Here is a 57671-nt window from a genome sequence, read left to right as displayed (position 1 = left end):
CAGCCATCTGCGCTCAGCACATAAAGGCCGCCACACCACCCAAACTGAGCACATGCCCAAAAGTCACCGCGAACACGCCGAATGGACGCCCCAGCGACTGATCCACTGGGCAGAGCAGACAGGCCCGAATACGGCCGGCGTCATCGCCTACATCCTCGAACGCCGGATCCATCCGCAGCACGGCTTCCGCGCCTGCCTGGGCATCCTGCGCCTGAGCAAACAGCACGGCGAAGAGCGGCTGGAAGCCGCTTGCCAGCGAGCGCTGGCACTGGGCGCGTGCAGCTACAAAAGCCTTGAATCGATCCTGCGCCAAGGGCTGGAACGGCTGCCGCTGGCCCAGCAAAACCTGCCGTTACTGCCTGAAGAACACATCAACCTGCGCGGCCCTGGCTACTACCACTGACCTGAAAAAGGAGCACCAAAATGCTGCCCAACCCGACACTCGACAAGCTGCAAACCCTGCGCCTGCACGGCATGATCAAGGCGCTTGGCGAACAACACGCAACGCCTGACATCAACGATCTCAGCTTCGACGAACGCTTCGGTCTGATGGTCGACCGCGAGCTGACCGAGCGCGAAGACGCCCGCCTGACTACTCGCCTCAAGGCCGCACGACTGCGCCATAACGCCTGCCTGGAAGACATCGACTATCGCAGTCCGCGTGGCTTGGACAAGGCCTTGATCCTGCAACTGGGCAGCGGCCAGTGGCTGCGCGACGGCCTGAACCTGATCATCGGCGGCCCAACTGGCGTAGGCAAAACCTGGCTCGCCTGCGCGCTGGCTCATAAGGCCTGCCGCGACGGTTACAGCGTGCGTTATCTGCGCTTGCCGCGCTTGATGGAAGAACTAGGCCTGGCCCACGGCGACGGCCGCTTCGCGAAACTGATGGCGGGTTATGCCAAGACCGACTTGCTGATCCTGGACGACTGGGGCCTGGCGCCGTTTACCGCTGCGCAACGGCGCGACATGCTTGAACTGCTGGACGACCGCTACGGCAACCGCTCGACGCTAGTGACCAGCCAGATGCCAGTGGACAAATGGCACGCACTGATCGGCGATCCGACCTTGGGCGATGCGATCCTCGACCGGCTGGTGCACAACGCTTATCGGATCGAACTGAAGGGCGAATCGATGCGCAGACGCGCAACGAAATTGACGGCGACAGAGACTTCAGACTAACAATGCAAGCCTGCGTCGCTGCGCTCCGACTGCCTGCCCAAGTGGACGTGGATCAGGTGTCCAAGTGAGCGTGGAACGAGTGTCCAAATGATCGTGGGCTGAGTGTCCAAGTGTCGTGGAATCCGCAATGTAACGATCGAGCAGGTCAGAGAAGATATCTTCGGTACCGTCCCACGTCAGAATCTCATCGAGCCTTTCCCCGGGAAACTGCTGTCCGGCAAGCAAAGAATCGACCGTTTCTGAATGCACCTGAACCCGACCGATTGGCGAACTGCTACCAGACAATGCCAACAACAGCATCGGATCGACGTTCACGGTTTTAGCCAAGCGATTGCGTAATTGCTCCAGGACATAACCTTCCGGCAGGTTCATCTGGAAAATCGGGTGCAGGTCTCGGCGGCGAAACTCGTCGGGGCGTACAGGCATCGACAAACTGATTGCCATGGGGGGCAATGCATCTTCGTCATAGCGAAACAGGAAATCCTCAGCGCTGGTGAGGATGCTGCCGCTGCTCCCCTCTGGCGTGCTGACTTTAAGAGAAGTCATTTTCATTCGAACAGCCCCCCAAGCTCTTCAAGCGTCGGCATAGCCGCCGGAATGACCGCTAATTCGCAATCCAGCGCTGCCAGAATTCGCGCATAGGCGATCATTCCTACAGAAAGGGTCCCCTTCTCTACGGCAATGATTTTGTGTCGTGTCAGTCCTGCAAGCTCGGCAAGCTGAGCTTGCGTCAGGCCACGATTCATACGCTTTTCGCGTATTTGGTTGCCGAGGCGGGAAATTAGCAGAGCGTAATCCATGTATAGTTACCGCAACATTGAAAGCCAAATGTAATGTATACCGCACATTAATGCCAACTCAACTTCTAGTTTCACGGATCCGCCCCCTCACCTGCTTCACACCAATCCCCACCAACATCCCCAATACAATCGCCCCCAACGGCACCGCGCCCACCCAAGTCATCGTCGGAAATACCAGCAAAATCTGCGAATCATTTCCACCCAGCATCATCGACGCACCAATCCCCATTAGCACCCCGGCCAGTAAATGCTCCCCCGCGACCCTCCATTCAAACCGCTGATAGTTGAACGTCCGTCGATGCAGCGTGTGACTGAGCATTCCCACCAAGAGCATGACGAACACCGCCACGCGCTGGCTGGTCAACGAGCTGTCGCCCGAGGCCCAGAACATCTGCGAGAGGTTGTAAAAGAACACGCTCGGGGTCCACAGCGGTTCGAAGGTGTAGAGGGCGCTGGTCAAGGCGCCCAGGAGCATGCTGGACAGCACCAGGTGTTTGTCGCCGTGAACGCGGATCAGGAAGAGTAGGGCCATCAGCACGATGACGATGGTCAGCCAGTATTGGTGGCTGGAGATCGTCGGCATTTGCAGGGTTTTGTGTTCGGTCAGCAGGTTCAGGTGATACCAGAGGACGATCCCCACCACCCAGCCAACAATCGTGAAGGCTTTGCTGAGGTTGCCGCTGGCGAGCTTGGTGAGGGTGCCGACGCTGCAACCGTCGTTGAGCACCGAGGCGATGCCGACCAGCGACCCGTAGCCGACGTCAGGAACGAACAACGGCAGACTGACACCAAACAACCGGTAAAACGGTGCCAGTAACAGGCCGAACAGACCGCAAGAGATGAGCGACACAAACAGTGTCGGCCGGCGCCTGAGCAATAACCCGGTGGCATTGACCAGACACATGCCCATGCGCTGGGATACCCAACCGATGAGGAAGGCCAGCAGCAGCGAAATCAGCAGTGAAAGCACAGGCCTCCTTGTTTCCGGACCCAGACATCGAACAGGTTCCTGAAGAATAGATCAGCCACAGACCAAACTTCGGGTGAACCCGCGAAGGCCTTCTACACTAAACCCGCATACGCCCCACCACCCAAAGAGCCCCCATGACCACCCTCAAAGACCGCTTGAAGCAAGGCAAGGATGCTCGCAAGAACTGCCCCCGCAATGCTCAAGCGTCAACGGGAAAGACAACCCGCGACCCGCTCCCGCTGATCAAAGCGTCGAGCGAAGGCCGGATCAAATCCCTGGTCGAATTACGCTACGGTCGAATGCTCGATTCCCCCTTCACCTTCTATCGCGGCAACGCACTTTTGCAGGCCCACGACCTGGCCACCACACCGAACATGGGGCTGACATCGCCCATCTGCGGCGACTCCCACCTGATGAACTTCGGCGGTTTCGCCACGCCCGAACGCAATCTGCTGTTCAGCGTCCACGACTTCGACGAGGCCCATCCCGGCCCATGGGAGTGGGACGTTAAACGGCTGGTGGCAAGTATCGTGGTGGCCGCCCGCGACTTGCGTCATAGCGAAACAGTCGTAGAAACGGTCTGCCGCGAAGCGGTCGGCGCCTATCAGGAAACGATGCTTGAGTGCGCCGAACAAAGCGCTCTGGAAACCTGGTACGAGTCCATCCGTTACGACGACCTGCGCAAGCAGGCGAACAAAAAAACGCTCGAGCATATCGAACGCGCCATCGAAAAAGCCGAAGGTCGCTCCCATGCTGAACTGCTGCCGAAAATCAGCGAGCGTGACGCGCATGGTCGTCTGACTATTCGTGATGATCTGCCGGAAATTTTCCACCTGCACAAAAGCACCACGCTGCTGGACGCCGACGATGACTGGCTGCGCCTCTCGGATTGGCGGCCGATCTACGACGCCTTCATGCGCGAGTATCCAGGCACGCTGCAGGCTGACCGACGAGCGTTGTTTTCACGTTTTCATATTCAGGACATGGCCTTCAAAGTGGTGGGTGTGGGCAGCGTCGGCACTCGTTGCCTGGTGGCTCTGCTGACTGACGATCAGGAATTCCCGCTGTTTCTCCAATTCAAGGAAGCACGGCGCTCGGTGCTGGCCAATTACGTGAAGACAAAATCAAAAGAGCGGCACAACGGTCAGCGGGTGGTCGATGGTCAACGGCTGATGCAGGCGGCCAGTGATCTGTTCCTCGGTTGGACCACCGGCCCCAGCGGTCGACACTTCTATGTGAGGCAGTTGCGCGACATGAAAATCTCGGCCGAACTCGAGACCTTCGATGCGGACACCTTCGCGGAGTATGGACGCGTCTGTGGTCGCGCCCTCGCCCGCGCACATGCCAAATCATCCGGGCAGGCCGCGCAGATCAGCGGATACATCGGTAAAAGCGATGCTCTGGCCGACGCGCTGTTCAAGTATGCGAATAGCTACGCCAAACAGAATGAGCGCGACTTCGAACGCTTCCAGCAGGCCTGCCGCAAGGGCCGGTTGCGGGCACGTTCGGAGGCTGATTTCGCGGCTGACCATTTGCCGTAGGCGCTAACCCGGAGGTCCCCCTCCACATAAATTTTTCTTCACCCCATCGCCCCTCTCCAACCGTTAAAGTGCGCTCGCTCATTCAAGAAACTACGGTTTGCCCGCCCTCCCGCGGGCTTTTTTTTTGCCTTTTGATTGATTACCTTCAGGTTGTCATTCAAAACCCTGCGCCCTGATGCAAATCACACCCGGCCGCTTTATTGGGTGTAGCATGGATGTCTGTCCATCAGATATCAGTTAGCCATGTCCACGCTAAGCGAAGAGAGCCGCCAGATCGTAGCTTCTCTGGCGCACCGTGTTGGCCCCAATGCTGACATCGCAAGGATCGCGCAGGCGATCATTTCAACCTTGCAGGATATGGATGTAGCCCTCACGCCCATCATCGGCCCGCAGGGAGTTGCCGCGCTTTATCGCCGCAGCCTCCACCTGTGCGCCTCTACTCATCCGCGTTTAGCCGGCACCTACGACAAAGTGCCAGCCGGCATGGAGCTGACTGCCCTCAAGTCCGTAATCGTTGAGCAAAACGACGCCGATGCGCTGTTTTTCGGTGAAGTGTTGCTGACTACGTTTTACGAGCTGCTGACCACGCTCATCGGGCCCTCGCTTACCGAACGCTTGCTTCGTGGCATGTGGGAACCTTCTTTGAGCGACACCCCTTCGCAGGAAAATTCGCCATGAGCACCAAAGTGACTATCAACCGCCTGGCCACCGGCGTGCCAGGACTGGACGAGGTGCTGGGCGGGGGATTACCGGAGTTTTCGTTCAACCTGATCGCCGGCCCGCCTGGCTGTGGCAAAACCACCCTTGCGCATCAGATGATGTTCGCCCTGGCGACACCTGAGCGCCCGGCGCTGTTTTTTACCGTGCTGGGAGAGCCGCCGCTGAAGATGCTGCGCTATCAGCAGCAATTCGATTTTTTCGACAGCGAAGCGATCAACCATTCGATTCGCTACATCAACCTGGCCGACGACACCCTGGCGGGGAATCTGGACGAGGTGTTGCGGCGCATCGTCAGCGAGGTGGAGGCTCACTCTCCGGGGCTGGTGTTCGTCGATTCGTTCCGCTCCGTGGTACTGGCCAGTCAGACCCAGGACAACCCCAACAACAACCTGCCGCAGTTCGTTCAGCAACTGGGCATGTTGATGACCACCTGGCAGGCGACGACCTTTCTGATCGGCGAATACTTCACCGAAACCGACACCAACCCGATATTCACCGTGGCCGATGGCCTGATCTGGCTGCGCCAGAGCGTTCAGCGCAATTCCATGGTGCGCAAGATGGAAATCATGAAGATGCGCGGCCAGCCGACGTTGCCGGGGCTGCATACCTTCCGTATTGCTACGTCCGGGATCAAGGTCTTTGCACCTGCCTCCGCCAACCCGGTTGAAGCACCGCTGGAATTCCCGAGAAAACGCCTGAAAATGGGCGTGCCGCAACTCGATGAAATGCTCGGCGGCGGCCTGCCCCGGGGTTATTCCTTGTTGGTGGCCGGACCGTCGGGCTCGGGCAAAAGCATTCTGGCGTCAACCTTCCTGGCCGAAGGCGCGCGCAATGGCGAAACCGGCGTGATCGCGGTGTTTGAACAGCGGCCGAATCACACCCAGAACACAACCCTGGCGGGACTGATTGAGAGCGGACAAGTCGGCCTGGTGGACAGCCGTGCGCCGGACCTGTCCATCGACGAAATCGTGCATTTACTGCTCAGCGAGATCAGCCGACTGAAAGCCACCCGTGTGGTGATCGATTCATTGTCGGGTTTCGAACTGGCGCTGGCACCCACCTTCCGCGAAGACTTTCGCGAATCGCTGTCGCGCATGGTCACTGCACTGACCAGCATCGGAGTCAGTGTGTTGCTGACCTCGGAACTGGAAGACCGCTACACCGACCTGCGCTTCAGCCCCTACGGCACGGCGTTTCTCACCGACGCAATTATCGTCCAGCGCTATATTGAAGTGCAGAGCCGTTTGTTGCGCATCATGGCGGTGGTCAAGGTTCGGGCCAGCGCCCACTCCGATGAGTTGCGCCTGTACCGCATCGACAATAACGGCCTGCAGATCGGCGAAATGTTACCGGATCAGGAAGGATTACTGGGAGGCCGGCCAACCCGGCAGGTCAGCAAGGACGAGGTGTAAACCAAGACTATGACTGAGGCCAATGGCACGAACGCGCAAACGATGGCCTCGGCCGCTCGCGAGTTGTTCCTGCTCGGCCAGAAAACCGTCGAAGCGCGCGCGGTGCTGGCGGCGCTGAAAAAAGAATTGAGCGATACCAACAACCGGCTGGTGGATGCCCAGCAAATCGAGCAATTGGTCGAGGCCAATCAGCAATTGGTGCTGGCCATTCTGCTGGCGCAATCGGATGCGGAAAAACCCCAACGCTCGCAAGAAGAGCAGCGGCTGTTTCTGGAAATGCGCGAGGCCAACGCGCAATTGGTGATTGCGGCCCTCAGCGCGCAAAACCTGCAAGCCTCGGCAGAACATATGCTGGCGCAGCAACGCAACCTCCTCACGCTGGTCGCCCATGAACTGCGCAACCCGCTGACGCCCATCAGCATGATCGCCGGCCGGCTGGTGCGAGTGCCCAGTGAAGAGCTGCCGCGCATGCAGGCGTTAATCGAGAGCCAGGTGCAGCACATGACGCGACTGGTGGATGACCTGCTCGACGTGTCCCGCGCCAGCACCGGCAAGCTGCGCCTCGATTGCCGGATCGTCGACATGGTGCAGATCATCCACGAGGCCATCGATGTGTGCCGCCCGGTGATGAACACCCGACACCTGCACTTCACCGCCGAACTGCCCATGTGCGCGCTGTCGGTGAACGGCGACCCGGTGCGGCTCACGCAGATCCTCGGCAACCTGCTGGGCAATGCGGCCAAGTACACACCCGCGCAAGGCCATGTCACGCTGTCGGTCACGACCAGGGACAACGTGCTGGAGATGAGCATTTGCGATGACGGCATCGGCATTTCGGCTCAAGCCCTGCCGTTTATCTTCGAACCGTTTGTGCAAGACGTTCACGCCGTCGGTTTCAACGGTGCAGGCCTTGGCATTGGCCTGACGGTCGTTCGCGAACTGGTGGAAGCCCATGGCGGCAGGGTGATCGGCAGGAGCGACGGCGACGGCAAAGGCAGCACCTTTATCGTGACGTTGCCGTTGGCGGTTTGAGTTTTCCTGTTGGCCACGTAATGCTTGCGCTACGATCCCCACGAACCGGAGCGCCCTATGCCGTTGTTGTCCCTGCCCTGTAAACGCTTGACGCTGGCGGTGCTCGAACCTGAACAGGCGGCACTGGAAAGCGACTTCTACCGACGCAACCAAAGGCACCTCGCCCGGTGGTCGCCGATTCGCCCTACCGATTACCACAGCCCTGAAAACATCCGTCCGCGCCTTGAGGTGCAAGCCAGCGCTTTGCTGGCGGGCCTGGCAGTGCATTTCGCGCTGCTGGACCCGGACAACGGCCAGATGATCGGCGCCTGCAACTTCAGCGGTATCACTCGCGGGGCGTTTCAGGCCTGCTATCTCGGTTACCACATCGACGAATCCCATCAGGGCCAGGGCCTGATGCAGGAAGCACTGGAAGCGGGCATCGGCTACATGTTCGATGAGCAGAAACTGCACCGGATCATGGCCAATTACATCCCCGGCAATGAGCGCAGTGCACGTTTGCTGGAGCGCCTGGGATTTGAACGTGAGGGCTATGCCAAGGCCTACCTGAGTATCGCCGGGCGCTGGCAGGATCATGTGTTGACGGCGTTGATCAATGACCGCTTTGAAGCCCCGGAGCAGCGCTGGTCCAGACGTCTCTCGTAATACTCGCAGGCCGTTCACAATTCGTTAAGCATTCGCCCCGTATGCTCGAGCTTCCCGGTCTACCTCCTCGGTTGCCAGAAGTCTATGTCGCGTCCCGCCACTTCACTGTTTCTGCTTGCCGCTGTGCTGTTTTTCTTTGCCTTGGGCAATCATCAACTGCAAGGTTCCACTGAAGCCAGGGTTGCCGGGATCGCCTTGCAAATGCACCTGGATAACGACTGGGTGACGCCACGTTTGTTCGGCGAACCTTTTCTGGAAAAACCACCCTTGAGCTTGTGGCTGGATGCCGGCGCCATCCGCGCATTCGGCGGTACGCCGTGGGCGGTGCGACTGGCATCGGCGTTCACCGGATTGTTCAGCGTGATGCTGTTGTACGCGATGCTGCGGCGGTTCGGCCGGCCCAAGGCGATTGCCTGGACGGCGGGCATCCTGCTAGCAACCATGGCCAGTTACTGGAGCAACGTGCGCGGCGTCGGTGAGGACGCGCTGCTTGCCCTCGGCGTGACCATGGCGCTGCTGTCGTTCTTTCAGGGGCAACGACTGTCGACGCTCGGCAACGCGCTGCTGTTTGCCTCGGGAATCGCCATCGCCACATTGAGCAAAAGCGTGCTGGGCCTGGCGATGCCGGGCGTGGTGATCTTCGCGTATCTGCTGGTCGAAACCTTGATCGACAAGCGCCTGAAGCTCTCGGACTGGCTTCGCCCCGGTTTACTGACGCTTGCGGGATTGATCCCGCTGATGATCTGGGTCGCCGTGCTGTATCAGCGCGGTGGCGCGCAGGCCGTGGGGGAAGTGCTGCTGACCAACAGCGTCGGGCGCTTCAGCGGATCCTTCGTCGAGGCCGGGCATTACGAACCGTTCTACTACTACCTGGCCAAGCTGCCCCAAGCGTTTCTGCCATGGAATATTCTGGTGTACTTGGGGTTGTGGCATTTCCGAAAAAGCCTGATGGCCAATCGTTACTTGCTGTTTTTCACGCTGTGGATCGTGGCGCAGTTTGTGATGCTGACGTTGGCGTCGAGCAAGCGCACGGTGTATCTCATGTCGATGACCCCAGCGGCGGCGGTGATAGCCGCGGAATATGCGAACGTCCTGTTCCACCGGTTGAAGGTAAGCGAAGGGGCTTCCAACTTTTGGGGGCGCATCGCACGGCATCGACGCGGCGTGGCGATTGGCGCCCTCGCGTTGGTGATCTGCAGTTACCTGCCCGCCGCTCAGTGGGCACTGCCCCATGCCGATCGCAAACTGTCGTTCCTGCCATTGACCGCGCAGATTCGGACGATGCAGGCCAACGGGCAACACGTCGCCCTGTTCCAGGCCAACGAGCGGGTGGGCGGCGCCAGCGTGTTCTACACCCAGCGCGTGCTCAAGGGCCTGGACACCGAGGCGCAACTGCATGAGTTTCTGACGGCGTCACCTTCCAACGTAGCGGTCATGTCCGGTGAAACCGAACCGGCCGCGCCATTGAAAATCCTCAAGACCATGAAGGTGGGGCGTCAGGCTTACTACTTTGTAAATCAGTAAGCGGCTCAGCGGTCGGCGCGTCAGCCTTTTGCAGCACCGGCACCTCCAGCCGCGCCCTGCCGTAAAACGCCAACGCCGTCAGCAAACACGCCAGCCACACGAAGATTCCGGCCCAGAAGGTGTGGGACATGTAGTGCCAGCCTTGCAGAACCCGCGTCGTGCCGTAGACGAAACCGAGCAGCAACGCGCCGTACATCAGCGCTTTGGAATAACGCCAGCGGTAGCGGCGAGCCACGAAGTACAGCGCGAGCATGGTGAAGCCGCCGGAAGCATGGCCGCCCGGCCAGCAACGGCCATCACCGGCTTCCTTGAACAGCTGGAAGTTGCTGTACCACTCCACATGGGCCATTTTCCCACCGTAGAGGGTCGTTTCAATCGGGCAGTACACGCTGGTGTGCGCCTTGAGGAAATGGATCACGCCGGTGCAAATGGCAAACGCGAAGACCACAAACAGAAAATCCCGACGATGCTCATAGGCAAATCGCAGCACCGCCGCCGCTTTGCTGCGTTCCAGAAAGCTGCCGAGACGCGGATGCTTTTGTGTGTTGGTCAGCGGCCAGACAAACGACAGCATCGCGCCGATCAACGCGATTTCAGCGGTCCAGTTCGGAATGATGCGCGCCCACTTGTGGGTGAGCTTCTCGAAGAAGTGAACCTTGTCGAGTGGAAAGATCTGGGCGACGGGATCAAACAGCAGATTACTGAAGGCGATGTCGATATTGGTCATGTCGAACATCAGGAAAACCACGGCCGCGCAGGCCAGCGGGATGCCGAAATTCACCCAATAAAACCGGTGGCGGGAAGACGTCAGCATGGTGTGTCCTGATCCAGAGGAAATACTCATTCGGAGGTCACCGAGCGCCAGTCAGAGGCTTCGATGAAACCCAGCATGCGCGGTGCTTGAGCGGTTTTGGCAGAGATAAACAGAGAAGCGCCGTAACCGAGCGTGGAGGTCGACACCTTGAGGTCTTTTTCGAGTTGCGCCATGCATTCGCTATGGGTCACCAGAATCAGATTGCGACCAGCCACTTTGTGCGCCAGGGCATCACGCAGCATCGTGCCCCTGCAGCTGATCAGCCAGTCCTCGCCCACACCGACCTTGTTGAACATGTAGCTGGCCGTCTGTGACGTACGAATCATGGGGCTGTTGTAGATATCGGCCTTTTCCAGCCCCAATTGCTCGAACTGCGCACCGACACTCACTGCGACGCTGCGCGAACGGTCGGTAATGCCATCGCTGCCGCTCAGGCAAGCGGCTTTCGAGTGATCGCAACGCTCGACGTGGCGTACCAGCACGATCACGTCGCCTTTGGCCCAACCCTTGGCCAATGCTCGTGCGCCCGCCACATTGCCATGCGCCAGGTCCGGCACTGCGGCCGGCTGCAACAGCCATACGGTCAATGGAATGACCAGCAGCGCCGAGGCCAGCACCACCGCGGTGTTTCGATATCGGGCCAAAACGCTCAGATTGATCGAGCGTTTTATCCCGAACAGATTCAGTCTCAATTCCACATCAAACGGCCTCACCCGCATGCATCACTGTCATTCGATGCCACGAGGGTAGAGAGGCGCGCGTCGGCGGCCGGTGAAACCCATGTGAAAAAAAGCTTAAGCCGCCCACAACAACCTTGTTACAGATCTGTCCGACAAAATCCTTTCAGCTCTCGCGATTGCTGCCGATAAAGACCTGCTACACACCCTTGCTGGCACCTAAAAACAACAATCTTCCAGCCAACCGACGATCGAAAGCGCAACGTTCCTGGAGGAATTTGATGAATAGCTGGTTCGGCAACATCAGCGTGAACATGAAACTGGGCCTGGGATTCGGCTTGGTCCTGGCACTCACCTGCGTACTGGCCCTGACCGGCTGGACGAGCCTGGGCGGGTTGATTGACCGCAGTAACTGGATGAGCGACATCACCCAGCTCAACTCCGGCTTGACCAAGCTTCGTGTGGTTCGCCTGCAATACATGCTGACCAACGGCGATGAAACCGCCGCTCAGAACGTACAGACCACCCTTGACGCCTTTTCCGCTCAGCAACAATCGTTGTTGTCGAAGTTCAAGAGCCCGGAAAACCTCAAGCTGCTCAAAGAGCAAGGCACCTACATCGACGCCTACAAGACGTCGCTGAACAAAATGCGCAGCGCTTACCGCACTGGCAACAGCGCCCGCGACGCCATGGCCGCCAATGCTGAAGCGGCCAGCACGCTGATCGACGCCATCAGCACCCGCGTGCAACAAATGCCCCTGAGCGATCAGCGTTTTGAACAATTCCAGGCCGTCACCGCCGCCAAGGAAGCGTTCATCCTGGCCCGCTACGAAGTGCGCGGCTACACCGCCACCACCAATGCCGAAACCGAGCAAAAGGCTGTTGTCCAACTGGATACGGCGATTGCCAGCCTGAAACCGCTCAACGTGCATTTTGCCGAGACCCAGCAAGACGCCCTGCGTCAACTGGAAACCGCGCTAGGCAACTACCGCAGTGCGTTGCACGCCTATAAAGCGGCCAACACCGATGCCGTGCAGGCCCGCAAGGAAATGACCGACCAGGGCGCTGCCATCGTAACCCTGAGCGATGAGATGTATCAGATCCAGCTCGATCGTCGTGACGTCGAAAGCGCCCAGGCACGTACGCTGCAGCTGATCAGCACGTTGCTGGCGTTGCTGGTGGGCATCATTGCTGCCGTGATCATCACCCGTCAGATCACCGGCCCGTTGCGCGACACTCTGGCCGTGGTCGAACGCATCGCCAGCGGCGACCTGTCCCAGGACGTCAAAGTGACGCGCCGCGATGAACTCGGCGTGTTGCAGCAAGGCATTGCGCGCATGGGCGTGACCCTGCGTGACTTGATCAGCGGCATCCGCGACGGTGTCACGCAGATCGCCAGCGCCGCTGAAGAATTGTCTGCCGTCACCGAGCAAACCAGCGCCGGCGTCAACAGCCAGAAGATCGAGACCGATCAAGTGGCCACCGCCATGCACGAGATGACTGCCACCGTTCAGGAAGTCGCACGCAACGCTGAAGAAGCCTCCCAGGCCGCAGCCGCCGCTGACGGCGAAGCTCGCGAAGGCGACAAAGTGGTCAACGAAGCCATCGCCCAGATCGAACGTCTGGCCACCGAAGTAGCACGCTCCACCGAAGCCATGAGCGTGCTGCAACAGGAAAGCGACAAGATCGGCAGCGTCATGGACGTGATCAAGGCCGTGGCCGAACAGACCAACCTGCTGGCCCTCAACGCTGCGATTGAAGCCGCGCGTGCCGGTGAAGCCGGTCGTGGTTTTGCCGTGGTTGCCGACGAAGTCCGCGGCCTGGCCCAGCGCACACAGAAGTCCACCGAAGAAATCGAAGGTCTGGTGGCCGGTCTGCAGAATGGCACCCAACAAGTGTCGACCGTGATGAACAACAGCCGCGCCCTGACCGACAGCAGCGTCGCCCTGACCCGCAAGGCTGGCGTGTCGCTGGAAAACATCACCCGCACGGTGTCCAACATCCAGTCGATGAACCAGCAGATCGCTGCCGCTGCCGAGCAACAAAGCGCCGTGGCCGAAGAAATCAGCCGCAGCATCATCAACGTGCGCGACGTGTCAGAACAGACCGCCGCCGCCAGCGACGAAACCGCTGCGTCCAGTGTTGAACTGGCGCGGTTGGGGAATCAGTTGCAGATGATGGTGAGCCACTTCAGGGTTTAATCCCGTCTGTTCATTCCCACGCTGGCGCGTGGGAATGATCAATTTGCGCCCACCGACGGCATCAGGCCTCCCAAGGATTGATCACCTCAATCCCGGGAAACGCGAAGTCGCGAACATTACAGGTGGCAATCGGGGCGCCATGACTTCGACAAATGGCGGCAATTTGCGCATCTGCCATCGACGCCGTTCTACCCTCTGCTTCACCGCCAGCGACTAGCGTCGCGTATTCAACGGCAGCATGGGCATCAAAAGGCAAAATCCGCCCGGCAAAGTCCTCTTCAAACATCGCCATCGCATGTGCTTCAAGCTTTTGTTTACGTTTGCCAAACGGAAGCCGGGCAATCCCATGGAGAATTTCTGCCACGGTGATAGCGCTGATCGCCAGGTCCATTGCCGGTTGCGCATCGACCCAGGCCAGGACCTGTGAATCGGGCTCGACGCGCATGAATTCCGAAAGAACGTTGGTATCGAGCACTATCATTCGGAGAAATCCACCGCTGTCGCTTTCTCGTCACGTGGAGGAAGAGCGAGCTCAACTCCACCGCTATCGCTGAACCTGTTGCGGATTCGACTACCAAGCCCTCCAGCACGATTAACCGTGACCAAGGCTCTACCTAGAATCAGGCGTGCCTCTTCCTCCATCGAGTGCCCGTTGTGAGCGGCAGCGATCCGCAGTTGCTCCTTTATCTGATCGTCCAGGTTTCTAATCGTAATACTGGCCATGTGGCCTCCTGCAATCAATGAAATCATTGATTTAGGCTAACACACTCAATGACTCTAAACGTCATGCAGATGCCAAACGGTCTTCTTTCATCGCCTTGGTTTACAACCAAGGCGACTTCGAAATAACGGGTCACGTCCCTGTCTTGGCTGCCCCACGGTGTAGTCCTACATACGTACAGCTCCAGTCCCCTGCCATGTGGCGAAACTTCCGATCCTCGTCAAACGAAAGCGCTGACAGCGCCTCCGCATGTCACTCCGTATTGTCGATGTCTCCACTGACTGGAGTCTCGTCGCCATGGACAACACCCCCTCGGAAAACAATCCCACCACCGAGCACAGCCATAAATCCATACTCGACACAATGATCGAGGCCTTCGCTCCCGAGGGCGAATCGTCAGCATTTGAAACACTCTTCAAAGAAAAGCTGAACATCACTTCGGTATTCGACATCGCCGGGATGACCGCGGCCGAGTTCAAGGATCGTCTGGATACCGCGATCAACAATGACGAGAGCCTCAAAACGCAGGCCGCCAGCATCGACACCGGGACACTCTACAAAGACGCCAGATGTTACGCCGCGCAGATCAACCACCTTTACCGGGAGCAGCGGACGTCGGACGGAACGGCGCAGGATCAGTGGCACCCGTTGGGCATTCGCGCCCTCGAGAAACAGGGCCCCACCTACACCCATCTGTTCAAAGAGAACTGGGACGACGCATGCAAGAACGATTCGATCGCCGCCATCGATTCACCGGTCGCCTACCTCAGAGCGCTGTACCGGTTTGCCCAGCAACTGGAATCCAGTGCCTCGTCAACGGCGGAAGAAAAAACCAACCGGATCACGCTGGGACAACGCCGCCCGGATCTCGCTGATCTGTCGATTGATCAGCAAAGCACCTTGACCGCGCAACCGATGCTCGGGATCGTCAATGCGATCCTCAACCAAAATATTCAGGACGCGCTGAAGACCACCGAGGACCAGGGAAAATCGACCTATGACGTTTTGGCGCAACGGTGTTACCCCTTTGCCCTTCCGTACGAGTTTTTCCATCATCAATGCCTGCTGGGACTGGGCGCGGACAAACCGACGCTCGGAGAGCTGAATTACCTCGCCAGCGAATACCTTCCTGTCACGCACTACTACGGCTCCCGGTTTGGCACGGTGCAGAACGCTTCCTCCAATCAAGTTCAGCGGCTGATGTCCGGGCTGGGCCCGCAACAACAGGCGCTGCTGACAGAACTTCCATGGGCGGAAAAAATCCTGACAGATACGGCGTTCGCCGAGTTCCCCCCCGAAGAACAGAGCAAGCAAAAAGACAATTACTGGAAAAAGATCTACGGCACAGCATCCATTTCCGATCTGAAAAAAATACACACCTTCCTTGAGCGAACCGAACTTAAAGCCGAGCAGCTGGAGGCATTGCTGGCGCAAGGCAAACATACGCCATACACATCTGTGCACTATTTATTATCGGCGCCTTACCCCCAGCCCTATGGCGCCCGTTATGTAAACGGTCCGCTCGTGGCCGCTGAAAAAAGCATGACGCTGGACAGAGAGAAAGGCCCCGGGAAAATCGCGAATGCGACCGAGGACCAACTCGAACGCCTGCATCGAATGATTCGCCTCCAGCGCTGGCTCAACCTCACTTTCTCCGAGCTGGACAGCCTGCTGTGCAGCGCATTTGAATCGAAGCGCCCACGCAATGCCCAGATGCAACTCGACGGTTATGCCATCCAGGCCCTCGGTGTTTATCGTTACCTGAATCGCAAGTACTCGATCACGGCGCAAGAGTTCGCCGCGCTGCTACACCAGGTATCGCCCTGCGCGACCGGCGACAACATCGCCCTGCTTGATAAGGTGTTCAATAAAACCCGAGTGTTCGACACACCGTTGAAGCTCGATGGTCGCGCCTTCCGGGCGGATAATTCAGACCCCGCCTCTCACACCATTCTCCAACACTTGAGCATCAGCCTTGGCTTGCCTTTGACAGAGGACTCGCTATTGCGGGTCGTCAGAAATACACAGAAACACCTGGGTTCGCTCAAGTGTGATTTGCTCACGCTGTCGTCCATTTATCGCCAGGCACGCATTGCGCGAATGTTCGGTGTCTCGATCAGCGAAAGTTCGACGCTGGCAAATGTACTGGGTGGGAAAAGCATTTCCAGAAGTCTGGCAACCGGCGACAACCTCCTCGACGTCCTGATGCAACTGGACTGGGTAACCCGCTGGATCAAAGAGTCCGCCTACGACATCCCCATGCTGCAACGTGTTCTTGAATTGCAGACCAGCGCCGATTATCCATTGGGGGATTTGCAGCAATACCTCACCAAATTCATGGCAGATACCCGCGAGCGTGTGGTCACCGTACAAGAGCTGGCGACGTTGGCATTGTCGGAAAAAGTTGATTGGCGAGCAAAGTTGGCCAGCACCCTGCTGGATGACAGAGGGCTGGTAAAAGATTTCGCCCCCACGATCAAACATAATGTGCCGCAGACGCTGACCGACGCATTGAACAAAGTCGTCGATGACGAAACAGTCAAACTGGACGAGGATCCCGGAAAGAATCTGAAACTCAAAGACGACAGCAAGCAAAAACTCAAGAACCTTCTCTTACTGGCCCATGATCGTCAGCAGCATCTGATCGAAGCGTTTTTGCAGGAAGTTTTCCTCCTGCCCATGAACTGTGCAAAGGACGTAGTGATATGGGCGAAAACCTCAGTTCATCAGATTCTTAACGCGGCCCTGGACTCAAAAGACTCACACGAGCTTGCGCGCACATTACATACGCTGCTGCGCCACACCGAAGCCGCTGTTAGGTTGCAGTTGAGCAACAAGGCTTTACGCGCACTTCTGAGCACCGCCCGCTGGCTGGACACTCCGGATGGACAACTGAGGCTATCGTTCAAAACCTTGTACTTGTTCGATCGCTTTAACCACTTCATGAGCACTTACCAGCAGCCAGAGGAAAACCTGCTGAGCTACTTGGAGTTCGCCAATTTCTATGGTCGCGAGACAAGCGCTGTCAACGAGCGTCTGGCCCAACTCCTGAACTGGGCAGCGGCAGAAGTTACCGTGCTCACCTCGTATCTGCCGTTCAGGAAGGCCCAAACCATAAAGGACATCGATTGGGTCATGCGCTGTCACAGCGTCTGTAAAGCCACCGGCCTTGGCACGACCGCGCTGCTCGGTGCCGCGGCGCTCGACAACAACAGTTCGGCCGCGCAATGGAAAACGGTCGGTGAAGCCATCATGGCGGCCAGTCAATAAATGTCGATACATGCTCAAGGAATGAACATGTCTGTTGCTATTGAAAAACAACTTAACGAAAGCCTGCGTGATGCGCAGCTCGGGCTCTATCTGTCTGCGATAGCGCCGCAAGACAAGACGCCGCAAGCCTTGAAGATCGCAGAGCACCTCAAGACGGCTGATGATCTTTACCACTATTGGCTGCTTGACGTGCTGGTCAGCCAAGACGTGCCGACCAGCCCGGTAGCCTGCGCGATTGCCAGTCTTCAGCAATACATCAATAGCATTCTGGCCAACATGGAGCCGGGTTATCACACCGCGCAGATTCCAACCGACCAGGTCGACACCTGGCGCACTGTCCTGCATCACTATCAGGCCTGGGCCACCAATCAGCGCCTGTACTATTTCCCGGCGGCTTACCTTGATCCGACTCTGCGCAAGACCCGCACCGCAAGCTTCGAGCAACTGGAAAACGACCTCAACCGCAACCAGCTCACGGCCGAATCCGCGCAAACTGCTGTGCTGGCCTATCTGAACAGACTGGAGGAAGTAGCCAACCTGCAAATCGTCAACGGTTACATCGACGGCAGCGATTTCGCCAACAGCACTTACTACTTCATTGCCAAATCCCGTGCGGCCAATACGTGGTATTGGCGCTCGCTGGACATGGCCTGTCGCCCCTTCGTGGCCGGCTCCCGGACTGCCAAATATGATGCGCCGGAACCGCAAGCATGGTCCGACTGGCACCGCATCAATCTACCGGTTTCCGACAGCACCCTTGAACACACCATTCGCCCGGTCATGTTCAACAATCGCTTGTATGTGATCTGGGCGGAATGCGTGTTTCAGGATCAGGCGAGCAGAGAAGAAAACAAGGGCAAAACCTATCCGTTGTTTCGTCTGAACCTGTGTTTCAAGAAATACGACGGGAGCTGGAGTACGCCGCAGACCTGTGTTCAAGGTTATTGTTCGGACGGAACAATTGGAGGTATGAACCTGAAGAAACTCAGGGAATACACACGAACCATAACCACCTGCGATCAATCGTCTTCGTCTCTCTGCATTGCTTTACATCTTGGTGAGTTTGAACGTGAAGATGTGAGTCTTCCCTTTGTTGATTTCTGCATGTGGGCCATGATCGATAAAGATGCCTTGATTGAGTCAAAAGTAATTCCACGCAGTGAATTGGACAGCGAGAAAGACAACACCCTTCTCAGGCTTCTTGGGTGCTGGCCTTACTCCAAGGCGAAAATGCTTCAATTCAGTTATCTATCAGGTTCGCCGACAGCTCCCAGTATTGAATTCCATCTGGACAACGCATTAGGTACAACAGAATTCATCGATTTCTCAAAGTCTGGAATCAAAAACAGCGAAGTTCAGACTTCCCTGCCTCGCCATCCCATCCGAATGAACATCACCTTCGCCCGACACCTGATCGAGCGCGCAGAAGACAGCATGGACACCTTGCTGAGCTGGTCCTCTCAGCACCTGCAAGAGCCTCCTTTCGAAAGCGGAAAACCGCCCGAGCAACTGGACTTTTACGACGCCTACGGTCGCTACTTCGTCGAGTTGTTTCTCTACCTGCCCTGGCTGGTGGCACACCGCTTTAACCAGGAGCGTCAATACGGCGAAGCCGAACGCTGGTTGCAGTACCTGTTCAATCCCGCCCGAAAAGCAGTCAGTGGCAGCAACCCTGACTACTGGAACGCAGTGCCTCTGATGACCGGCACGCCCAAGCCCGGCCAACCCAGCTACGCCCTCCAGGGACCACAGGATCCGCACCAGATTGCACTGAGCCATCCCGTGCACTTTCGCAAAGCCCTGTACATGCTCTACCTCGATATTCTGCTCAACCGTGGCGACACCGCTTACCGCCAGTTGTCTCCCGACAGCCTGACCGACGCGAAGCTCTGGTACCTGCGCGCACAGGACCTGTTGGGCCCGCGACCGGATGTCAGGCAAACCGATCTATGGACAACGATCAAATTGAGAGCGTTCAGCGAGGAGCCCAATACAAAACTGCGTGAGTTTGAAAAAGCCTTGGGAGAAGCAGGCAAACACCTATCGACAACCGTCGCCCCAGAGCAGACCCCTCAAGTGTGTGTTCGCCCTTACGTCCATTCACATTCTGCCCATGCGATTGACGCGCCGCATTCGCGCTTGCCCTTCAACCCCGTGTTGTTCCCCCGCTGGGAAAAGCTCGAAAGCCGCCTGCATAACCTGCGACATAACCTCGACATTGTGGGTCGCCCCTTGAGGCTTGCGTTGTTCGCGACTCCAGCCGCTTCAAACAAACAGCACGGCGCCAACCCTTCTCGCGCTGCGGAGCCCGGTCTGGCCCAGCGACTGGGCACAGAGATCCCGCCTTACCGTTTCAGTGCCCTGCATGCCCATGCCATGAGTGCGATAGACACGGTGATTCAGTTCGGCGAAACGCTCATGTCGTTTATCGAGCGCAGCGAGCAGGCCAGCTATCAGGAACTTCAGCAACAGCACATATGGGATATCGCCACCGTTGCGGTGGACCTGCAGACCCAGGCCCTGAAGATCGATCATAAAAACCGCGAAGCGTTACTGGCCAGTAAAGCCATCGTCGAAAGCCGCCGTGATTACTACAGTCAGCGGGTCAACGAGGTCGTCAATCTGGAAGAAGTGACGGCCGCCGCGTTCCATCTGGAGGGGCGTATCGCTGAAGCAGGCGCCCATGCGGCTCATGCCGGCGGTCAAAGCCTGAAAGTGGTTCCCAACATTTTTGGCCTGGCGGACGGCGGGGCTCGTCTGGAGGGCGGCCCCCTTGCCATGATGGCCATGGCGCAAGGGGTGGCAACCGCCGCCTATGGCGCGGGCGAAGCCCTCGAGCGTGCCGCGCAGTATCGACGCCGCCATCAGGATTGGACCCTCGCTCGCGATCAGGCAAAGCTCGAAATCGCCCAGATTGATGCACAGCTTGCACTGGAGGCTGAACGAGAGATCGCTTCACGACTGTTGTTACAACAGACTCAAACGTCGCTGGCTCAAGCCCGGGCCTCTTACGACTTTCTCAGCCAGCGCTTCACCAACTCACAGCTTTACCAGTGGTTCACCCATCAGCTCTCCAGCTTCTACTACCAGGTGTATGACTCGACGCTCTCCCTGTGCCAGTTCACCGAACGGAGCTGGCGATACGAGACGGCCGACACCACCACTCAACCGTTCTTCCAGAACCAGACCTGGAACAGCACCTACCGCGGACTCGGCCCTGGCGAGCGCATGAAGCTGGGCTTGATGAAGATGAAGAATGCCTGGCTGCTGGGCAACGAGCGCGAACTGGAAATCCGCAAGACCGTGTCGTTGAGCAAACTCCACCTAAAGGAAAATATCACGCCATCCATCAACAAACCCTGGAACGGTGCGCTAGCAGCTGACAACACGCTCATCAAAGGAATGAAGGCCATCCTGCTGGATACGGGCTCTTACGAGTTTGAATTGACGCAGGCCCTGTTTGATAACGACTACCCGGGGCATTGCCTGCGCCGGATCAAGAGCATCAGTATTTCACTGCCGGCCATCCTCGGTCCCTATGAAGATATCCGTGCCACGCTGACCCAGACCGGCAGCGAGGTCGTCCTGCCCGGCGCCGACAAGATCGTCATGAAAAGTCTGCGCGCCAATCAGCAAATTGCCCTGTCCACAGGCATCGACGACAGCGGTCTGTTCACCTTGAGCTTTCAGGACGAACGCTACCTGCCCTTCGAATACACCGGAGCGGTATCGAAATGGCAGTTGTCATTCCCCAATCATGCGGCTCAGAAAAGCGTGCTCGAATCCCTGACCGATATCATCGTGCACGTGCAGTACACCGCCAGGGCAAATGGTGGTGCGCAATGAGCGAACACGCCGCCCTCCCTGTCATTCCTCCTGCCTTGCCCAAGGGCGGGGGGGCGATTCAAAGCATCGGTAACGGCCTCGGTGCAATCGGCTCCAGCGGGAGCGCTTCCTGCGAGATTCCGCTGCCCATTTCACCCGGTCGCGGATATGCCCCGGCCCTTGCCTTGCGCTACAGCAGTGCTCAAGGCAACGGGGTGTTCGGCCTCGGTTGGAAACTGTCGCTGCCGACCGTCACACGACGCACCCACCTGGGCGTTCCGTCCTACACCCGTGATGATTTGTTCATCGGCCCCGACGGCGAGGTGTTGATGCCTGAGCGGAACCGGACCACCGGCGTGATCGAATCCAGCCAAAAGCTTTACAGCGACGGCACACGGCAGATGGAACACACAGTCGTGCGCTATCGACCGCGCATCGAAACCGCCTTCAACCTGATCGAGCATTGGTCCAGTTCAACAGACGAACCGGGCTTCTGGCTGATACACAACGCCGACGGCAGTCAGCATCTGTTTGGAAAAACGCCATCGGCACGCCGTGCGGATCCCGATGCGCTATCGCACGTGGGCGAGTGGTTGCTTGAAGAGAGCATGAACCCTCATGGCGAGCATATTGTGTATGAATACAACGCGGACCCGGTCTCGGCGCAGGACCCTGCCGACAGCCGTGCCCAGCGTTACCTCGGGCGGGTACGCTATGGCAATTTTGAAGCTGACGCTCAGTTGTACTCAGGCAAAGTCGGGGGGCTCAAGGACGTACGTTGGCATTTCGAAGTGTGCTTCGACTGCGGTGAGCGCAGCACTGCACTGGATGAAAAACCTGCTTATCGAGCAACAAAAGAGTCACCGCTACGGAGCGATCCCTTCTCGGATTTTTCCTATGGATTCGAGCTGAGAACCCGACGTTTATGCCGGCAGATTCTGATGTTTCATCACTTCCCCGATGAAACATCAATGGGCCCTGAGCCGGTACTGGTTCGCCGCAGCGTGATCGAGTATCAAACCAGCCCCCATTCCTATAGCTGCCTGAGCGCAGCACTGGACCAGGCTTACGACAAGAACACCGCTCAACTCCATCCCCCCCTCGAATTCACCTACACCGACTTCTCGCTTGAACCTGACGTGCAGCGCTTCAAACCGTTCGAGGCGCTGTCCGGGTTCAATCATCAACAGCGCTTTCAATTCGTCGATCTACTGGGGGAAGGACTGCCCGGCGTACTGCACCGAACCGACAAAAGTTGGCGGTATAGCCAACCGGTGCGCGATGACTTGGGAGGGGATCATGTCACGTACAAAGCGTTGAGCGATCTGCCACATATCCCGTCAGCCGACAGCCGCAAACCCACCCGACAGTTTCTCGGTAACCTCAATGCAAACGGACGCCCGGACTGGATCGTGGCGCAACCGGGGCTCAGTGGTTTCTTCACGCTGAAACCCAACGGCACCTGGTCGAACTTCACCCCGATGGACGCCGTTCCGACAGAGTTCTTCCATCCTCAAGGGCAACTGGCCAATCTGATGGGCGCCGGGCTCAATGATCTGGTCATGCTTGGCCCGCGCAGTGTTCGCCTGTATGCCAACCAGAAAGGCGCAGGCTTCGTCGCCGCAACCGAAGTCGATCGCGGGGCTGATGAGGATGACCTGCCTCTGCCCGGCAACTCATCCAGCGAACTGGTGGCCTTCAGCGACATTCTCGGCAGTGGACAACAGCATCTGATCCGTATCCGCCGCAACGAAGTGAAATGTTGGCCCAACCTCGGTCGGGGACGCTTCGGTAGAGGTCGGGTGATCGCCACACCGGAGCTTTCATTGGAAGAGTTCGATTCATCGCGTCTTTTGCTGGCCGACCTGGATGGCTCTGGAAGCGCAGACCTTATTTATCTGGAACCCCACTGCGCACGGATTTTCATGAATCTATGCGGCAATGGCCTGAGCCCGGCGATCGACATGCCATGGCCCGCAGGTGTCAGCTATGACCGGTTCTGCCAGGTCAGCGCCACCGACCTGCAAGGACTCGGCTGCTCCAACCTGGTTTTCAGCGTACCGGGGGCAACGCCGCGGCATTGGCGATGCGATTTCGTCAGCACCAAACCCTATTTGTTGCATTCGACAAACAACAACATGGGCGCCGACGGCAGCATCAATTACCGCAGTTCGGCACAAGAGTGGCTGGACGAAAAAAGACAGGTACGCAAAAACAAAAAAACGGCGATTTCGCGCTTGCCGATTCCGCTGTTTCTGGTCAAGCAGCAAACTCGACTCGACGAAACTACCGGGAATGTTCTAATCCAAAAATTCAAGTATCGGCGCGGTTTTTACGACGGCACCGAACGCGAATTTCGGGGCTTCGGCCTGCTCGTGCAAACCGACATGGGTGGTGATAAAGCAAGCAATCTGCACACCGTACCGACATTGACCAAAACCTGGTTCCATGTCGGCGATGAAGTTGATCTGATCATCCATGATCGAGATTACAGCGACGAAAAAGCCGTGCTTCTCAAACAAACCATCCAGAACCTGGGTGAAAGCTGGACGCCGCGCAGCGACCGGCATGTTCCGGCCAACACTTGGTCCAGAGCGCGCCGGCGTGAAATCGCCCGGGCGCTGAACGGGCGTCTCTTGCGGGTAGAGGTTTACGGCCAGAATCAGGGCAACCAGTCAAAGCGTCCGTATTCGGTGCAACAACATCGCTACAAGGTCAACGAACTCAAGGGCATGGGCAAGCACAGCCCTTATTCGATCCTGCACCCGGTGCTGGCGGAGTCAATTCACTATCAGTACGAACGCTTCCCGCAAGATCCGCGCTGCACCCACACGATCAATCTGAACTGGGACGCCTACGGTTACCTGATCCACCATCTGGAGATCAGCTATGCCCGGCGCACAACAGCGGACGATGCCTGTCCCTTTACCGATTCCTGGGAGAAAAAATGGTGGGCCGACGCCCATGACGAAGCCCAGCAGTTCTATTACGTGACCGAACATAAAGCCCAATTCATTCACATCAGCACCGTGCAGAACAGGCGGCTTGGCCTGCCTTATCTGCGACGTACGAATGCTCTGAAACTGCCAAAAGCACCGCTGGCCGAAGGCCTGGCGCCTTCAGGCATCAACCATGAGGCGCTGCTGATCCTGGGCGCTTCAGCTGCATGGAGAGCGCGACAGGTCATGACCGGTCTGTCTTTACAGCGTTATGGAAAACCTGATGCCAGTGGACCCTTTGCGGATGGGCAGGCCAGTGTCGAGGCGTTGGTCGATCACACGGAAACAGCCGAGCTTAATGAGTTGGCGTTGAAGGTTTACGACGTACTCAAATCGCAGGCTCCGTCTTTTGATTTGATCCGACGCCTCGAACACGCTGGCTACAAAAAAATGCCCATCGCCTTACCGGGCGATGCTGAGTGGGATAAGCGGGACAAACTTTGGTCGGTACGCCGACACTTCGTCACGTATAACAAACTGGATGGTTTTTTCAAACCGTCGAGTTTTAAACAGAGCCCGCAACAGGGGCAAACCACCTTCACCCATACCCCTTATTTCTGCCTGACCACCGACATCAAGCTGCCGGACAACTGCACGACCACAGCGTCCAACATCGACTACCGAATACTCCAACCCACTCGGCTCACCGACTCCAATAGCGTTGTCCAGGAATCGTCGTACGATGCATTCGGACATGTTCACGCCATCACCCATTTCAAAAGCAGCACCGATGGAAAAATCGGGTTCGCGCCACTTTCCACCTATATTCGTCGCTATCACGGTCGGCCTGACCTCGCTGTCGAAAACCCGCAACAGGCGTTACAGCAAGTCGCGAGCGCTTACTTCTACGATGCGTTCAGCTGGATGGGGCGCATTGAGGCCGCAACACCGCAGGACCAAGAATGGTGCAAAGGGGCAATTGCCAAAGGCGATCTGCTGCCCGGTGGGTACATCCGCGCAGGCGCCCGTACGCGTCTGGCCCGCAGGGACATCAATAAAACCCCTTACGAACAAGCACTCCAGACGAAGATCCAAAGCGTGCAGCGCGAACCGGTTCACTGCGCTACGTTGCAGGCAGATCGATACCTCAACGATTCCGAAAGCAAAGAAATTCGCATCGGAGTCGAGTGCTGGGATGGCTTTGGCCGGCCGTTGCAAAGCAAACACAACGCCGGCAGAGGAACAGCGTTAGCGGTCAACGATGACGGCACATTGACGTGGAAAAACGGTAACCCGCAAGAACACGAAGTCAGCCTTCGCTGGCGTGTCAGCGAGCGCATTGAATACGACAACAAGGGCCTGGTGACTCGTAAATATCGGCCGTACTTCAGTGACCGGCACCGCTACATCAATGATGAGTCCCTGCGCACATCAGGCCTTTGCGATCGATATTTCCATGACCCCATGGGCCGACTCATTCGCGTCATCAATGCCAAGGGTGATGAACGTCGTCATACCTGGCATCCCTGGTACTCCATCACCGAAGACGAAAACGACACCCAGCCCGAGCTGCCAGCGCAAGGAGGTGCGCAATGAGCGTCAATGTTCATCGCCACACTCCGACCCTGAACGTCATCGACGGCCGTGGTCTTGCGCTACGCGAAGTCCGTTACTTGTGCAACGAATCGATCAAGACGCCAGAAGCCCGTATCACGCGTTACCGGCATGACATCAGCGGACAGATCATTGAGCACTACTCGCCCGCAACCCCGGTTGGCTTGACCACCGCAGACTCAAGGCAAGTCAGCAGCCTGTCGGGGGCCACGTTTCTGATCGACAGCATCGATGCCGGCTGGCGTCTGACGCTTTTTGGCGAAGCCGGCCAGGCGCTGGACAACTGGGACTCGCGCGGTAGCCATTGGCAGACCGACTATGACAACCAGCTGCGTCCACTGGCCATCCACAAAGAATCCACACAGCAATCCCGTCAGGCCATCGAGCGCTTTACCTACGCAGCCAACTCAACCGACGATGCGAAAACCAACCGGTGTGGACGGTTGATTCGCCACGATGATCCGGCTGGCAGCGTGCTTTTTTCCGGGTATGACCTGACGGGAAAACTGCTCAGCCAAACGCGCCATCTACTGAAAGATCAACACGCCGCGCACTGGCCGGAAGATCTTGATGAGCGTGCAGTTTTGCTCGAAAGCGGTACCGGCCATCCCACCACCTGGCGCTACGCTCCGACCGGCGAAGTCCTCGAGCAAATTGACGCCAAAGGGCATATGCAACGCTTCTGGTTTGATGTTGCCGGCCAGTTGCACAAAGTCACCCTGCAACTCAGCGGCACGACGCAACAGAAGCTGCTGCTCGATCAAGTCAGCTATAGCGCGCAAGGTCAGATCGAATCACAGATCCTGGGCGGCAAGATCACCAGCACGGCGATGTATGCGCCTGAAAACGGCCGCATGATCCAGCGGTGCATTTCGCGCACAAACACCCACGTGCTTCAGAAACTGCATTACGCCTACGACGCGGTCGGCAACGTATTGAATGTCGAAGACCACAGCAAACCCGAGCAGCACAACGCCAATCAACGCGTAAGGCCGGTAAGCACTTATGCCTACGACAGCCTGTATCAACTGGTCAAGGCGACGGGCCGGGAAGAGCAGGCAGCAAGCATCCGCGCGGCGCTTCCTGCCTGGCTACCCAGCCCGGCAGACCGCAACCGACTGCTCAATTTCACTCAGCGTTACACCTACGACGAACGCGCCAACCTGACCACGCTGCAGCATCAGCGCGAAGGTAATAACTACACCCGCGAGATGCGCATCGCCCCCGACAGCAATCGTGGGTTGTCATGGAAAACAGGTGATCCGCCCCCCGACTTTGCAACCGGCTTCGATGCCAACGGCAATCTGCAGAAACTGCAATCCGGGCAACCGCTGGTGTGGAACGCGCGCAACCAATTGCAAAGCGTGACCCTGGTAGAGCGCGCCGAGCAGCAAGCGGATACAGAAAGTTACCTCTACGACGGCAGCGGCCAGCGAGTTCGTAAACGGCAAACCCAAAAGGCCCACGCCCTCGCCCACTGCCGCGACGTCCTGTATTTGCCTGGCCTGGAAATCCGGGAAAGCACGTCGGAAAAACTCGAGGTCATCACAGTTCAAGCGGGAACCTGCAACGTTCGGTGCCTGCACTGGAGCCTGGGAACACCGTCAGCCATCACCAATGACGCGTTGCGCTTCAGTTTCGACGATCACTTGGGTTCCAACACAATGGAACTGGATGGCGAAGGCCACCTGATCAGCGAGGAAGGTTATTACCCCTTTGGCGGCACGGCGTGGAGAGCGGCGCGTAACGTGCTGGAAGCGAAATACAGAACCCTTCGCTACTCGGGCAAGGAGCGTGATACCAGCGGGCTGTATTACTACGGCCAGCGGTATTACGCGCCATGGTTGCAACGATGGATCAGCCCGGACCCCACGGGCACGGCTGACGGCTTGAACCTGTATTGCATGGTGGGGAACAACCCGGTGCGATTTGCGGATTCGCGGGGGCTGGCGCGCGATGATCTGGTCAACGTTCCCAGCGTGCTCGACTACTACGACCGGTTTTCGGTGAAAACCGTTTCGATGACAGACGCTCCAAGGCTATTTGCAGAAGCAAAAAGCCAGAAACTGGCCGAACTGCAGACTCAATTTCCCAATCGGACGAATCCTCTGACACCCAAGGAAATCGCCGGGGTCGAAGCCACTCACCCAGCGTTCAAGGCCTATACGAAAAAGAAACTGAATGAGCACACCGCACACGCTGCGGTCACGACGGTGGACGGAAGCTTTTCGTCCTGGGGGCATTTCAACTTCCCGGAACTGCTGGGGGACAGGCCCTATCCAGGGATCGCCCTCTTTCGCAATCCTTTCCCCTCAACAAACGGGCCAGGGGACCTGGGGATCTTTGAAGTCACCCGTCCTGAGACCTACATGGCTCAAGTTGAACGCGATTACGCCAATCAGAATGACGTCACCCTCCACCCGGCGCTGGCCAGGGACATCCGCGACCATTCAGGTCACTCCGGACATTTATTCCCTATTCAGTCCGGCACCCCTGGGCGTCATGCGGAAGTGCGGAGCAGGAACGCGTTGCTCAATCACTCGCCGAGTGCAAGCGTCCCGCCTGAAAACATCTTTGTGATGACTCAACGACTCAAGGGCTTTTCCGATTCCCGGCAAGCCACCGATTTCCCTACCTGCATGAACTGCAATGCCTTGATCCCGAGGGACATCAACATCCCCACCGGCCGACTGGAGCCCATTGACTACGCCGCGCATGTGCAATCGATGCGGTCATCCAGAACCCAATACCTGCGCGCCGCCAATCCGTAAGTCAGTGTTGCTTTACATGCAGATCGCGTTGGTAAATACCAACCGGTTCCCGAACGGATCACTGATGGTCATGTCCTGGCTTCCCCAGGGCATGGCCTGAATCTGTGGGTGGGAAAACGGATATTCCTTCGCCAGCAGTTGCTGCTGAAACGCCTCAAGTTCGTCGGTCTCGATCCGCAAGGCCGAACCCGGCGTGCTGTCACCATGGTGTTCGGACAGGTGCAGCACGCATTCGCCACGGGAGACTTGCAGGTACAACGGGAAATTCGCTTCGAAGCGATGCTGCCAGTCGACGGTGAACCCCAGGAAGTCGACGTAGAACTCCAATGCCTTGGTCTCGTCGAAAATCCGCAGGATCGGGGTGGTTTTGCCGAAGCTCATTGGGTTGCTCCCTGACTGAAAAGACACCCATTGTAGTTGGGCTGGATGTCAGCGCTTCGGCTTGGCGATGGCTTTCTTTAATTGCAATGTGCTACTACGCGAAGCAGTTCAAAAAGATTTGTCGACTGGCTGATCGCTTTCGCCGGCAAGCCTGGCTCCTACAGGGGATTGTGGAGGCTCTGAAAACCCGCGCGCAGATCCCCTTCCCGCGCCAGAAACCGCCCTTCCCGTTTGCCGTTCGCCTGGCCTTCGCTGTAACTCAACACCCCGTTGACCCACACCCCCTCAATCCCCTCCGCCGCTCGTTGCGGGTCATTGAAGTCCGCCACGTCGCGAATGGTCAGCGGATCGAACAACACCAGATCCGCCCAATGTCCTTCACGAATTTCACCCCGTTCCTTCAAGCCGAAACGCGCCGCCGACAGCCCGGTCATTTTGTGTACGGCGGTGTGCAGCGCAAACAGCCCGACGTCACGACTGAAATGCCCAAGCACCCGTGGGAAAGCACCCCACAAGCGCGGATGCGGGAACGGGTCTTCCGGCAAGCCGTCAGACCCCACCATCGACAACGGATGGGCGAGGATTCTTCGTACATCGTCCTCGTCCATTCCGTAATACACCGCACCGGCCGGTTGAAGTCGGCGGGCCGCTTCGAGCAGCGGCACGTTCCATTCGGCGGCGATGTCCATCAGGTCGCGACCGCCCAGCTCAGGGTGCGGCGTGGACCAGGTGATGGTGATGCGATGGGCGTCGGTGACTTGCTTGAGGTCCAGCGTCGAAGAACTCGCCGCGTAGGGATAACAATCGCAACCCACCGGATGAGTTTTCGCAGCCTCCTCAAGCGAGGCCAGCAATTGCGGACTACGCCCCCAATTGCCGGCCCCTGCACATTTGAGGTGGGAAATGATCACCGGGGATTTCGCATGCCGGCCGATCTGGAACGCCTCGTCCATCGCCTCCAGCACCGGTTCGAATTCGCTGCGCAAATGGGTGGTGTACACCGCGCCGAATGCCGCCAGTTCTTCGGTCAGTTGCATCACTTCATCGGTGGACGCCGAGAACGCGCTGGCGTAGGCCAGACCGGTGGATAAGCCCAAGGCGCCGGCCTCGAGACTTTCGCGCAGTTGCTCGCGCATCGCGCTGATTTCATCCGCCGTGGCGGTGCGAAACAGGTCGTCGAGGTGGTTGCTGCGCAACGCGGTGTGACCCACCAGTGCGGCAACGTTCAGCGTGGTGTTCGCCGCTTCGACCGCTGCGCGGTAATCGCTGAATGTCGGATAAACAAAGGCTGCCGAGGTGCCGAGCAGGTTCATCGGGTCCGGCGGATCGCCGCGCAAACTCACCGGTGACGCGCTGATCCCGCAGTTGCCGACAATCACCGTAGTCACGCCCTGGCTGAGCTTGGGCAACATCTGCGGCTGGCGGATCACCACCGTGTCGTCGTGGGTGTGCACGTCGATAAAACCAGGCGCCAACACGCGGCCGGCGGCGTCGATTTCTTCGCTGGCAGTGGCATCGTGCAGGTCGCCGATACGCTCGATGCGGCCATTCAGAATCGCCACATCGGCGGGATAACCCGGGCTGTTGCTGCCGTCGATGATCAGGGCGTTGCGAATCAGCGTGTCGTACATCATGTCAGTCTCCCAACGGCAAGTGATCGTCGCCGCCGCGGTAATCGTCGAGGGTGAGTTTGATCCGCCGCAGACGTTCTTGATTGTCTTCAGGATTGGCCAGCGCCAGCTCGGTGGCAAGCACGTCGATGGCCAGCAGCATGCCGTAGCGCGCCGCGGTGGGTTTGTAGATGAACGAGGTCTCGACGCCTTGCAGCGGCAGCAGCACATCCGCCAATTGCGCCAGCGGCGAATCGGCGCGGGTGATGGCGATAATCCGTGCGCCGTAGTTGCGCGCCAGCTCGACGGCTTCGATGAGTTCGGGGGTGATGCCGGTCAGCGAGCAGGCAATCACGGCGCGTTCGGCATCGAGGCTGGCGGCGGTGACGCGCATCATCACCGGGTCGTGGCACGCCGCAATCGGGTAGCCGAATCGCACCAGCCGCACTTGCAATTCATCGCTGCACAAGGTCGAGCAGCCGCCCATGCCGAACGCATGAATCATCCGCGCCTTGCCCAGCAGTTTCACCGCATCGGCGAAACGCGACTCGTCGAACGCCGACAAGTGCTGGCGCAAGGTCGACTCGATATCACCGACGATTTGTCCGTAAAACGCCGACTGGTCAGGCGTGCCCGCCGGGTCGAGGAAACGGCTGCCGACGCCACTGGCCTGGGCCAGTTGCAGGCGCAGATCGCGCAGGTCGCGACAGCCCACCGTGCGGGCAAACCGCGACAGCGTGGCGGTGCTGACTTCAGCTCGCTGCGCCAGCTCATCGAGGCTGGCGGCGGAAGCAAAACCTACGTCGTCGAGCATCAGCCGCGCGATGCGTCCTTCACCGGCGCTGAAGGAATCCTGGCGGGCGCGGATCTGATAGAGGATGTCCATGGCAGGCGGCTCCGGTTAGATCAGGTAAGAAAGACCCACGGTCAGCGCGAAAGCGACCACCGAAATGATGGTCTCGAGCACGGTCCAAGTCTTAAAGGTCTGGGCAACGGTCATGTTGAAGTATTCCTTGATCAACCAGAAGCCGCCGTCGTTGACGTGGGAAAAGATAACCGACCCGGCACCGGTCGCCAGCACCAGCAACTCGGGGTGCGGATAACCCAGACCAATGGCCACCGGCGCCACAATCCCTGACGCCGTGGTCATCGCCACGGTGGCAGAACCGGTGGCGATCCTCATCAACGCCGCAAACAGCCAGCCCATGATCAGCGGCGACAGGTGAAACTCGTCGGCCAGGCTGACGATCTGGTTGGTCACGCCCGCATCGACCAGAATCCGGTTCAACCCGCCGCCGGCGCCGACCAGCAAGGTGATGCTGGCGGTCGGTGCCAGGCATTCGTTGGTGAATTTTAGGATCGATTCGCGGTTGAAACCCTGGGCAATGCCGAGGGTCCAGAAACTCAGCAGGGTCGCCAGCAGCAAGGCAATCACCGAGTTGCCGATGAACAGCAGGAACTGGTTGAAACCGCTGCCCGGCGTGGAGATCAGGTTGGCCCAGCCGCCGATCAGCATCAGCACCACCGGCAACAAAATGGTCGCCATGGTGATACCGAACCCCGGCAGGCTGTCGCGCGGTTCGCGGTCGAGGAACTGCCGCTCCAGCGGGTTTTCCGCCGGCAGTTGAATGCGCGGCACGATGAATTTGGCGTACAGCGGGCCGGCGATGATCGCGGTCGGAATGCCGATCAGAATCGCGTAGAGCAAGGTCTGCCCCACCGACGCCTGATACACCTGCACCGCCAGCATCGCCGCCGGGTGCGGCGGCACCAGCGCGTGCACCACCGACAGACCGGCGACCATCGGCAAGCCGACCATCAGAATCGACACGCCAACGCGGCGCGCCACGGTGAAGGCAATCGGCACCAACAATACAAAACCGACCTCGAAGAACAGCGGCAGCCCGACCAGGAAGGCGATGCACACCATGGCCCAGTGCGCGTTCTTCTCGCCGAAACGGTCGATCAAGGTCCGCGCCACCTGCTCGGCGCCGCCGGACTCGGCCATCATCTTGCCGAGCATCGTGCCCAGCGCCACGACCAGCGCAATGTGCCCCAGGGTTTTGCCGACCCCGGCCTCATACGCGCCGACCACCCCAGACGGCGGCATACCCGCCAGCAGCGCGAGGCCGATGGACACCAGGGTGATCACGATGAAGGGATTGAGTCGGTAGCGGGCGATCAGAACGATCAGAGCAATAATGGCGATGGCGGCATACACCAGCAGCCAATAGCCGAAGGACAGGGTCATGCGGTACTCCTCGAAAGGGTCACGTCGAAAGTTTTGTGAAACTCTTAAAACATTTCGAGAGGTGAAACTCAAACGAGGTGAAAGTTATTTTCGTAGAGGGATAAGGGATGTCGCACAGGGGTATGCGAGGTCGGTAGATATGAAAATCAGGCAGGCGGATTTACATCATCTTCGCGCTGATCGTTCCCACGCTCTGCGTGGGAATGCAGCCGGGGATGCTCTGCGTCCCCAAAAGCGGACGCGGAGCGTCCGGTGAGGCATTCCCACGCAGAGCATGGGAACGATCGGCTACCACTCTCAGTCGTGATTCACACGTGCACGCTTGAGCAATTTCTTGCAACGCTCGGACAAGTGCAGCACGCGCAAATGCTTGCCGGCCTTGGCATAGCGCTCACGCAGCGTCTTGAGCGCGGCGATGGCCGAATAGTCGACGAAGCTCAAATGGCGGCAGTCGATGGTCACGACAGGCGGGTCGTTGGCAGGATCAAATTGATTGAGAAAAGGCGTAGTCGAGGCGAAGAACAGCGTGCCATGCAGGTGATAGAGCTTGCTGCCATCGGCTTCGATATGAGCGTCGGCGTACAGCTCGCGGGCCTGCTGCCAGGCGAAGTTGAGCGCCGCAATGATGATCCCGCACAGCACGGCGATGGCCAGATCGGTGAACACCGTGATGACCGTGACCGCAACGATCACCAATACATCGTTCAGCGGCACCTTGTTCACCACCCGTAACGAAGCCCAAGCGAACGTCTGTTGCGACACCACAAACATCACCCCGACCAGTGCGGCCAACGGGATGCGCTCGATCAGCGGCGACAAAAACAGAATGAACAACAGAATCAGCACCCCGGCCACCACACCGGACAGCCGGCCACGACCACCGGAACTGAGGTTGATAACCGTCTGGCCGATCATCGCGCAGCCCCCCATGCCACCAAACACGCCGGAGACCATGTTGGCCGCGCCCAACGCTACGCACTCCCGATCCGGGAAGCCACGACTCTCGGTGATCTCGTCGGTGAGGTTCAGGGTCAGCAAAGTTTCCAGCAGCCCGACCAGCGCCATCAATATCGCGTAGGGCGCGATGATGCGCAGGGTGTCCAGACTCCACGCAATGTCTGGCAGCGCAAACGTCGGCAAGCCGCCAGCGATGTGAGCCATGTCGCCCAAGGTGCGCGTCGGCAGACCGAGCAGATACACCGCCAGCCCGACGCTCAGGATCGCCACCAGCGCCGGCGGCACGGCACGCGTCAGGCGCGGCAGCAGGTAAACGATCGCCATCGTCAGCACCACCAACCCGGTCATCAGGTACAACGGCATGCCGCTGAGCCAGGTTTCACCATTCTTGAAGTGTTCAAGTTGCGCCAGCGCAATGATGATCGCCAGGCCGTTGACGAAGCCGAGCATCACCGGATGCGGCACCATGCGCACCAGTTTGCCCAGCTTCAGCAGCCCAAACGCCAGCATGATCAGGCCACCAAGCAATACGGTCGCGAGCAGATACTGAACACCGTGCTGCACCACCAGCGCGACGATCACCACCGCCATCGAACCGGCCGCACCTGACACCATCCCCGGCCGACCGCCGAACAGCGCGGTCAGGGTGCAAATGATGAAAGCGCCGTAAAGCCCCATCAGCGGATTGAGGTGAGCCACCAGCGCGAAGGCAATGCATTCGGGTAGCAGGGCGAAAGACGTGGTGAGTCCGGCCAGGACATCGGCGCGCAGACGTTTTGGTTTCATGGGGGACCGGACACAGCAGGGAAAGAGGGAGCGGATGTTACGGAATTGAGGGCAGCCCGGCCAGTTGTTGGCACTTAGGAAACGCATTCGCGGGCAAGCCTCGCTCCTACAGGTTTTGCGTCGCTCGCTAATTCCGTGAACGACACAAAACCCCGTAGGAGCGAGGCTTGCCCGCGAAGAACGATGACGCGGTTTAAGGCGAACTCAAACCATCTCGTCCCGAATCCATTCGACCACCGACGTCCGCTTCGGCACCCAGCCCAGCAACTCACGCGCATGCTTGCCGCGCACCCGGCTGTTGGAGCCCAAACCATAGTTGGCCATTTCATAACCCCATTCGGCTTCGGCCTCTTTCAACGGCCAGTCTTGCGCCTTGCCGAGTTTCAGGGCTTCAGCCATGGCTGTGGTCATGTCGATGAACGACGCCTCACCACTCTCGACGAAGTAGAACGTACCCGGTACGTTTTTTGTCAGTGCCAGCAGGTACAGGGACACCACGTCTTCGATGTGTACGTTGGACCAGATGTTCTGACCCGTACCGACATGCCGGACCACGCCACTTCTACGCGCCTGCTTCAGCAAGCGCGGCAACTGCACGCTGTCGCGATTGACGCCCAGGCTGTGGCCGTAAATCAGGGTGTTGCAGATGACGCCCGAATTCACGCCGTCTTTCGCCGCTGCGAGGATCAGGTTGTCGATGGCTACGCGAGCAGCCTTGTCGACGGTCGGCTCCGGCAGGTTATCTTCGAAATAGATGACGTCGCTGGATTTGCCGCCCGACGCATCGCCGACGATGCTCGAACCGCTGGTGTGCAGGAAGACTTTGTTGGCGCCGCGCAAGGCATTGAGCAAGGCTTCCACCGCGCCACGATGGTCGCTGCTGGCGGCGTTGATCACGGCATCGGCAGCGCGGGCCTGTTCGGCCAATAGTGCGCTGTCGTCAAGAGTGCCGATTACCGGGGTGATGCCCAGGGCGCTCAGTTAAGTGGCTTGGTCGGCGTTGCGCACCAGACCGGTGACCTTGTGGCCCGCCCGGACGAGACCGGTGGCGATGGAGCCGCCGATGAAACCAGCGGCGCCTGTAACGAATACGTTCATGGAGAAACTCCCTGCGTGAATAAGTGATGCATTGAGTATCGAGGACCGTCCCGTGACGAAACAGACCCACTTACCCAAATCACTCTTGCGCAGGAGTCACGAATCAGCCTTTGAAGTCCGCATTCGCATAAGCCGCCAATTTGCCCTGGATGAAGTCCAGGAAGCACTGAATCCGTAGGGCAAGTTGCGAGTTTCGGTAGTACACCGCGTTGATCGGCTGGCGATAGCCGCTGTTGAAATCCGCCAGCAGCACCTGCAATCGCCCCGCACGAATGTCGTCGATCGTCATGAAGTGCGACAGACAGGCGATGCCTTGGCCTTCCAGCGCCAGGTGCCGGATCGTCTCGCCGCTGGAAGCGCTGATCGACGCCTGAATCGGCCAACGATCACCGTGCACATACCGCAGCGGCCACTGGTTGAGGCCTTCGTTCTGGGTAAAGCCCAACAACGCATGCCCGGTCAGGTCCGCAACAGCCGCCGGCGTGCCGTGTTGCTCAAGGTACGCCGGACTGGCGACGATGTGCAGCGGGCTGCAACCCAGCGAGCGCGCGTGCAACGTCGAGTCCGCCAGTGTGCCGATGCGGATGGCGATGTCGGTGCTTTGTTCGAGCAGGTCGATGATCAGGTCGTTGCTGTTGAGTTCGAGCTGGATGTCCGGGTAGAGGCCGCGGAACTCATCGATGTACGGCACGATGGCGTGCAGCATGAACGGCGAAGCGGCGTTGATCCGCAGACGCCCGGACGGGGTTTGCTGGCGTGAGGTCAGGCGTTCTTCGAGTTCGTCCATCTGATCGAGAATCAACTTGGCGTGTTCGAAGAAATACTTGCCCTCCTCCGTCAGGTCCATGCGCCGCGTGGTGCGATTGATCAGCGTGGTATCGAGTTTCGCCTCCAGCCGCGACAACGTACGGCTGACCGCCGAAGGCGTCTGCCCGACCTGTTCGGCCGCCGCGGAAATCGACCCGCACTCAATCACGCAGACGAAAATCTGCAACTCATCGGATCTGGCTTTCACGGATGCCCCTCATCGATCAATTCAGCGCCGGCCTTGTAGGAGCCAGGCTTGCCGGCGAAGGCGTCCGCTAAAAAGCCTTCGCCGGCAAGCCTGGCTCCTACAGGTTCTGGCTTCAGGTATCGATAGTAACCGAGCTCACGCCTTGAGGCCGAACACCTCGGTCAGGTGCTGTTCATAACGCGCCACATCACCCTCGATATTCGGACGCTTCATCACATCGACGGCCAGGAAGGTCGGCAAGCCGGTCATGCCGAGGAATTCGTTGGCCTTGTGAAACGGGAAGTACACCGCGTCCACGCCCTTGCCTTCGAAAAAGTCAGTCGGGTCGTCGAAGGCTTGCTGCGGCGCGTTCCAGGTCAACGACAACATGTATTGCTTGCCGTGCACCAATCCACCGCTGCCGTACTTTTGCGAGGCGTCGGAACGGGTGCGACCATCACTGGCATAGAGGCTGCCGTGGCCTTCGGTGAAGACTTCGTCGATGTACTTCTTCACGGTCCACGGCGCGCCCATCCACCAGCCGGGCATTTGATAAATGATCACGTCGGCCCAGAGGAATTTGGCGACTTCTTCGGCGACATCGTACCCCTCGTCGATGAAAGTGGCTTTCACGTCGACACCGCCACGGTCCAGCACGCTCAACGCGGCCTCATGCAGGGTGGTGTTATAGCGGCCATCGGAGTGGGCGAACTTTTTGCCGCCATTGAGCAACAGGACTTTTTTCATGAGAAATCTCGGAAGGTTCGAATTCGATGGCGGCAGAGTAACGACCTGCCTCGCGCGGAATAAGCGTTGAATTCGCACAATTCATTTGACCAATACGCACGAATCGATAGGCGATTGTTGCCATACACTTGCGCCGATTCTGAACTTGAGGAGATTTCTGATGAGTGAAATGCAAGGCTTCATCTTGCACGCCAAGACCCGCCCGGAAAAATCCGACGCCTTCGAAGCGTTTTTCAGCGGCTATGTAGAAGCCAGTCGCGCCGAGCCCGACTGCATCGAGTACCACATGCTGCGCGACAAACAGGACCCGACATTGTTTATCTTCCACGAGATCTGGCAGTCCCAGGCCCACCTCGACGTGCACTCGAACCTGCCGCACATGCAGCAGTTCCGTGACATGAGCATGGAATACCTGGAGCAGGACTTTGATATCCGCGCCATCGAGAAGCTGAGTCCGTCTTCCTCTACCCGCTGATCAGCAAGTGACCGCCGAGCACGCCGAGGCCGATGAAGAACACCCGCTTGAACAGCACAGCGCTGATCCGCTGGCGCAACCATTGGCCAAGCAACATCCCGAGCACTGCCGGGATCAACACCAGTAACGACGCACTTAACTCGCCACCGCCGAGGGCGCCGCGCCACAACAGGCCGGCGGCCAGGGCGAGGGTCGAGACGGTGAACGACAGGCCCTGCGCCTGCACCAGTTCATCCTTGCTCAAACCCAAGGCTTGCAGATAAGGCACAGCCGGAATCACGAAGACACCGGTGGCGGAAGTGATGACGCCCGTCAGCACGCCGCACAGCGGACCGAGCCAGCACTCGGTTCGACCTTCGACGCGCAAGGTCGGCAGGAATAAACCGCTCAGCGCGTAAAGCAACAGCGCCCCTCCCAACGCCCGCACCCCCCAATGACCTCCGGCCATGCCGATCCATACCGTGCCCGCCCCGGTGCCGATGAAGATCGCCAGGAGCATTGGCCACAACCGTTTGATCAAGCCGAGCAAATGCCCACCGAATGCCAGTTGCCAGACATTGGTGAGGGTTGCGGGAATGATCAACAGCGCCGCAGCCTGCGACGGCGCCATAGCCAGACCGAGCAGGCCCATGGCGATGCTGGGTAATCCGAGGCCGATCACGCCTTTGATCATGCCGGCCAGTAGAAAAGTGGCGATCACCAGCAAGGAAAGGGCCAGACCGAGGTTTTGATAGAACGCGGCGAGAGTATTCATGGGGCTATCGTGAGCCTGGATTGGCCGATTGAAAATCTGCCATATATTGAGGCTGCCTCTTGTTTTGGCAGAGGCTTAAGAATGTATCGATGCAACTGACGCCTTCGCGGGCAAGCCTCGCTCCTACAGGTTTGCTGTGTTCATCCGGACGCCATCAACCCCGTAGGAGCGAGGCTTGCCCGCGAAGGCGTCCGTCCAGACAACACACCTCCTGAGGCTGTACCGATGCACTTCGACCTGACCGACCTGCGCCTCTACCTCAACATCCTCGACACGGGCAACATCACCGCCGGCGCCGCCCGCAGCCATTTATCCCTGGCAGCCGCGAGCGCACGAATCCGCGCCATGGAAGCCTCGCTAGGCATCGACTTCCTGGACCGCGGTCGTCGCGGTGTCACGCCGACACCGGCAGGCAAAGCCCTGGCGAAACACGCCCGAGCCCTGCTGCAACAAGCCGAACGCATGCAACAGGACTTGGCCGAATACGCCAAGGGCGTCAAAGGTCAGGTGCGGTTGCTGTGCAACACCACCGCGATCACCGAATACCTGCCGGAGTTGCTCGCCGACTTTCTGCGCGAACATCCGAACCTCGACATCGACCTTCAAGAGCTGCCCAGCGCCCGCATCACCCATGCGTTGCGTCAGGGGGCGGCAGACCTCGGGATCGTGTCCGACGCGGTGGACACCGATGACTTGCAAACCCGGCCGTTTCGCGATGACCCGCTGGTGTTGATCCTGCCCCACAATCACCCGCTGGCCGATACCGAATCGCTGAGTTTCAGCGATACCTTGCACCACGACTACGTAGGACTTAACGCTAACAGCGCCCTGGCCGTATACCTCGAAGAACAAGCACTACACATCGGTTCACGCCTGCAAATCCGCATCCGCGCCGACGGTTTCGAGGGCGTGATGCGCATGGTCGCTCGCGGTGCCGGTCTGGCGATCGTGCCCTTGGCCGCCGTCGACCGCTGGCCAGGTGCGCTGCCCTTCAGAAGCCTCGCACTGCAAGAACCCTGGGCCCAACGCAAACTCCTGCTCTGTGCGCGGGACTTTGCGACGCTTCCCGGTTATGCGAAAGCGTTGCTGCATGCCTTGACTCTCCCCTGAGGGGCAGACTTTATCCTTGGGGTTTGATCTTCAAGGACTGAAACGATGGGCAAACGAATTCTGATCATCCTCGGTCATCCTTCCAGCAGCAGTTTCTGCGCCGCACTCGCGGAGCGTTACGCACAGTCAGCGTTGCGCGCCGGGCATGAGGTGCGCCAGTTATTTCTCGGCAACATGGATTTTGATCCAGTGCTGCGCGAAGGTTATCAGCAGGTTCAGCCGCTGGAGGCCGACTTGCGTCAGGCGCAGGCCGATATCCTGTGGGCCGAGCATCTGACACTGGTGTATCCGATCTGGTGGGGTGGAGTTCCGGCGTTGCTCAAGGGCTTTTTCGATCGGGTGTTCCTGCCCGGTTTCGCTTTCAAGTACCGCGAAGGCAAAGCCTTTCCCGACAAACTCCTGCACGGTCGCAGTGCGCACTTGTTGGTAACCATGGACACGCCGCCCTGGTATTACCGCTGGATCTATCGCATGCCCGGACTGCATCAGGTCCGCAAAACAACCCTGGCTTTTTGCGGAATAGAACCTCATCGAACGCTCACCTTTGGCCCGATTCTCGGCGCCAGCGCCGGGCAGCGTGAGGCTTGGTTGCTGCAAGCCCAGGCTATCGCCAGCCGCTGAGTCTGCCGATAATGTGCCCGGGCTTCACCACGGTAAAAAAGGACTTTTCATGTACATCGGCCAAGCCGCGCAGCGCTCCGGAACGACGATCAAAAGCATCCGCCATTACGAGTCGATCGGTCTGCTTCCTGCCGCTCAGCGGTTAGGCAAATACCGTGTCTATGACCAGCATAGCGTCGAGCTGCTGATCTTCATCAAGTGCGCTCAGCAACTGGGTTTCAGACTCAAGGAGTTGCAGGCGATCTTCGCCGGACATAAAGAGCCGCAAATGCCGTGGGATTTGGCCCGTCAGGTCATCGCTGTCAAGAAACAGGAAATCGGCGAGCGAATCGCGGCTCTATCGCTGCAACACTCGCAATTGGTCGAGTTCGAAGCCAGCCTCGAACAGGCCAGGGTCGATTGCCCACTGAACAGTCTATGAGGGCAATGCGCGTTTATGGACAGCTCAATGTCGAGCACAGACAACTGACCGGATGCGGGGCGCTATAGGGTGCGGCTTCAGTTCTCTTATCCACTGCCCCGGAGTCCACATGACCGCACCCATTACCGTCCTTCGCGACACTCACCCGCTGCCGGTGCTCGACGCCTGCAAATGGGAAAAACTCGAAGGCGACCCGCACACCGTCAACCTCAACGCCTACACCAGCGAAGACGGCAGCAAGATCATGGGCACCTGGATCTGCACGCCGGGCAAGTGGTATGTGGAATACGTGAAGTGGGAATACTGCGATTTCCGCGAGGGGTACTGCATCATCACCCCGGAAGGCAAAGAGCCGATCCATCTGCGCGCCGGTGATATTTTCGTGATTGAGCCGGGGATGAAAGGCACGTGGGAAGTGGTTGAAACCGTGCGCAAGTACTTCGTGTTTGCCTGATGCAAAAAAACCGGGAGATCACCCGACATGATTTCCCGGTAAATGTCGATGCGCAAACGCAGTACCTGTGGGAGCGAGCCTGCTCGCGATTGGGTCAGCACAGTCACCATTGGCGGTGACTGATCAAACGCTATCGCGAGCAGGCTCGCTCCCACAGGGTTTACTGGGGTTTGCGATAGCTGTTGATGATCGCCGAGAAGTCCTTGCCACCTTCCCCACGCTGGCTCATTGCCTGATACAACTGCTGGGCCACCGCGCCGAGCACCACCGGTTGGTGCGCCTGACGTGCCGCCTCAGTGGCCAGCCCCAAATCCTTGAGCATCAGTTCGGCACCGAAACCACCGGTATAGCCACGCGAGGCCGGCGCCGTTTCGACGATGCCCGGCCACGGGTTGTACATCTCCGAACTCCAGCAACGCCCGGTCGAACTGTTGATGATCCCGGCCAACACCGTTGTGTCGATCCCGAGTGCATCGCCCAGCGCCATGGCTTCGCTGACGCCGACCATGGAGATCGCCAGCAGCAGGTTGTTGCAGATCTTGGCGATTTGCCCGGTGCCGACTTCGCCGCAATGCACGATGTTGCGGCCCATCTGCGCTAGCACCGGTTGCAGGGTAGCGAACAATTCAGGGGTGGCGCCGACCATAAAAGTCAGGGTCCCGGCAGCTGCACCGCCGGTACCGCCGGAGACCGGTGCATCCGCCATGGCCACGCCTTGCTTGGCCGCCGCCGCGGCGACATCACGCGCCGTCTGCGGATCGATGGTGCTGCAATCCACTGCCGGCACGCCCTTGGCGATACCCGCCAGCACGCCGTCGTCACCCAACCATACGCTGCGCACATGCACAGCGGCTGGCAGCATGGTGATCACCAGCTCTGCACCTTGCGCGGCTTCACGTGCCGAAGCGCTAATGCTACCGCCCAGTTGCTCCAGCTCTGCCAGAACGGTTTTGTTCAGGTCAACCAGCCGCAGTGAGTGGCCAGCTTTGATCAGGTTGCGCGCCATCGGCGCGCCCATGTTGCCGAGACCGATAAAAGCGATTTTCATGCCTGGCTCCTTAACGCAAGTTGATGGTGGTGTTCACACCGTCGTTGACGCTGTCGTCATCGAACCAGCGACTGGTGACCGTCTTGGTCTGAGTGTAGAACTGCACCACTTGCTTGCCATACGGACCGAGGTCGCCGAGTTTGGAGCCGCGCGAACCGGTGAAGCTGAAGAACGGGACCGGCACTGGAATCGGAATGTTGATGCCGACCTGGCCAACGTCGATTTCCGTCTGGAACTTACGCGCCGCCGCACCACTTTGGGTGAACAGGCCCGTGCCGTTGCCAAACGGGTTGGCGTTGACCAGTGCGATGGCCTCGTCGAGGGTGTCGACTTCCAGCACGACCAGGACTGGACCGAAGATTTCCTGGGTGTAGATCTGCATCTCGGGCGTCACGCCGGAGAACAGGGTCGGGCCGACAAAGTTGCCTTTCTCGAAACCTGGAACGGTCACGTCGCGACCATCCAGCTCAAGCTTGGCGCCTTCCTTGATGCCGCTCTCGATCAGATCGAGAATCCGAGCTTTGGCGCGTTTGGAAATCACCGGCCCCACATCAGTGCCCGGCTCGCTGCCGGCGTTCACTTTGAGTTTCTGCGCCAGTGCTTTCAGGTCTGGCAGCCATTGTTTGGCCGCGCCCACCAGCACCACCACGGAAGTGGCCATGCAGCGTTGCCCGGCGGCACCGAAACCGGCACCGACCAGCGCATTGAGTGCTTGTACGCGATTGGCATCCGGCAGCACCACAGCGTGGTTCTTCGCGCCCATCATCGATTGCACGCGCTTGCCGTGCTTGCCGGCCAGGTCGTAGACGTGAGTGCCGACCGCGGTCGAGCCGACGAAGGAAACAGCCTTGATGTCCTTGTGGGTGCAGAGTGCATCCACCACGTCTTTACCACCGTGAACGACGTTGAGCACGCCCGCCGGAACGCCGGCCTCGATCGCCAGTTCCACCAGCAGCATGGTCGACATCGGGTCCTGTTCGGACGGCTTGAGCACGAAGGTGTTGCCGCAGGCGATGGCCATCGGGAACATCCACAGCGGAATCATCGCCGGGAAGTTGAACGGGGTGATGCCGGCGCAGACGCCGATGGGTTGACGCAGGGTGTAGGTATCGACTCCGCCAGCGACGTTCTCGGCGAACTCGCCCATTTGCAGGCTGCCGATGGAACAGGCGTGTTCGACCACTTCCAGGCCGCGGAAAATATCGCCTTCAGCGTCGGCGATGGTTTTGCCTTGCTCGTTGCTGAGCACCACGGCGATGCGCTTGGAGTGTTCGCGAATCAACGCCTGGAGCTTGAGCATGATGCGCATCCGCGCGCCGATCGGCGTCAGCTTCCAGGTCTGGAAGGCGCGATGGGCGGCGCTGATTGCGGCATCGACTTCCTGCGCGGTTGCGAACGGGACCTTGGCCAGCACTTGCTGGGTCGCCGGGTTGACGATGTCGTGCCACTCGGTGGTCTGGGACTCGACCCACTCGCCGTCGATCAACAGCTTGACCTTCTGGACGGTGGTTTCGTTGGGCGTGAGCGATGCGTTCATGCTGGTCTCCTGGACTTGTTGTTATGCAGGGAGCCAAGGCGGATAAGTCGCCTTGAGATGAGGCGTGTGTCGCGAATTGGTTGTCGGACTGTTTTTGGAGTATAGATGTGCAAACTTCTAATAAGAACGCACATAAAAGCCGGTCCATCATGCAAAAAAACATCACGTCGTTAGGCTCGTTGAACTGGGATGACCTCAAGTTTTTCCTCGAAGTCGCCCGCACCCGCAAGGCCAGCACTGCGGCCAAGCGCCTGGCGGTGGACTACACCACCGTGTCGCGGCGCATCAGCTCGCTGGAAGCGGCATTGGGCACTCTGCTGTTCGAGAAATCCCGGACCAGCGGTTTTGTCCTGACCGCCGAAGGTCAGCGGTTGCTGGGTTACGCCGAATCGATTGAAAGCACACTGCACATGGCCTGCGAGCAGGTTTCAGGTTCTGGCGTGGCGCTGTCCGGGCATGTGCGCATGGGTTGCACCGAAGGCTTCGGTAGCTTTTTCATCACCCCGCAGCTGAGCCATTTCGTCGACGCCTACCCGGCGATCTCGGTGGACATCCTGCCGCTGCCGCACTTCATCAGCCTGTCCAAGCGCGAGGCGGACATCGTCATCGCCCTGGAGCGCCCGGAGCATGGCCCGTACGTCTGCTGCAAACTCTGCGACTACAAACTCCAGCTGTACGCGACTCAGGATTATCTCGACAAGCACCCACCGATCCGCCGCCCGGCCGACTTGGGCAAGCATTCGTTCATCAGTTATGTAGACGATCTGGCGTTCAGCTCGGAGCTGTTGTACCTGGCGAACGTATTGCCCGGCGCCAGCGCCAACCTGCGCAGCACCAGTGTGATCGCGCAATTCGTGGCGGCGCAGCAAGGACGGTCATTGGCGATTCTGCCGTGCTTCCTGGCGGCTCAAGACCCGCGCTTGCTGCCGGTGTTGCCGGATGAGATCAACATCACCCGGCAATTCTGGATGTACTGCCGGGAGGACCTGCGCAAGCTCAAGCGGATTACCCTGTTGTGGGATTACATCCGCGCCGTCACTGAGCAGAATCAGGGTTTGTTGATGGGTGAAAGCCGGGAGATGCTGTTCGCCGATTAGTCGGCGCTCACCACGATCGATACTCGGCGGTTCTCGGTGCGGCCAGCCGCTGTGGTGTTCGACGTCACCGGCTGACTGCTGCCGAGACCGCGCTGCTGAATATTTTCTTCTTTCATTCCGACCGTGGTCAGGACCTTGCCGACGCTTTTCGCGCGACGCAGGGAGAGTTGTTCGTTGTAGGACTCTTTGCCCGAGGCATCGGTGTGACCGTCGACCCGCACTCGCTCGATGCCTACACCGAGCAATGCCTTGCCGATTTTTTGGACGATCTCGGTACTGGCGGTGTTGAGGCTGTCGTCGTCACTGCCAAACAACACTTTGCCGGATAAACCAAACGCCCAACCCTCATCGGTCAGTTCAAAACCTTGCTGTTTGAGTACAGCGATTTGCGCCGGGGTCAGGCCCTTTTGCGGTGCGGTCTGGCATCCGGTCAATGCCAGTACGGCCATGAACAAGGTGATCGAGAAAAATCGCAGGGAACGCTGGGTGATTAAGAACACAACTATTAGCTCCTGATTTGAACGTGGGCGATCGGGTGCTCCGACCCGGACGTGTGTTGTGCACCTCGGGAAAGGCGCTTGGCCTGGTACATCGCTGCGTCGGCGGCATTGAGCAATGCGCCCGGTGTGGCGCCATGATCCGGGTACACGGCAATACCGATACTGAGTGAAGTCGAGACCTGGGTATTACCCGGCAGCGGGATCGGCAGTTCCATGCTGGCGAGGATCTTGTCGGCAATCCGCTCGGCGTCTTCGGTTTTGTGCAGCGGCGTCAGCAGCACCGCAAATTCATCGCCGCCCAGACGGGCCACCAGATCCTCTTCGCGCAACTGCGCCCGAACCCTGCTGGCTACTGCGACCAGCACGGCATCGCCGGCGGCATGACCGTAGCTGTCATTGATTTCCTTGAATCGGTCGCTGTCGAGAAACAGCACGGCCACGCGCTCATTGAGCTTATGGGCATTGCGCAGCGCACGAATCAGACGGCCTTCGAAGAACGCCCGGTTTGGCAACCCGGTGAGGCTGTCGTGGCTGGCCTGGTGCGCCAGGGTTTCGTTTTCGCTTTGCAGGTGGGTTTGCCAGGACTCGAGCTCATCGAGCAAGGCATTGAAGTCGTTGCCAAAATTGTCGAGTTCGGCAATGTCGGCGGGCGGTACGCGCCGGTCGAATGCTCGATCGCTGCGAGCGGCGTGGGCTACGGCGGCCAGGCTGCGCAGAGGCCCCGTGATCCCGCGAAGTTGTCGGCGCGCCAGATAGAGTGCGACCCAGGCGCTGATGGCCGTGCACAGAATAATGCCTATCAGGCCACTGAGCAGAAAGCGCATCAAGCTGCCACCATGACCGGTGAGCTGGATGCTGCCGATTTCCCGCCCTTGATGGACGATCGGCATGTCGATGGGTTTTTCCAGAAAGGTTTTGGCAATCTGCACTTCAAGATCGGAGAACAGCCCGGTTTCCGGTCGCTGCCAACGCGCCAGTAACCGGCCTTTGTCATCCAGCACCTTAGCGTCCGCGACTTCTTCAGTGGAGGCGATCAATGCCAGCGCCTCAGTGGCCGCTGCTTTGTCGTTGAACACCACCGCGGCTTCCACCGTGTAGTTGATTGAACGCGCGATCAAGTGCAGGTTGTGGTCGGCATACACCCGCAACGCCAACACACCCAGCAGTGTCAGCGAGATGCTGGCCATGGCCACGCCTACCAGGGCAACGATCAAGTGCCCGCGGCCGATGACCGAGCGCAAGGTTGGGCGACTACCCGGTTTGAATAGACTCATGGTGCCGCCGACTTGCGGCGGGACAATTGCAGCACGCTGGGGTGAATGCGCACACCGCTACGGGCGACGGAGTCGAGGTTGACCTCGAAAGACACCTGATCATCAGTGACCCTGAGGCAAAACAGGCTACCGACGGTGCATTGATCATCGCTTTCGCTGATGCTCAGGACCGGACGCCCTGTCAGCGAAGCGAAGAGTTGGCTGCGCTCGTCGCCGGTCAATGTGCCGATGTACACCGCATCGCATTCAGTGACAATCGACGGGTTGTCGGCCAACAGCCGTCGCACGGTGACCGGCCGGCCAGTGGCCTGGGTCGTGCCCTTGACCAGGTCGTCGGTGTATTCGGTGGGGCCGACCACACACAAGCGCAGTTGCGCAGGCTCAACAGGCCAACGTGCATAACTGAGAATCCCGAGGACGACCTGGGTGACCGATCTGGCGCGTTGGTCGGCCATGCTCACCGGAGTTTCCGATTGAGCGAGCACAGCACCGTTCAGCAAGCAGAGAAGTCCCGCGAGCAGCACCTGCTTGCAGCCAACGACGCGCCCTGTCGTCCAGACAGCCACCTTCATGCAGGGATTCTCTTCGATGTTGCGAAATGATGCCGCAACGATAGCATAGCGTTGATACCCCAGCGAGGCCCCGCACTACGGCACTTCGGACAGTTTCCGTCGTCCCGCGCCACCCTTTCAATGGCTCGTATCATTCCCATCTTCCAACTCCAGCATCAACCCGCTCAAGCGCTTGACCTTACGCCGCACAGCCTCCTCAAACACCCCGGCACGAGGTTCGATCAGGGTGAACCAGTTCTTGGCCCGGGTGATCCCGGTGTAGATCAATTCCTTGGTGAGTACAGGGTTCAGGGCATCCGGCAGCATCAATGCCGTATGGGCAAACTCCGAGCCCTGGGACTTGTGGACGGTCATGGCGTAAACCGTTTCGACATCATTCAATCGACTGGGTAGAACGAATCGCACGCCACCCTGGCCATCGTTGCGCGGGAACGCGACACGCAGCACGTGCTTCCCTGCTAGAGGCCCGTCACGTTCCGGCAGTTTGAGAGCAATGCCGATGTCGCCGTTCATCAAACCGAGGCCATAGTCATTACGCGTCATCAATACGGGTCGGCCTTCGTACCACTGCTGGTCGCTGTCGATCAGTCGAGCCTTGAGCAAAGCGGCAGTCACCCGTTGATTCAACCCCTCCACGCCCCACGGCCCTTTGCGTACGGCGCATAACAATTGGAAGGCGTCGAAGGCTTGCAACACCTGACGCGCCCAATCGGCCCAGCGTGAATCTTCGAGCAGACTGTCGAGCGCTGGCCGTTGGCTGCGAAGAAGGCTCAAGTAGTGACGATAACCTTGCGGCCCGTCGCCATGGCCTTCGAGCAGCAAGCGTTCCAGCGCCCGGTCTTGCTCACCTTTGAGGGACAAGGAAAACACGTCGTCGTGACTTCGAGCAGCCAGCAGCTTGCGGGCTTCCTCCGGTTGTTGCTGGTTAACCCATCGGGCCAGTTGGCCAATACCGCTGCCCTCACCGAAACGACGTGAGTGACGCAGCATCACGACTTGTTGGGCCAAGGGGTGAGCTCCGTCAGCGTCCTCCTGCAAACCGCTGGCCTTCAGGCTTTCACCACTGACCGACTCCAGCCATTGGCGGGTCTGCGGGCTGTACCAACCGTCCTCGGCGTCGCGGCAAAGGTCACCCAGTACGGCACCGGCCTCCACCGATGCCAGTTGGTCCTTGTCACCGAGCAACACCAGCCGGGCATGGGCCGGCATCGCGTCGAGCAGGTTGGCCATCATTTCCAGGTCGATCATCGAGGCTTCGTCTATCACCAGTACATCCAGTGGCAAGCGATTACCGGCATGGTGACGGAAGTGCCGGGTGCCGGGCCGGCTACCAAGCAAGCGGTGCACGGTGGTGACGTCAGACGGGATCTTGTTTCTTACCTTTTCATCGACTTCCAGCGTCCGAACTTGCTGGCTGATGGACTCTGTCAACCGGGCCGCCGCTTTGCCGGTGGGTGCGGCAAGACGAATGCGCAGCGGTTTTCCAGCTTCCACCGCCGGCGCCTGGAGCAATGCCAGCAACCGCACGACCGTGGTGGTCTTGCCGGTCCCCGGGCCGCCGGTGACGATACTGAATGCACTACGGGTAGCCAGGGCACAAGCGAGCTTTTGCCAGTCGATCACCTCGCCGGATTGGGCTGGACCGAACAAACCTGTCAGGCGTTGGAGTAAATCATTCGGCGTTGTTTCCTGTTCAGCCAAGCGCAGGCGCAGGGCGTTGTCGATGCGTCGTTCGTAAACCCAATAGCGGCGCAGGTACAGGCGCTTGCCCGATAAAACCAACGGCCGGGATTGCGCATCCTCACGACCATCGACGGCCAGCGCCACGAGACGGCTGGACGCCAGGACCCTGCACCAATGGGCGCCGTCCAGCGCTTCAAGCAATTGCGACGGCAACAACATCGCGCCACTTAGCAGATCGCCTTCGGGTGGCAGCGACAGGGCGAAATCCGGCGCTTTGAGCGTCTCGAACAGGTCCAGGCAGACATGGCCGTGACCCAGTTGGTGACTGGTCAATGCGGCGGCGAGCAACACCAACGGATCATCGTCAGGAGCCAGTTCGTGGAGGAAGGCCACGAAGGCCTTGTCCAGCGCTCGCAGCCAGCCGCGCTCCACCCAGCGCGTCAGCAACAGCAACAAATCATCGGCGCGACTCAGGGGCGCCAGGTCCGCCAGGCTTTCGGCTGCCAATGGCGTGGGCAGCAAATCGGCAAAGGTGCGACTCATAGCAGTACTCCCTGTTCCCAGGCGGGTTCGGCCTTCGGTTCTGCTTTGCCTTGAAATAGACGATCCAGATGCTCGATCAGCTCTCTGGGTGGACGGGCGAAGTACACGCCTTGGGTGGATGCCCGCGTACCGCGCAAGAACAGGTACAGCGCGCCACCGACATGCTGGTCGTAATCGTAGTCGGCAAGCCGCGCCTTGAGCTGGCGATGCAGGGCCAGCAGGTACAACACGTATTGCAGGTCGTAACGATTGTCGAGAATCGACTGTTCCATGGCCTGTTCGGTGTAAGCCACGTCATCGGGCCCCAGCCAGTTGGATTTGTAATCGGCGACGTAATACTTGCCGTCGTGCTCGAACGTCAGGTCGATGAAGCCCTTGAACATCCCGTTGAGCAATACCGGTTCAGCGGCCACCCGGGCGACGCCGTTGTGGGTATGTTTGCGCACCAGTTCATCAAGTTTGAGCACGTCGACTTTATGACTGGCGAACCAGAATTCCATTTCGACGCGGTATTGGGTGAGCTGCTGGAATACGACCGGAGCTTGCCCCTCGCCGAGGTGCAACGAGGACTTGAGCAAGTGTTGCAGCCAATCGCTCAGCGTGGTGATCCAGCCTTCCCAGCCACGGCGATTGCAGCGACGGGCAATGGCGTCTTCCACGACTTGCGGAGCGGCAGAAAAACCTTCATCCCCAGCCCATTCCAGCAAACCATGAAGAAAGGTGCCGGGGTTAGGGCCGCGGGGGAATCGATGGATATCGGCACCACCGGCGGCCACTTCTCGTGGTGCCTCCGGATCGAGACGTTCGTCGTCAAAGAGCTTTTGCGCTTGCGGGTTCTCCGGGGCTTCGTCACTGCCAACGCTCAGACTGTCGCCGATGCGCAAGGCACTGTAAGAGGCGATCCACCAGTTTTCGCTGGCCTTGCGCTTGGGTATCAGCGGCGCAAGCAACCTCGCGTCATTGCGTGGGGGATGGTAATGCTCGGCCGTTGCTTGCGGCATATCACCGTATAGAAGTGCCGGGCAGTCCTGTTGGAGGTCTTCGAGCCAACGCTTCAGCCCTGCGGACTCGGCCAGTGAGGCTCCGCCGCCCAGCAAGTAACCCAACGCAGAAAGGTGCAGCACCGAGCTGCTGTTATTGCCGCGCTTGAGATCAGTTACACCGAGCCAGCAGGCATGTTGCGCCCGGGTCAGGGCGACATAGAGCAAACGCAGATCCTCGGCCAGACGTTCATCATCGGCCAGTGCGATCAACTCGACCGTCGGCTTCAAGGTCACCTGCGCCTTGCCGTTTGCATCGTGATAATGCAGCGGCAAACGGCTGCCATCCACGGGTTTTGCCGAGCAGATGAACGGCAGAAATACCAAGGGATACTCAAGCCCCTTGGACTTGTGAATGGTCACGACCTTGACCAGTTGCTCGTCGCTTTCCAGACGCAGGATCTGTTCTTCGCCAGCCTGACCGGACAACGCCAGATGCTCGGACAAATGACGAATCAACGCTTGCTCGCCATCGAGCTCGGCAGCGGCCTGTTGCAGCAATTCGGACAGGTGCAGCAAGTTGGTCAGTACACGTTCGCCGTCGCTGCGCACGATCAGTGATCGAGGTAACTGGAAGTCATGCAGCAAGCGCCGCAGCATTGGCAGCACGCCTTGCTTGCGCCACAGCTCGCGATAACCGCGGAACTGCATGACCCGCGCCTCCCAAGCCAGCTCGTCCTGGTTCAGCCGCTCCAGCTCCGCCAGGGACAGGTTCAGCGTGATGCTGGCCAGCGCGGCTCGCAGCGGCCGCTCGACATCCGGCTCGGCGCAAGCTTTGAGCCAGGTCAGCAGGTCGTGGGCTTCTTGAGCGGCGAACACCGAATCCTTGTCCGACAGGTAAACGCTACGCACACCGCGTGCAGACAGTTCGCCGCGTACGGCCTGGGCTTCTTTGCCGTCGCGAACCAGGATCGCGATGTCCGCTGGCAGCAGGCCTCTGAAGTCTTTGTCCTTCTCTGTGAAACCTACCCGACCTTCTTGGCCGCCATTGAGTAATGCTGTGATTTCACTGGCGCAAGCAGCGGCTAGTTTTTGTCGGTACTCCGCGCCGGACAGTGGCTGATCGGCAGACAGGTGCCAGATGTTCAGGGCGGGCACGACCTGGCCATCGATGTGCAGAACTTCTTTGCGCCCTTGGGATTCAACGGGCAGAAACGGCACCGGGTTCTCACCGTTCTTTTCACGGAAGAGGAACGCACCTCGTCCCTGCTCACGAGACTCGGCGCGCTCGAACACATGGTTAACCGCTCTGACCATGCCATGGCTGGAACGGAAATTCGTACCCAGGGTATGCAGACGGCCAGCGGTGGCCTGGCGGGCGCGCAGGTAGGTGTAGATGTCGGCGCCGCGGAACGCGTAGATCGCTTGCTTGGGGTCGCCGATCAGAAACAGCCCGCATTCGGGATTGTTGTCTTCGATACGATAAATGCTTTCGAAAATCCGGTACTGCACCGGATCGGTGTCCTGGAACTCATCGATCAGCGCCACCGGAAACTGCTCGCGAATCAGGGTCGCCAAGCGTTCACCGCCATCGGATTGCAAAGCCGCATCAAGGCGCAGCAGCATGTCATCGAAGCCCATCTCCGCACGGCGACGTTTTTCTTCCTCGAACCGTGCGCCAACCCACTGAGCGGCATGTTGCAGAACGGCAGCGTCGGGGGTCGGTAATCCGTCGAGACTGGTTTTGAGGCCGGGCATGGCGTCCAGCCCCGGATGACTGGGGGCGTCGCCCTTCCAGGCTTCGGCCATGCCGTCGGGAGTCAGACGAGTGAAGCCCGTGCCAATATCCAGCTGCTCGAGGGACTCATCTTCGGCCCAGGCTTTCAGTTTTTCGAACCAGGGTTCGAAGTAACGGGCCTGCATCTTTCGACCGTCGACGCTTTTGCTCGCAACACCTTGGTGACAGATGGCAAGCAGTTCATCCGCCCATTGGCGCCATGGCATCTTGAGTTCAAGCAAGGCTATTCGTCGTTCCTGCAAGCACTCGGTGATCAGCTCTGCAGGCTCTTTACCTTCAACGCTGTCACGCTCGCTGGCGAACAAACTGCGTACGCGCGGCAATAACGCCGCCGGCCCACCCCAATTACCCCGGACCCAGCTCAGCGCATCACCCTGCATCGGGTAGCAGAAGAGCCGCCAGTAATCGCGCAGGACCTCGCCCAGCAAATCACTGTGATCGGTTTCCAGGGTCTGGGTGAACAGGCTGCCACTGTCAAACGCGTGCTCGCGCAACATGCGCTGGCACCAACTGTGGATGGTCGAGACGGCGGCTTCATCCATCCACTGCGCGGCAATGTCCAGACGGTTTGCACAGCCGGACCACTGTTCGGGGAGGTACTGATCACGCAATTCAGCGATGAGGCTGTCGGGTGCCTCGGTCTCATCACGAAAGTATCGCGCCGCTTCGGCAAGACGGGTGCGAATACGCTCGCGCAGCTCTTTGGTCGCGGCATCAGTAAACGTTACAACGAGTATTTGCGGCGGCAACAGTTCACGTCCGAATCCACTCGATTCACCGCCGTGACCGAGGACCAGACGCAGGTACAACGCGGAAATGGTAAAGGTCTTGCCAGTACCGGCGCTGGCTTCGATCAGCTGGCTGCCGCTCAGGGGGAATGCCAGGGCCAGCGGCGTCTTCGTGGTCATGAGCGCGCCTCCTCGCTGGTCAATGAACGCCAGGGGGCTTCAAGCATCGGTTTGTACAATGCATTGCACCAATCGGGGAAGGTCTCGTCAGCAATCAGAGCATCGTAATCGGCGAACTGCCGGGCGAGTGCCGGGCTTTCGCGGCGCTCGCCGTCGGTGGTTTGACCGTCGCCTTCATAGGCCTTGCGGGCGGCGGCGTCGGCTTTGGCCGGGTCAGTTTGAGAGAGCCACGCGAAGGCGGTTTTCACGGCAATCGGAAGGGGTTGGCACATGCCCGTTTGCCAGGCTTGCAACAGGTTACTCAAGGCATGACGTGCTGGACCCTCCTCCAAAGGGGCTAGTAGCAGACTGTCGTCACTGGCCACTAACGCGGTGGTCATCGGCATGCCGCTGGCGCAAGCGACCAAGTGATTGACCCAAGGTCGCGTCAGGCGATGCCACTTGCGGGTCTTGATCGAACCGATGCTGTTGGGAATCGTGGTGATCGACAGCAAGCCCCCGTCCGCACGTTGATGCAGGCCACTGAGCCAGCCTTCCAGGCGCAGACCTTCCAGTTCCAGGTTGACTGGCACCGCACTGGTGAGCGGTGTCGGCCACAACGCCAGGAGCTGTTGGTAACGCTGCAACAGATCCGGTAATGGCTCGATCAACTCTCGCTGCAGGCACTCGCCGAAACCGGCCATGGGCAAGAGCCCGCTGTTTTGCAGACGTTTTGCTTGGGCCTCAAGCGCATGAGCGGCGTTATCCAGTTGCTCGAGTGCCGCTTCGAGCAAGCTGTCACTGAGGCTATAGCGTTGGAGCGCATCGAGTACAAACGGCTCTTCATCGGCCAAGGGTGCTTCAGCCGCTTCGAAGAACACCTTGAGTCGCTGACTGAAAAAATGTCGCACGGGATTGCGCAGGAAATCCTGCAATTGACCAAGGCTTAGCGGCTCATCTTGAACATAGGCATCAAGGGCCTGGATATCAGCCGATTGTTCACCGGCCTGATGAAGCACCTGCCACTCACTTGCGAAGCTGAACAGGTCATCACCTTCATGAAAATAGCGGGCGCTGAAGGGTTGCAGTGGGTGTTCCTGAGTCATGGCCTCAAGCAGCTTTTCACTGTCGGCTTGTAATCGCCAGCCGCCTGCGAGGTGATCGCGGAGTTGGCCAATCAGTACCGAAGCGGGACGCTCACTATTGTCCCGAATGCTGCGGCCAACCCAACTGATATAGAGTTGGTCACGTGCCGACAACAGGGCTTCCAACAAGAGATAGCGGTCATCTTCGCGCCGGGAACGATCTCCCGGGCGGTAATCGCTGCCCATAAGATCGAAGTCCAGCGGCGGTTGCGCTCGCGGGTAATCTCCGTCGTTCATCCCGAGCAGGCAGACCAGTTTGAACGGGATCGCTCGCATAGGCATCAAGGTGCAGAAGTTAACCGCTCCGGCCAGAAAGCGTTGGGACAGGCGACCCTGGTCGAGGCCTGCCAGCCAGGCTTCGCGGACCACGGTCAACGGCAGCTCATCAAGCAAGCCCACTGACTCGCAAGTCTCGAGCCAGGTTTCCCGCAGTTCTTCGAGTTGGGCCAGCAAGTAGTCGTCATGCTCATTACTGGCCTGGAAGAACAGCTGCACCAACGCTTGCAACCGAATGCCCCATTGCTTGGGCGCGGCAGGTTGAGTCAGTTCCTGGTGGGCAATCTCCAACGCATCCAGCAGTGCGACCAAAGGACCGATAAGCGCAGCATCCAGACCGCCGATCTCGTCGTAAGGCTCGATGCCTTCGCAGGCAGTGGCGCTGCCGACGGCATAACCGAGCAGCATACGGCGCAGACCGAAACGCCAACTGTTTTGCTCCAGTTCCTCAGGCAAGCCCAAACCCGCGCGCTGCTCGGCATTCATGCCCCAGCGAATACCAGCGCCTTCGATCCAACGGTGCAGGGTTGGCAGGTCACGTTCCTCGACACCGAAGCGAGCGCGCAGTGCAGGAACATCCAGCAGATCGAGGATCTCGCTGACGGGGAAGCGGCTGTCGGGCAGCTTGAGTAGATGTTCGACAGCAATCAGCAGTGGATCGCGACCGCGCTGGCCTTGATCCGCGAGTGTGAAGGGAATGAAGCGCGGATCGAAGCGATCAAGTTGACCGAATACTGCACGGATATGCGGTGCGTAGCTGTCGATGTCCGGGACCATCACGATCACGTCGCGTGGCTTCAAGTCTGGATCAGCACTGAAGCGTGCGAGCAACTGATCGTGGAGGATCTCCACTTCCCGCTGGGCGCTATGGGCGATGTGGAAACGAATCGACTCGTCCTGATGCAGATCGATAGCCGGCCAGCGCTCGCGAGTTTCGTTCAAGGGGCGCAGTTCAAGGATGTCGTCCTGCAGCTGGTTGAGCATGTTCTGTGGCTGGCTATCGCTGAACAAGTCGATGCGCCCATCGCGAAATGCCGAGCGGTAGCTGTTTGGATCGTCGTAGCTGTCGAGCAGATTGATGTAGTCCCGCCCCTGCTTGCCCCATGCCGCCAATAACGGGTGAGCATGTTGGTGAAGGGATTGCGGATCGAGCACAACAGGCATGCCGCTCTTGCGAGCCTGGCGCTTGTATTGATGCCGCAGCAGGTCTTTATCGGCGACGATGTCTGCCCAATGGTGACGACATGGGTTGTGTACGCAAAGCAGAACCTGGCTGAATCGCGCCAGTCCGGCGAGAGCTTCCAGAGCTTGTGCCGGGAGAGAGGAGATCCCGAAAACGATCACCCGAGAAGGTAAACCACTGGGTGCCACGTCGAGGCTGTTGATACGTTCGATGAACCGTTGATGAACACCGGCACGACTTTGCGCCATGCCTTGCTCACCCACATCCAGCAACAGAGCGCGCCATAACTCTGCCTGCCAGCAGTTGGCCGGGGTAAGGGGTTTGGCTTCGCCTCTGCCGTTTCGCAATTGATGACGACCTTCTGCCCAGTCTTCGAGCCAGTCGGCCCGGTATACCTGGTATTGGTCGAACAGGTCCGCCAGCCGCTCAGACAACTGATAGCGCTTGCGTAGATCGGTGTCGTTGGTAAGGAAGCGTTGCAGCGGTTCGAAATGTGGTTGATTGATCAGTTGCGGAAACAGACGCATCAGACGCCAGGTCAGAGGGGCCTTGTCGAGCAGGGATTTGACCGGGATTTCATCACGCCCAAGAACCATGCGATAGAGCTGCCACATGAAGCTGCCCGGGAGTTGAACGTCGATCGCTGCCGCAATTCCGCAGCCGCCCATGTCGTTGTCTTCCGGGTCTTCGGCCAGAGCCAGCTTCAGCCACTGGGCGATGCCGTTACTCTGTACCAGGGCGATTTCATTTTCCAAGGGAGCCAGTGGGTAGCGCCGCATCCAACTGACCACTAGGCTGCGCAACTCGTCCAGGCGATTACCGTGAACCACCATAAAACCAGCACTGAGGGACGTCGCGTCCGGCATAAGGGCTTCCTTGGGAAAATACAAAAGCTAGGGCCGAACCTTAGCATTGTCGGGAGACTGTGACAGCCGGGACCCGTCCGATGTTGCTGTACGAACTTTCCTGCGGACAAAACAAAACCCCAACTGCTTACGCAATTGGGGTTTCGGAATTTAATCTTGACGATGACCTACTCTCACATGGGGAAACCCCACACTACCATCGGCGATGCATCGTTTCACTGCTGAGTTCGGGATGGGATCAGGTGGTTCCAATGCTCTATGGTCGTCAAGAAATTCGGTAGCCAGGTCGTGGGCCTTTTCAGGTTCACGCTCCAGCGAATGGGTATGCGATAGTTTGGTGTTTTGTGAGCATCTCGAACTTTCGGTTCGTTTCGTCTTCACACACCGCAATCTGGCTTTTACGCTCAAATTGCTTGGGTGTTATATGGTCAAGCCTCACGGGCAATTAGTATTGGTTAGCTCAACGCCTCACAGCGCTTACACACCCAACCTATCAACGTCGTAGTCTTCGACGGCCCTTCAGGGGACTCAAGGTCCCAGTGAGATCTCATCTTGAGGCTAGTTTCCCGCTTAGATGCTTTCAGCGGTTATCTATTCCGAACATAGCTACCCGGCAATGCCACTGGCGTGACAACCGGAACACCAGAGGTTCGTCCACTCCGGTCCTCTCGTACTAGGAGCAGCCCCTCTCAAATCTCAAACGTCCACGGCAGATAGGGACCGAACTGTCTCACGACGTTCTAAACCCAGCTCGCGTACCACTTTAAATGGCGAACAGCCATACCCTTGGGACCGGCTTCAGCCCCAGGATGTGATGAGCCGACATCGAGGTGCCAAACACCGCCGTCGATATGAACTCTTGGGCGGTATCAGCCTGTTATCCCCGGAGTACCTTTTATCCGTTGAGCGATGGCCCTTCCATACAGAACCACCGGATCACTAAGACCTACTTTCGTACCTGCTCGACG

The 57671-nt window shown here is 58.9% G+C and carries 41 protein-coding genes, 2 rRNA genes and 3 pseudogenes (2 of these 46 cut by a window edge); 20 read left to right on the top strand and 26 right to left on the bottom strand.

Features of this window, described 5'->3' with window-relative positions:
- A protein-coding gene (gene istA / locus ACYZTM_RS19210) for an IS21 family transposase (protein WP_461984080.1) crosses the window boundary here: on the top strand, positions 1-403 show its end. Its footprint begins 1112 nt before the window's first position; 403 of the gene's 1515 nt are visible here — the last part of the coding sequence; its start codon lies beyond the left edge, outside the window; its stop codon occupies positions 401-403.
- Between the two features lie 20 nt (positions 404-423).
- The gene (gene istB, locus ACYZTM_RS19205; RefSeq protein ID WP_461984078.1) at positions 424-1179 is read left to right on the top strand and encodes an IS21-like element ISPsy14 family helper ATPase IstB; all 756 of its coding nucleotides are present in this window, start codon (positions 424-426) and stop codon (positions 1177-1179) included.
- A gap of 126 nt (positions 1180-1305) precedes the next feature.
- Here istB and ACYZTM_RS19200 read toward each other — a convergent pair.
- The 3 genes and pseudogenes from ACYZTM_RS19200 to ACYZTM_RS19190 all read right to left on the bottom strand — a co-directional run.
- Positions 1306-1731: pseudogene (locus ACYZTM_RS19200) on the bottom strand (HipA N-terminal domain-containing protein); the annotation flags it as partial.
- Positions 1728-1979 carry a helix-turn-helix transcriptional regulator gene (locus ACYZTM_RS19195; protein WP_131060824.1) on the bottom strand — a complete coding sequence of 84 codons (252 nt, stop codon included), beginning with the start codon at positions 1977-1979 and terminating at the stop codon, positions 1728-1730. The gene ACYZTM_RS19195 and the pseudogene ACYZTM_RS19200, both read right to left, overlap by 4 nt.
- Positions 1980-2037: 58 nt before the next feature.
- Complete coding sequence (locus tag ACYZTM_RS19190) at positions 2038-2949, bottom strand: YeeE/YedE thiosulfate transporter family protein (protein ID WP_461984076.1); 912 nt, start codon at positions 2947-2949, stop codon at positions 2038-2040.
- A 134-nt stretch (positions 2950-3083) separates the two neighbouring features.
- Here ACYZTM_RS19190 and ACYZTM_RS19185 point away from each other — a divergent pair, with 134 nt between their 5' ends.
- From ACYZTM_RS19185 to ACYZTM_RS19160, 6 genes are all read left to right on the top strand, one after another.
- Positions 3084-4490, top strand: a complete 1407-nt coding sequence (locus tag ACYZTM_RS19185; RefSeq protein ID WP_131060826.1) for a DUF2252 domain-containing protein — start codon at positions 3084-3086, stop codon at positions 4488-4490.
- 243 nt (positions 4491-4733) lie between these two features.
- Positions 4734-5168: a hypothetical protein gene (locus tag ACYZTM_RS19180; RefSeq protein ID WP_256656955.1), complete on the top strand. Its 435-nt coding sequence runs from the start codon at positions 4734-4736 to the stop codon at positions 5166-5168.
- Positions 5165-6622 (top strand): ATPase domain-containing protein, encoded by a 1458-nt coding sequence (locus ACYZTM_RS19175; RefSeq protein WP_131060827.1) that lies wholly within the window; start codon positions 5165-5167, stop codon positions 6620-6622. Before ACYZTM_RS19180 ends, ACYZTM_RS19175 begins: the two co-directional genes overlap by 4 nt.
- 9 nt (positions 6623-6631) lie before the next feature.
- Entirely contained in the window at positions 6632-7654 is a 1023-nt protein-coding gene (locus tag ACYZTM_RS19170; RefSeq protein ID WP_131060828.1) for a sensor histidine kinase, read from the top strand.
- Positions 7655-7711: 57 nt separating this feature from the next.
- On the top strand, positions 7712-8299 hold the full coding sequence (gene rimJ / locus ACYZTM_RS19165; RefSeq protein ID WP_131060829.1) for a ribosomal protein S5-alanine N-acetyltransferase: 588 nt from the start codon (positions 7712-7714) through the stop codon (positions 8297-8299).
- An 84-nt stretch (positions 8300-8383) separates the two neighbouring features.
- Positions 8384-9823 (top strand): ArnT family glycosyltransferase, encoded by a 1440-nt coding sequence (locus tag ACYZTM_RS19160; protein WP_461984072.1) that lies wholly within the window; start codon positions 8384-8386, stop codon positions 9821-9823.
- On the opposite strand, the gene ACYZTM_RS19155 is transcribed toward ACYZTM_RS19160, so the two are convergent.
- Both ACYZTM_RS19155 and pmrG read right to left on the bottom strand, forming a co-directional pair.
- The gene (locus tag ACYZTM_RS19155; protein WP_131060830.1) at positions 9774-10637 is read right to left on the bottom strand and encodes a phosphatase PAP2 family protein; all 864 of its coding nucleotides are present in this window, start codon (positions 10635-10637) and stop codon (positions 9774-9776) included. The genes ACYZTM_RS19160 and ACYZTM_RS19155 overlap by 50 nt on opposite strands.
- 26 nt (positions 10638-10663) lie before the next feature.
- On the bottom strand, positions 10664-11335 hold the full coding sequence (gene pmrG, locus ACYZTM_RS19150) for a lipopolysaccharide core heptose(II)-phosphate phosphatase PmrG (RefSeq protein WP_131060831.1): 672 nt from the start codon (positions 11333-11335) through the stop codon (positions 10664-10666).
- A 260-nt stretch (positions 11336-11595) separates the two neighbouring features.
- Here pmrG and ACYZTM_RS19145 point away from each other — a divergent pair.
- Positions 11596-12609 (top strand): annotated as a pseudogene (locus ACYZTM_RS19145) (methyl-accepting chemotaxis protein); the annotation flags it as partial.
- Between the two features lie 42 nt (positions 12610-12651).
- Positions 12652-13515 (top strand): methyl-accepting chemotaxis protein, encoded by an 864-nt coding sequence (locus ACYZTM_RS19140; RefSeq protein ID WP_447795471.1) that lies wholly within the window; start codon positions 12652-12654, stop codon positions 13513-13515.
- Between the two features lie 61 nt (positions 13516-13576).
- Here the strand turns inward: ACYZTM_RS19140 and ACYZTM_RS19135 are convergent, their stop codons facing one another.
- On the bottom strand, positions 13577-13996 hold the full coding sequence (locus ACYZTM_RS19135) for a type II toxin-antitoxin system VapC family toxin (protein WP_131060833.1): 420 nt from the start codon (positions 13994-13996) through the stop codon (positions 13577-13579).
- Positions 13993-14238, bottom strand: coding sequence for a FitA-like ribbon-helix-helix domain-containing protein (locus tag ACYZTM_RS19130; RefSeq protein ID WP_131060834.1), 246 nt, complete (start codon positions 14236-14238; stop codon positions 13993-13995). Before ACYZTM_RS19130 ends, ACYZTM_RS19135 begins: the two co-directional genes overlap by 4 nt.
- 295 nt (positions 14239-14533) lie before the next feature.
- Here ACYZTM_RS19130 and ACYZTM_RS19125 point away from each other — a divergent pair, with 295 nt between their 5' ends.
- Genes ACYZTM_RS19125 through ACYZTM_RS19110 form a run of 4 tightly spaced genes read left to right on the top strand, consistent with a single transcriptional unit; the run spans position 14534 to position 28655 of the window.
- Complete coding sequence (locus ACYZTM_RS19125) at positions 14534-17506, top strand: Tc toxin subunit A (protein WP_461984068.1); 2973 nt, start codon at positions 14534-14536, stop codon at positions 17504-17506.
- 27 nt (positions 17507-17533) lie between these two features.
- Positions 17534-21352, top strand: a complete 3819-nt coding sequence (locus ACYZTM_RS19120; RefSeq protein ID WP_461984066.1) for a Tc toxin subunit A-related protein — start codon at positions 17534-17536, stop codon at positions 21350-21352.
- Complete coding sequence (locus ACYZTM_RS19115) at positions 21349-25866, top strand: SpvB/TcaC N-terminal domain-containing protein (RefSeq protein WP_461984064.1); 4518 nt, start codon at positions 21349-21351, stop codon at positions 25864-25866. Before ACYZTM_RS19120 ends, ACYZTM_RS19115 begins: the two co-directional genes overlap by 4 nt.
- The gene (locus tag ACYZTM_RS19110) at positions 25863-28655 is read left to right on the top strand and encodes an RHS repeat-associated core domain-containing protein (protein WP_461984062.1); all 2793 of its coding nucleotides are present in this window, start codon (positions 25863-25865) and stop codon (positions 28653-28655) included. The genes ACYZTM_RS19115 and ACYZTM_RS19110 overlap by 4 nt, the downstream gene beginning before the upstream one ends.
- Positions 28656-28667: 12 nt before the next feature.
- Here the strand turns inward: ACYZTM_RS19110 and ACYZTM_RS19105 are convergent, their stop codons facing one another.
- From ACYZTM_RS19105 to ACYZTM_RS19070, 8 genes and pseudogenes are all read right to left on the bottom strand, one after another.
- Complete coding sequence (locus tag ACYZTM_RS19105; RefSeq protein WP_461984060.1) at positions 28668-29036, bottom strand: glyoxalase superfamily protein; 369 nt, start codon at positions 29034-29036, stop codon at positions 28668-28670.
- 158 nt (positions 29037-29194) lie between these two features.
- Positions 29195-30670, bottom strand: coding sequence for an N-acyl-D-amino-acid deacylase family protein (locus ACYZTM_RS19100; RefSeq protein ID WP_461984058.1), 1476 nt, complete (start codon positions 30668-30670; stop codon positions 29195-29197).
- 1 nt (position 30671) lies between these two features.
- Positions 30672-31532, bottom strand: a complete 861-nt coding sequence (locus ACYZTM_RS19095) for a MurR/RpiR family transcriptional regulator (protein ID WP_461984056.1) — start codon at positions 31530-31532, stop codon at positions 30672-30674.
- 15 nt (positions 31533-31547) lie between these two features.
- Entirely contained in the window at positions 31548-32897 is a 1350-nt protein-coding gene (locus tag ACYZTM_RS19090) for a GntT/GntP/DsdX family permease (protein ID WP_131060841.1), read from the bottom strand.
- A gap of 297 nt (positions 32898-33194) precedes the next feature.
- The gene (locus ACYZTM_RS19085; RefSeq protein ID WP_461984053.1) at positions 33195-34640 is read right to left on the bottom strand and encodes a SulP family inorganic anion transporter; all 1446 of its coding nucleotides are present in this window, start codon (positions 34638-34640) and stop codon (positions 33195-33197) included.
- 204 nt (positions 34641-34844) lie between these two features.
- Positions 34845-35738, bottom strand: a pseudogene (locus ACYZTM_RS19080) (NAD-dependent epimerase/dehydratase family protein).
- Between the two features lie 103 nt (positions 35739-35841).
- Positions 35842-36753 (bottom strand): LysR substrate-binding domain-containing protein, encoded by a 912-nt coding sequence (locus tag ACYZTM_RS19075; RefSeq protein WP_461984051.1) that lies wholly within the window; start codon positions 36751-36753, stop codon positions 35842-35844.
- A gap of 135 nt (positions 36754-36888) precedes the next feature.
- Positions 36889-37479, bottom strand: a complete 591-nt coding sequence (locus ACYZTM_RS19070) for an NADPH:quinone oxidoreductase MdaB (RefSeq protein WP_131060844.1) — start codon at positions 37477-37479, stop codon at positions 36889-36891.
- A 160-nt stretch (positions 37480-37639) separates the two neighbouring features.
- Here ACYZTM_RS19070 and ACYZTM_RS19065 point away from each other — a divergent pair, with 160 nt between their 5' ends.
- Entirely contained in the window at positions 37640-37954 is a 315-nt protein-coding gene (locus tag ACYZTM_RS19065; RefSeq protein WP_131060845.1) for a putative quinol monooxygenase, read from the top strand.
- Here the strand turns inward: ACYZTM_RS19065 and ACYZTM_RS19060 are convergent.
- A complete protein-coding gene (locus tag ACYZTM_RS19060; protein ID WP_131060846.1) occupies positions 37944-38708 on the bottom strand; it encodes a sulfite exporter TauE/SafE family protein in 765 nt (254 codons plus the stop codon). The two genes, ACYZTM_RS19065 and ACYZTM_RS19060, sit on opposite strands and share 11 nt — an antisense overlap.
- 225 nt (positions 38709-38933) lie before the next feature.
- Between ACYZTM_RS19060 and ACYZTM_RS19055 the strand changes: the two genes are divergently transcribed.
- The 4 genes from ACYZTM_RS19055 (at position 38934) to ACYZTM_RS19040 (ending at position 41314) form a co-directional block, all read left to right on the top strand.
- Positions 38934-39818, top strand: a complete 885-nt coding sequence (locus ACYZTM_RS19055; RefSeq protein ID WP_461984048.1) for a LysR substrate-binding domain-containing protein — start codon at positions 38934-38936, stop codon at positions 39816-39818.
- 45 nt (positions 39819-39863) lie between these two features.
- On the top strand, positions 39864-40439 hold the full coding sequence (locus tag ACYZTM_RS19050) for an NAD(P)H-dependent oxidoreductase (protein WP_131060847.1): 576 nt from the start codon (positions 39864-39866) through the stop codon (positions 40437-40439).
- Between the two features lie 49 nt (positions 40440-40488).
- The gene (locus tag ACYZTM_RS19045; RefSeq protein ID WP_461984046.1) at positions 40489-40860 is read left to right on the top strand and encodes a MerR family transcriptional regulator; all 372 of its coding nucleotides are present in this window, start codon (positions 40489-40491) and stop codon (positions 40858-40860) included.
- Between the two features lie 109 nt (positions 40861-40969).
- Complete coding sequence (locus tag ACYZTM_RS19040; RefSeq protein ID WP_007946320.1) at positions 40970-41314, top strand: cupin domain-containing protein; 345 nt, start codon at positions 40970-40972, stop codon at positions 41312-41314.
- Between the two features lie 160 nt (positions 41315-41474).
- On the opposite strand, the gene mmsB is transcribed toward ACYZTM_RS19040, so the two are convergent.
- The gene (gene mmsB, locus ACYZTM_RS19035; RefSeq protein ID WP_461984043.1) at positions 41475-42362 is read right to left on the bottom strand and encodes a 3-hydroxyisobutyrate dehydrogenase; all 888 of its coding nucleotides are present in this window, start codon (positions 42360-42362) and stop codon (positions 41475-41477) included.
- Between the two features lie 10 nt (positions 42363-42372).
- Entirely contained in the window at positions 42373-43899 is a 1527-nt protein-coding gene (locus tag ACYZTM_RS19030) for a CoA-acylating methylmalonate-semialdehyde dehydrogenase (protein ID WP_461984041.1), read from the bottom strand.
- 149 nt (positions 43900-44048) lie between these two features.
- Here ACYZTM_RS19030 and ACYZTM_RS19025 point away from each other — a divergent pair, with 149 nt between their 5' ends.
- On the top strand, positions 44049-44996 hold the full coding sequence (locus tag ACYZTM_RS19025) for a LysR family transcriptional regulator (RefSeq protein ID WP_131060851.1): 948 nt from the start codon (positions 44049-44051) through the stop codon (positions 44994-44996).
- Here the strand turns inward: ACYZTM_RS19025 and ACYZTM_RS19020 are convergent.
- From ACYZTM_RS19020 to ACYZTM_RS18985, 8 genes are all read right to left on the bottom strand, one after another.
- Complete coding sequence (locus ACYZTM_RS19020) at positions 44993-45496, bottom strand: OmpA family protein (protein ID WP_178083861.1); 504 nt, start codon at positions 45494-45496, stop codon at positions 44993-44995. The two genes, ACYZTM_RS19025 and ACYZTM_RS19020, sit on opposite strands and share 4 nt — an antisense overlap.
- Before the next feature lie 5 nt (positions 45497-45501).
- Positions 45502-46770 carry a diguanylate cyclase domain-containing protein gene (locus ACYZTM_RS19015; protein ID WP_461984038.1) on the bottom strand — a complete coding sequence of 423 codons (1269 nt, stop codon included), beginning with the start codon at positions 46768-46770 and terminating at the stop codon, positions 45502-45504.
- Positions 46767-47342: a YfiR family protein gene (locus ACYZTM_RS19010; protein WP_461984036.1), complete on the bottom strand. Its 576-nt coding sequence runs from the start codon at positions 47340-47342 to the stop codon at positions 46767-46769. The genes ACYZTM_RS19015 and ACYZTM_RS19010 overlap by 4 nt, the downstream gene beginning before the upstream one ends.
- 117 nt (positions 47343-47459) lie before the next feature.
- A complete protein-coding gene (gene recD / locus ACYZTM_RS19005) occupies positions 47460-49568 on the bottom strand; it encodes an exodeoxyribonuclease V subunit alpha (RefSeq protein WP_461984034.1) in 2109 nt (702 codons plus the stop codon).
- Positions 49565-53254, bottom strand: a complete 3690-nt coding sequence (recB, locus tag ACYZTM_RS19000) for an exodeoxyribonuclease V subunit beta (RefSeq protein ID WP_461984032.1) — start codon at positions 53252-53254, stop codon at positions 49565-49567. Before recB ends, recD begins: the two co-directional genes overlap by 4 nt.
- On the bottom strand, positions 53251-56703 hold the full coding sequence (recC, locus tag ACYZTM_RS18995; protein ID WP_461984030.1) for an exodeoxyribonuclease V subunit gamma: 3453 nt from the start codon (positions 56701-56703) through the stop codon (positions 53251-53253). Before recC ends, recB begins: the two co-directional genes overlap by 4 nt.
- Positions 56704-56857: 154 nt before the next feature.
- A 5S ribosomal RNA gene (gene rrf / locus ACYZTM_RS18990) occupies positions 56858-56973 on the bottom strand.
- A gap of 154 nt (positions 56974-57127) precedes the next feature.
- A 23S ribosomal RNA gene (locus tag ACYZTM_RS18985) occupies positions 57128-57671 on the bottom strand (it continues 2348 nt past the right edge of the window).

The sequence above is a fragment of the Pseudomonas sp. MDT2-39-1 genome, assembly GCF_054898085.1.
The sequence above is the reverse complement of the archived record's forward strand: the minus strand, read 5'-3'. Positions and strand labels throughout refer to the sequence as shown.

What these genes read in the sequence shown, in the direction of transcription:
- istB (WP_461984078.1), top strand. Translation starts at nt 424, where the DNA reads ATGCTGCCCAACCCGACACTCGACAAGCTGCAAACCCTGCGCCTGCAC.
- ACYZTM_RS19195 (WP_131060824.1), bottom strand. Translation starts at nt 1,979, where the DNA reads ATGGATTACGCTCTGCTAATTTCCCGCCTCGGCAACCAAATACGCGAA.
- ACYZTM_RS19185 (WP_131060826.1), top strand. Translation starts at nt 3,084, where the DNA reads ATGACCACCCTCAAAGACCGCTTGAAGCAAGGCAAGGATGCTCGCAAG.
- ACYZTM_RS19180 (WP_256656955.1), top strand. Translation starts at nt 4,734, where the DNA reads ATGTCCACGCTAAGCGAAGAGAGCCGCCAGATCGTAGCTTCTCTGGCG.
- ACYZTM_RS19175 (WP_131060827.1), top strand. Translation starts at nt 5,165, where the DNA reads ATGAGCACCAAAGTGACTATCAACCGCCTGGCCACCGGCGTGCCAGGA.
- ACYZTM_RS19170 (WP_131060828.1), top strand. Translation starts at nt 6,632, where the DNA reads ATGACTGAGGCCAATGGCACGAACGCGCAAACGATGGCCTCGGCCGCT.
- rimJ (WP_131060829.1), top strand. Translation starts at nt 7,712, where the DNA reads ATGCCGTTGTTGTCCCTGCCCTGTAAACGCTTGACGCTGGCGGTGCTC.
- ACYZTM_RS19160 (WP_461984072.1), top strand. Translation starts at nt 8,384, where the DNA reads ATGTCGCGTCCCGCCACTTCACTGTTTCTGCTTGCCGCTGTGCTGTTT.
- ACYZTM_RS19155 (WP_131060830.1), bottom strand. Translation starts at nt 10,637, where the DNA reads ATGCTGACGTCTTCCCGCCACCGGTTTTATTGGGTGAATTTCGGCATC.
- ACYZTM_RS19140 (WP_447795471.1), top strand. Translation starts at nt 12,652, where the DNA reads ATGGGCGTGACCCTGCGTGACTTGATCAGCGGCATCCGCGACGGTGTC.
- ACYZTM_RS19135 (WP_131060833.1), bottom strand. Translation starts at nt 13,996, where the DNA reads ATGATAGTGCTCGATACCAACGTTCTTTCGGAATTCATGCGCGTCGAG.
- ACYZTM_RS19130 (WP_131060834.1), bottom strand. Translation starts at nt 14,238, where the DNA reads ATGGCCAGTATTACGATTAGAAACCTGGACGATCAGATAAAGGAGCAA.
- ACYZTM_RS19125 (WP_461984068.1), top strand. Translation starts at nt 14,534, where the DNA reads ATGGACAACACCCCCTCGGAAAACAATCCCACCACCGAGCACAGCCAT.
- ACYZTM_RS19120 (WP_461984066.1), top strand. Translation starts at nt 17,534, where the DNA reads ATGTCTGTTGCTATTGAAAAACAACTTAACGAAAGCCTGCGTGATGCG.
- ACYZTM_RS19115 (WP_461984064.1), top strand. Translation starts at nt 21,349, where the DNA reads ATGAGCGAACACGCCGCCCTCCCTGTCATTCCTCCTGCCTTGCCCAAG.
- ACYZTM_RS19110 (WP_461984062.1), top strand. Translation starts at nt 25,863, where the DNA reads ATGAGCGTCAATGTTCATCGCCACACTCCGACCCTGAACGTCATCGAC.
- ACYZTM_RS19105 (WP_461984060.1), bottom strand. Translation starts at nt 29,036, where the DNA reads ATGAGCTTCGGCAAAACCACCCCGATCCTGCGGATTTTCGACGAGACC.
- ACYZTM_RS19100 (WP_461984058.1), bottom strand. Translation starts at nt 30,670, where the DNA reads ATGATGTACGACACGCTGATTCGCAACGCCCTGATCATCGACGGCAGC.
- ACYZTM_RS19095 (WP_461984056.1), bottom strand. Translation starts at nt 31,532, where the DNA reads ATGGACATCCTCTATCAGATCCGCGCCCGCCAGGATTCCTTCAGCGCC.
- ACYZTM_RS19090 (WP_131060841.1), bottom strand. Translation starts at nt 32,897, where the DNA reads ATGACCCTGTCCTTCGGCTATTGGCTGCTGGTGTATGCCGCCATCGCC.
- ACYZTM_RS19085 (WP_461984053.1), bottom strand. Translation starts at nt 34,640, where the DNA reads ATGAAACCAAAACGTCTGCGCGCCGATGTCCTGGCCGGACTCACCACG.
- ACYZTM_RS19070 (WP_131060844.1), bottom strand. Translation starts at nt 37,479, where the DNA reads ATGAAAAAAGTCCTGTTGCTCAATGGCGGCAAAAAGTTCGCCCACTCC.
- ACYZTM_RS19065 (WP_131060845.1), top strand. Translation starts at nt 37,640, where the DNA reads ATGAGTGAAATGCAAGGCTTCATCTTGCACGCCAAGACCCGCCCGGAA.
- ACYZTM_RS19060 (WP_131060846.1), bottom strand. Translation starts at nt 38,708, where the DNA reads ATGAATACTCTCGCCGCGTTCTATCAAAACCTCGGTCTGGCCCTTTCC.
- ACYZTM_RS19055 (WP_461984048.1), top strand. Translation starts at nt 38,934, where the DNA reads ATGCACTTCGACCTGACCGACCTGCGCCTCTACCTCAACATCCTCGAC.
- ACYZTM_RS19050 (WP_131060847.1), top strand. Translation starts at nt 39,864, where the DNA reads ATGGGCAAACGAATTCTGATCATCCTCGGTCATCCTTCCAGCAGCAGT.
- ACYZTM_RS19045 (WP_461984046.1), top strand. Translation starts at nt 40,489, where the DNA reads ATGTACATCGGCCAAGCCGCGCAGCGCTCCGGAACGACGATCAAAAGC.
- ACYZTM_RS19040 (WP_007946320.1), top strand. Translation starts at nt 40,970, where the DNA reads ATGACCGCACCCATTACCGTCCTTCGCGACACTCACCCGCTGCCGGTG.
- mmsB (WP_461984043.1), bottom strand. Translation starts at nt 42,362, where the DNA reads ATGAAAATCGCTTTTATCGGTCTCGGCAACATGGGCGCGCCGATGGCG.
- ACYZTM_RS19030 (WP_461984041.1), bottom strand. Translation starts at nt 43,899, where the DNA reads ATGAACGCATCGCTCACGCCCAACGAAACCACCGTCCAGAAGGTCAAG.
- ACYZTM_RS19025 (WP_131060851.1), top strand. Translation starts at nt 44,049, where the DNA reads ATGCAAAAAAACATCACGTCGTTAGGCTCGTTGAACTGGGATGACCTC.
- ACYZTM_RS19015 (WP_461984038.1), bottom strand. Translation starts at nt 46,770, where the DNA reads ATGAGTCTATTCAAACCGGGTAGTCGCCCAACCTTGCGCTCGGTCATC.
- ACYZTM_RS19010 (WP_461984036.1), bottom strand. Translation starts at nt 47,342, where the DNA reads ATGAAGGTGGCTGTCTGGACGACAGGGCGCGTCGTTGGCTGCAAGCAG.
- recD (WP_461984034.1), bottom strand. Translation starts at nt 49,568, where the DNA reads ATGAGTCGCACCTTTGCCGATTTGCTGCCCACGCCATTGGCAGCCGAA.
- recB (WP_461984032.1), bottom strand. Translation starts at nt 53,254, where the DNA reads ATGACCACGAAGACGCCGCTGGCCCTGGCATTCCCCCTGAGCGGCAGC.
- recC (WP_461984030.1), bottom strand. Translation starts at nt 56,703, where the DNA reads ATGCCGGACGCGACGTCCCTCAGTGCTGGTTTTATGGTGGTTCACGGT.